Raw genomic sequence first — 55,199 nt, forward strand, 5'->3', positions numbered from 1 at the left:
CGGTTTCGCGGCCGGATATAGCTACGATCACTCGGGCTTGTCGTCACCGGCGAGGTGCTTGAACGCCTGGAGGTTGGCGAGCGATTCGCCCCGCTTGACCCGCCACTCCCACTCCCGGCGGATCGACGAGCCGAAGCCGAGCTCCAGCATGGTGTCGAACGACTCGTCGGCGTAGGTGAGGACCGATCCGAGCAATCTGTCCAGTTCGTCCTCGTCCAGGCCCTTCAACGAGACCCGTCCGGTCAGATAGATGTCGCCCACCGCGTCGATCGAGAAGGTGACGCCGTACATCCGGGCGTTGCGGCGCAGCAGCCAGGCCCAGACGTCCTCGTGGCGCTCGTCCGGCCGGCGCATCACGAACGCCTCGATCCGCAGCGAGTGCTCGCCCACGATCAGGTTGCAGGCGGTCTTGAGCTTGTGCGTGCCGGGGAGGCTGGCCACGTACGAACTGTCGCCCGTGGACTCCCACTCCAGTTCCCGCTCGGTCAGCACCCGCTCGATCAGTTCGGTCACCATGCGCACGTCGCCTTCTCGAGTCGCGCCGCGATCAGCGCCCGATGCTCGCTCACCGCGTCACGGTAGACCTCCAGCAGGCCGTCGGCGGTGCGGTCCCAGGAGAACTGGGAGGCGTGGGCGACCGCACCGCCGGCGAGCCGGTGGCGGTACCCGGGTGCGTCGAGGAGCCGTTGCAGCACCCGCGCCCAGTCTCCGGCGCCGTGCCCGTCGATCAGGACACCGCTGATGCCGTCGCGGACCGCGGTGACCAGACCGCCGACAGCGGCCGCGACCACCGGGGTGCCGCAGGCCTGTGCCTCCAGCGCCACCAGTCCGAACGACTCGTTGTAGGAGGGCACCGCGACCAGGTCCGCGGCGCGGTAGAGGGCGGCCAGGTCGGCGCCGGTCTGCGGCGGCAGGAACACCACCGAGTCGCTGACACCGAGCGACGCGGCCAGTTCGATCAGCGAGGTGGGCCGGTCCAGGCCGCTGCCGCTCGGGCCGCCGCAGATCACCACGGTGACGTCCGAGGCACCGCGCGCACGCATCTCGGCGACCGCGGAGATCAGCACGTCGGGCGCCTTGAGCGGCTGGATCCGGCCGACGAAGGCGACGATCCGGCCGTGCTCCGGCAGGCCGAACCGGGCGCGGTCGGCGATGCCGGGGCGGAACCGCTCCAGGTCGACGCCGGGCTGCACCACGCTGACCAGCGACGGGTCGGCCTGGTAGTGGGTGATCAGGTCCTGGGCCTCGAACCGGGTGTTGGCGACCAGCCGGTCCGACTCCGCGACCACCTGCTCCTCGCCGATCAGCCGGGACTTCGGCTCGGGCCGGTCACCGGCCGCGATGAACCGGTTCTTGACCTTGGCGAGAGTGTGCGCGGTGTGCACATGCGGTACGCCCCACCGCTCCCGGGCGAGCCAGCCGACCTGCCCGGAGAGCCAGTAGTGCGAGTGGATCAGGTCGTAGTGTCCGGGCGGGTGCGCCGCCTCCGCCCGCAGCACGCCGTTGGCGAAGGCGCAGAGCTGGGAGGGCAACTCCTCCTTGGCCAGCCCCTCGAACGGCCCGGCGGTGACGTGCCGGACGTGGACACCGGGGTGCATCTCGACAAGGGGCGGCAGGCCACTGGCCGTCGCCCTGGTGAAGATCTCCACCTCGACACCGCGCGCTGCCAGCCGCTTGGCCACCTCGACGATGTAGACGTTCATGCCGCCCGCGTCGCCGGTGCCCGGCTGCTCCAGTGGCGACGTGTGCACCGAGAGGGTGGCGATGCGCCGTGGCGTCACGGATAACCCTCCGGAAGTCGAGTGTGAAAACTTGTTGCGCCAACGTTCATCTTCCCCATCGGCGTTCGCCGAACCACCATGTAACCGACCGAGGGTGATCCAGGTCATGGGGAACGGGTGTAACGCGGGTCGTGCGAGAGGATCGGGGCATGCCAAACATCGCAGTCGTCACCGGTGCGTCCAGCGGTATCGGCGCCGCCACGGCACGCCGGCTCGCCGCCGAGGGATTCCACGTCGTCGTCGCGGCCCGGCGGGCCGACCGGCTCGAGGCGCTGGTGAAGGAGCTCGGCCCGAACGCGACAGCGGTCGCCTGCGACATCACCTCGGACGACTCGGTGGCCAATCTCACCGAGGTGGTGGCCGGCCTCGATGGCCCGCTGACCCTGCTGGTCAACAACGCCGGCGGTGCCCACGGTGCGGACCCGGTCGCCGCCGGGTCCGTCGACGACTGGCAGTGGATGTACGACGTGAACGTCCTCGGCACCCTCCGGGTGACCAAGGCGCTGCTCCCGGCGCTGGAGGCGAGCGGCCGCGGGACGATCGTGACGGTCGGGTCCACCGCGGCGTTCACCGTCTACGAGGGAGGCGGTGGGTACACGGCGGCCAAGCACGCACAGACCGCACTGGTCGGGACACTGCGGCTGGAACTCTCCGGCAAGCCGATCCGGGTGATCGAGATCGATCCGGGCATGGTGCGCACCGACGAGTTCGCGCTCAACCGCTTCGCCGGCGACCGGGACCGGGCCGACTCGGTCTACGCGGGGGTCAGGGAACCGCTCGTCGCCGACGACATCGCCGACGTGATCACGTTCGCCGCGACCCGGCCGCAGCACGTCAACATCGACCGGCTGGTGATCCGCCCGATCGCGCAGGCGGCTCAGCACAAGGTGCACCGGGAGGAATAGGTGAAACCGCTCGGCGCGATCACCAGGGGGACCACGAACCCCAACCGGCTGCGCCGCGTCGACAACTTCATCGCGTACCACTGCGCCGTTGATCTTAAAAAGGCGGCGCAGCCGCTGGTGATCGATCTTGGTTACGGTGCGTCGCCGGTCACGGCCGTGGAACTTCGGGGCAGGCTGGCGGCCGCGGTCCGTGCGGACGTCGCGGTGGTCGGTCTGGAGATCGATCCGGTACGGGTGAACGCCGCTCAGCCGTTCGCCGACCCGCCCTGGCTCGAGTTCCGCCGCGGCGGATTCGAACTGGCCGGCCTGACCCCGGTGGTGGTGCGCGCGTTCAACGTGCTGCGCCAATATGCCGAGGAGGAGGTGGTGGCCGCCTGGCACACGATGACCGCCACCGGCGCCACCCTGATCGAGGGCACCTGCGACGAGCTCGGCCGCATCGCCACCTGGGCGGTCGTCGAGGCGGGTGTGCCGCGGACCCTGACCCTGTCCGCCCGGCTGCCGGCGCTGGAGCATCCGGCGATCTTCGCGGAACGGCTGCCGAAGGCGCTGATCCACCACAACGTGCCCGGCCATCCGGTGCACGAGCTGCTCCGGGCACTCGGCCGGGCCTGGGAGACCGAGGCCACCCCGTTCGGGCCGCGCCAGCGCTGGCCGGCCACGGTCCGCCGGATGCGTGACGAGGGATGGCCGGTGCTCGGCGGCCCGGCCCGGTGGCGGCTCGGCGAGCTGACCCTGCCCTGGCCCGGGGCTTAGGCCTGATCGGTGTCGCCGAGCGCCGCCTTCAGCGCCTGGAGCAGGGCGTCGGCGGTGAACGGCTTCTTCACCAGCACGTCGTCCTCCTCGATCTGCCCCTTGCTGACCGCGATGTCCTTGGGCAGACCGGACACGAACACCACACCGATGCCCGGCCGCAGGTCGCGCACGGTCTTGGCGAGGTCGCCCCCGGACACACCGGGCAGCGTGAGGTCGGTGATCAACGCGTTGATCTCACCGGGGTGGTCCCGGCAGATCGGGATGGCCTCGTCGGGTTCCCCGGCCGCCAGCGTCGCGTATCCGCGCCGCTCCAGCATGCGGCGCATGATGTCACGCAGATCCTCTTCGTCGTCGACGACCAGGACTGTCGGCCTCTCGGCCACCGGCGCCTCGGACATTCATGCCTCCTCCGGCTGGGGTAGTTCTCACGCTAGCCGCCGCCCGGTGCTCCCGTACGGCACTTCGCCTCAAGCGGCGGTGTTCAGATGGCCGGTGTAGAGCAGGCGGTCGGGTGACCCGGCGCCCGCGTCGCGGATCAGCGCGGTCCCGGCGTGTTCCACCAGGTGGTCACGGACCTGACGGGGCGTCCAGCCGGGGTGTGCGCCGAGGACCAGGGCGGCGGCTCCGGTCACGTGCGGTGCCGCCATCGAGGTGCCGCTCATGCTCCTGGTAGCGGTGTCCGTGGTGTGGCCCGCTGACTCGATAGCGACACCCGGGGCGAACAGGTCGACGCAGGTGCCCCAGTTGGAGAAGGAGGCCCGGGCGTCGGTGCTGTCCGTGGCGCCGACCGTGATCGCGGCCTCGGTGGCGGCCGGCGAGTAACCGCAGGCGTCCGTGTTGTCGTTGCCCGCCGCGATCGCGTAGGTGACACCCGTGGCGATGGACCGCTCGACCGCCTCGTCCAGCGCCCGCCACGCCGGTCCGCCGAGGCTCATGTTCACCACCGCGGGCAGCTTCGCGTTCGCGGTCACCCAGTCGATGGCGGCGATGAAGTCGGTGTACGAGCCGTAGCCCTCGCAGTTCAACACCTTGAGGGCGACCAGCCGGACGTCCTTGGCGACCCCCGCGGTGGCGCCACCGATGGTGCCGGCGACGTGCGTGCCGTGGCCGTGGCAGTCGTCGGCGACACCGTCGCCGTCGACGAAGTCCCAGCCGTCCACCGCCCGGCCGCCGAACTCCTGGTGCGAGACGCGGATCCCGGTGTCGATCACGTAGGCGGTGACGGCCGCGGCGGACGGTGCGGTGTAGGACCTCGACAGCGGAAGCGCCGGCTGGTCGATCCGGTCCAGTCCCCACGGGGCCGTCTCACCCTGGGTGGTGGCGGTCGTGGTGATCGTGACGTCCTGCTCGACGTAGCGTACGGCTGGGTCGGCGGCGAGCCGGGCGGCCTGAGCGGCAGTCGCCTGAAGGTGGAAGCCGGAAACGGTGGACTGATAGGTGGCGGCGACCGTTCCGCCGTATTCGCGGACCAGCTCCTGCGAAGCTGAGGGGACCCGGTCCGCGGTGGAGGGCCCCGGCTCGAGCACGACGACGTAGTTGCCGGGGATCGCCCCGTCGGCGCCGGCCCCGGTGATGGTGCCGGTGAGCGGGGCGGCCGGTACCACGGCGTACGCCGGGCCGGACAGTGCGAAGGCCGCGGTGACGGCGCTCGCGACGGCTGCGAAACGTAGGGCCAGGCGGCGGGCGGCGGTACCGGACATGCATCGTCCTCTCGTCTCGCTCCGGCCCGGAGGCATGCCGGGAGCACTTGAGGGAAATGCTGGAAAGAAGAAGGAGCATCTCCGGGTTCCGCCGGGTAGCGCCCAGGGTGCGGCGTTACCGCCCGATTCGGATCGTCTGGATCACACGGGGGAACCTCTAAGCCGAGCGTGCGGCGGGCCGAATTTCTCGCTGTCAGGACCGCTGCACACCGCCACCGAGCAAGGAGAGCGATATGACCGCCCTGCTGTCGCCTGAGATCGACACCGTCGGGGAGCTGACGGAACGCTGCGATCGCTGCGGCTCGGCCGCCAAGCTGGAGGTCACCCTGACCAGCGGCGGCGAACTGGCGTTCTGCGGCCACCACGCCAACCGCCACCACGCGGACATCGTGGGCGTAGCCAGCAAGGTCCGCATCGAGGACGGCTTCATCTGGGCGGGCAAGTAACCGCCCGGCCCGGTTGGTCGCGTTATGCTCCTTCCCTCACGTCTTGGGGGTATATGTGCATATCGCGGCGCATGGCGTGGGCAGGCTGTCCCGGCTGATAGCCGGGTGCGCCGGTGTCACAGCCGCCGTCCTCGGCGCCCTGGACACGCGCACGTTTGACGACGGCGTACCGCCGGGCGGGCTCATCCCCGGCCCGGCGGTCGCCCTGGTCCCGGCCGGGATCGCCCTGCTGGTGCAGGTGATACCGGTGTCCGGTGAACGGGCCGCCCGGATCCGTACCGGTGCGGCGGCAGTGCTCGCCCTCACCGCGGCCGGCCTCGGCGCCGCCACCCTGCGCGACCAGCCCGCCGCGGCGGTCGCCGCCCTGTTCGCCGGGCTCGCCCTGGCCTGCCTCGACCTGCACCTGCCGCGGCGCACCGGCACCGTCTCGTTCCGGGTCGCCGACCCGCTACTGCTGGGTGCGGCCATGATCGCCCTGGTCGCCGTGGTGCCCCGCCTGTTCGGGCCCACCTTCCCGGCCGGCCGCGGCCCGGACAGCGTCATGCCGCTGCACCTGGCCGGCACTCTGCTGCTGCTCACCGCGGGCGCCATCCTCGCCAGGCCGGAGACCGGGCCGCTGCGTCCCCTCGAGGACTCCGGGCCGCGCACCGTCGTGCGGCGGCTCGCCCCAGCACTGCTCGCCACCCCGATCATCGCCGCGCTCGTCAGCGCGTTCGCCGTGCGTACCGGCGTCAGCCGCCCGGCGGCCGCGGTCAGCACCGGGGTGATCCTCGCCGCCCTCGCCCTGCTGACGCTGCTGGCCTATCTGGTACGCACCCTGGACCGCGCCGACCGGCGGCAACGTCACCTCGTCGAGGAGCTCCGTGACCGGCAGGACTTCGCCCAGACGTTGCTCCAGTCGATGAACGAGGCCGTCCTGGTGCTGGACGCCAACTACCGGGTGATCGACGTCAACCGGCGCTGGCGCGAGCTCACCGGCCACGACGACGCCCTCGGTGAACCGCCGCCGCTCCCACCGCCCGGCACCGGGCAGGACTGGAGCATCCCCCGCGCGGACGGCACCCAGGTGCCGGTCCTGGCCACCATGGCGGCCATCCCGGACGCCTCCGGCGTGCCCCGCGGATATGTGGCGACCTGCGTCGACATCGCGGAGCGCAAGCGGGCCGAGGACGCGCTCACCGAGCACGCCGCCGAACTGGAGCGGGGCAACGCGGAGCTCGCCGCGGCGCTCGCCTTCAAGAACGACCTGACCTCGATGCTGACCCACGACGTGGCGCAGCCGATCAGCTCCATCGCCAGCCTCGCCGAACTGCTCTGCGCCGACTGGGCGGACCTGCCCGAGGACATCCGGCAGGAGCTCGCCACGAAGATCGACAAGAACACCCGCCGGCTCATCAAGATGATGAACGACCTCCAGTTGCTCTTCCGCCTGGACACCGGCACGGTGACCGCGCGCCGGGTGCCGGTCCAGCTGCTCGAGGTGGTCGAGTCGGTGAGCCACGCCATCACCGGCGAGGGCGACGTGGAGATCGCCATCGACGAGGAGCTGACCGCGCTCGCCGACCGCGGGCACCTCACGGTGGTGGTGGAGAACCTGCTGAAGAACGCGCTCGGGCACGGGGCACCGCCGATCCATGTGCGTGCCGAGGCGCGGGGGGCCGGCACGGTGGTGCTCGTGGTGCAGGACAGTGGTGGCGGCGTGCCGGAGGACGTGCTGCCGAACCTGTTCGGGCGGTTCATCCGCGGCTCCGGGCTGGGGCTCTTCATCGTCCGTCACCTGGTCGAGGCGAACGGCGGGACGGTGCGATACGAGCACGCCGCGCCCCGGGGCGCCCGTTTCCTGGTGACGCTGGAAGGCACCCCGGCATAGCAGCGGGTCATGCCCGGCGGCCGGCCCCGGCACAGCGAAAGGGCCGGCCTCGTGGCCGGCCCCTCGTCGCTGCGGGCAGCCTCAGCTGCCGCGCTCCTCTTCATTGATCATGCCGTCGCCCCACATGTCGGAGGCGCCGGTGCGGCCGCCCATCCGGGCACTGCCGGCGGCACCTCCGCTGAGCGGGCCCGGTGCGCCGATCCAGCGCCCGGCGGAGCGCGACTCACGCTCGACGTCCTGGGCGCCACCGATGGCGGAGGGGGTTCCGATGTCCGCGGAGGTGGGAGTGCCGCGAAGCGGGCCGCTACCGAGCCCGGTGCCGGTCGGATCGGCGTTGCCGAGGTCGGCCGTACCCGTGTCCCAGCCCGCACCGGGGCTCGGCGGCGGAGTGGCGTGGCGGCTGCGGATGCGCGCGGCGACCGAGACGGGCGAGGCCGGGTCGCCGATCGTCACACCGGGCAGCAGGGTGCGCGGGCGCCCGGCCGGCTGCTTGCCGCCGGCGCCGGTCGGAATCGGACGGCCGCCCAGCACGCCGCTCTCGACCAGCCCCTTGAAGGTGGTCAGGTCGGCCTTGAGGCGGCGGTTCAGCGACTCCTGGCCGTGCCGGTCGCTGGGCATGAGGAAGGCGATGTCGGCCTCCAGCTGCGCGACGATCTGGGTCTTCGTCTCGCCCATCGGCCGCAGCGTGAGGGTCTCGGCGAGCAGCGGCCCCTCCATGGTCGACCAGGAGACCCGCTCGTCCGGCGACCGCTCGATGATCTGGGCGTCGAACTCCCGCCGCTTCCCGTCGACGTCCATGATCCAGTGGGTCTGGTCGGCACCTGTCGCCGTCACCTGACGCACCCCGGTCATGAAACGCGGGTAGTTCTCGAATGCCGCGAGCTGCTCGTACACCGTGTGAACCGGTGCGCTGACCTCGATCGCCTGCTGAACCATACTCATCGCAACTCTCCCATGCTGAAGTGCTGGCATGACAGAGAGTACGGAGATGAGAACTGATCGTGTTCGGATTCGCTGAGACGCAGCCGTTCAGACGCGGCGCAGGTACTGCCAGCGGCCCACTTCGGCGGCGTACCGGGCGTCGCTGGCGGGGACGAGCGTCACGCCGGCGTCGCGCAGCATCTCCACCAGCCGCGGCGACGGGCTGCGCCACGCCTCGCTGATCTCCACCACGGTGCCGGTGGTACGGCAAGCGGACGCCAGCTCACCGACCAGCTCCGGACCGGCCACGGCGTCGTCGACACCCGCCTGCGCCAGTAGCGCCAGCGGCCGGGCGAGCTGCGACGGCACGTACCGCGACGCCCGCTCGATGCCCTTGACGGTGGTCGTCACGAGGATCTCGGCCACCAGCCCGGCGGTGAGAGCACCCGCGGCCAGCATCCGCCGCAGTTCCCGGGCGTCGAGCACGTCGTCGCCGATCGGCAGCCCGGAGACCGCGACCGAGAGCGCGTCCAGCTGGGCCAGGTCCGGCGGAAGGGCGAGCCAGCCGTCGGCGCGGACGACCTCCACCTCGGCCGCGACCCGCAGCCTCATCTCGGTACGGTGCCGGGCCCGGCGCACCGCGTCGGCGTACGCGGTCAGCCAGGTGGTGTCCGGTCCGGCCTGATCAGCGAAGGTGAGCGCGGTCAGTCCCGTCCGGTCGGCGGCCGAAACCACCACACCGACGGCGTCCCGGCCGGCCGAGAAGCCGGTGTGCACGTGGGCGTCCACGCTGAGATCCAGCGCGCACGCAGTACCGACCGCACCGCCACCCATGACTGACTCGCGCTCTGTGCCCACGCTCGCACCCCCGAGGAGAAGGGACGGGTTTCTCCCGTCCGTGGATGAGAGTGCGGCCGCGACGTTGTTCCCCGGGTCAGAGGCCGGTGCAGGTGAGGTGCGTTCTGCGGCCGTCCGGCACCGCAACCGTTCCGCACTTCCCGAGCACCCGAACGGGCATCCGGCACCGGTCAGCCTTCTTCTCGCGTGCACGTGACCGCGTGCCGGGAAGGGAAGGCATGAAGGTTCGACATCAGGGCCGTACCGTGCTGGCAGCCGTCGCCGCTGCGAGCCTGCTGGGCGCCGGGTTGCCCGCGTCCGCCCCGGCCGCCGCCGCTCCCAAGATTCCCACGGTCGTCGGGAACGCGAAGACCGACGGAACTCCGCTGAACATGCGCCGCTCCCCCTCGGCCGCGGCCGAGAGGTTCGGCTCGGTGGCCAACGGTGGCAAGGTGTGGATCGTCTGCCAGGTCTCCGCGCAACGGATCACCGGCACGGTACGGACCACGAACCTCTGGAACCACCTGGCCAACGGTGCCTACGTGTCGGACTCGTACGTCGTGCGGCCGGCCACCGCGATCCCGCAGTGCGCGCCGGGCACGGTTCCGGTCACACCGGCGCCCGTGACACCGGCGCCCGTGACACCGGACCCGGCACCCGCCATCCCGGCTCCGGCCAAGGGCGAGAAGTGGGTCCTTCCGGTGGGCGCGGGGCTGGTCAGCGGATTCCGTACGGTCGCACGCCCCTCGCACGACGGCGCCGACCTGTCCGCCAAGCGCGAGACCCCGATCCTGGCCGCGTCCGCCGGCACCGTGATCCGGGTGGTCTGCAACGTCTCGGCCGGCACCTGCGACCAGGACGGTAATCGCACCCTTCAGGGGTGCGGCTGGTACGTCGAGGTCCAGCACACCGGCACCATCGTCACCCGGTACTGCCACATGGTCCGCCGCCCGCTCGTCAAGGTCGGCCAGGTCGTCGCCCGTGGCCAGTTGCTCGGTAACGTCGGCACGTCCGGCTCGTCGTCGGGACCGCACCTGCACTTCGAGGTGCACGTCGACGCGGCACCGGCCATCCACGACAACGCGGTCGACCCGGTTGCCTTCCTGCGCGCCCGCGGAGTGACCGTCCAGGTCCTCTGAGGACGGAACGCCCGTCGCGGCGCGACGGGCGTTCTCGTTCACTCCTGAGGGTCGGCCTTCTCCAGCATCCTGGTCAGCGCGTGCACGGCTTCCTCGGGCGGCGACGCGGCAGCCCGGTTCGCCGCCTGGAGTTCGCGGTACACCTCCTCGCGGTGCACCTGGACATCACGAGGAGCCTGAATGCCCAGCCGAATGACGTCGCCACGGGCCTCGAGGACCGTGATGACGATGTCGTCGCCGATCATCACGCTCTCGCCGGCCCGCCGGGTCAACACAAGCATCAGTGCCCACCTCCATCCATGGAACGGACAGCATGGCAAAGGCGCGGCCGCGAATGAACACGGCCGCGCCTGCGGTGGAGGGTCAGTAGGACCGGTTCATGATCGCCCGGACCGGGTAGCCCGTTCCACTGAGGACGACCTGCACGGCCCGCATGCTGTCGCGGTCGACCACGATCGGCGCGAGGAGATTCGCGGTGGTCTCCTCCGTGCCCGCGGTGATGACCGAGAGCAGCAGGAGGCGGTCCGGGTCCTTGGTGTTCAGTGCGGCGAACACCTCGTTCTCGATCTCCGGCGCGTAGTCCGGGAAGAACGGCTCCGGCGGCGCGACCAGGAAGCGCAGCTCCGGGTTGTCGATCGAAGTGAAGGCGTAGAGCAGGCCATCGTCGTTGAGTCGCACCAGGACGAAGTCCCGGTGGGCGGGGAATCCCGGCATGGGCACCGCCATCGTGATGGTCGGCAAACCCAACGACGGGTCCGTCATGGTGGCCTCGATCGGTCGGGATGCGGTGCGAATACTCATGGTCACCTCAGGAAATCGATGAGCGAGGGCTGGATCACCTTGGCCGTGGCGGCCAGGGCGGCCTGATACGAGGTCTGCTGGAACTGCAATTCCATGATCGCCTTAGGCAGGTCGACATCCTCGATATCTGAGAGCTGCGACGACACGGACATCAAGCGATCCTCAGCGGACTGCTTCATCTGGGTAACCCGATTGTATCGGGCGCCAACCTCCGAAAGAGTAGATTTCATGTTTTCAGAGGCTTTATCGATATTGATCAGACTTGCATTAAGTCCGGTTTCGTCGCCGGAACGCATTGCCGCGACAACCTTGTCCAGCAGCTTGAAGAGCTGCTCCGGATTTGCCACCGGTGGGCTGCCGGCCGGGATGAGGGCACCGTCCTCGTCAACGAACTGGCCGTTGTCGTCGACGAGATAATCGGTGCCGAACGCCTCCGGTCCGCGTACGTCCACACGCACCTTGGCGTTCGGGCCGATGGCGCGCATCGTCTGGCCGCTGTCCTCGCCGACGTACGCACCGGAATCGTCGTAGGCCGAGGCGTCCGGTGTGAACCCGCCGAACACCGGGCGATCGAGGTACTTCGCATTCGCGTACTGGACGAGCGTGCCCTTGATCTGCTCGACCTCGGCAGCGCGGGCCTTGTTCGCCTCAGGTGTGCTCGAGCCACCTGAGCTCACGGCGGCCAGCGTCAACTCCCGGACCTTCGTGATCAGTACCGTCGAGTCCTGCAGGTTGTCCTGCATCGCACCGAGCCGGCCGAGCGCGTCGTCGGCATTGGTGGAGTACTTCTGGTTCGCCCGGATCTCGCCGCGCAGCTGGAGGGCGGTGACCGTACCGGTCGGCGAGTCCGACGGACGGCGTAACTGCTTGCCGCTCGAAATCTGATCCTGTGCGGTCTGGGTACGACCAAGACTGCGTTGAAGACTGGCCATCGTCCGGGTACGGACGCTGCTCTCGGTTACTCGTGGACTACTCATGAAGGGCCTTCCTTACCTACCGACCAGACCGGTCCGGTTGATCAACTGGTCGAGCATGGAGTCGATGGTGGTCAGAACTCGGGAGGCCGCTTCGTATCCGCGCTGGTAGGTCAGCAGGTTGGTCATTTCCTCGTCCAGGTTGACCCCGGACTCCGCGTCGCGTGCGCCGTCCACCTGATCCGTCACGGCGTTCTGGATGTCGCGCCGGCGGATCGAGGACTGCGCGGAGACACCGAGGTCACCGATCAGCGACTGGTAGGCCGAGTCGGCACCCGTGCGTGAGGTGGAGAGCTCGGAGAGGTCGTCCGCCACCTCGCCGTTGAGGATGGCCGGCGTGCCCTTGGGATTGCCGGAAGAGATCGCGAGCTTGTTCGGGTCGCTGACTTTCACGCCGATGTTCGCCGCGGTCAGCGTCAGGTCGCCGTTGTACGTGCCGAAGAAGTCCTCGCCGGTGGTGCCGTCGGAGCTGTATCCGGTCCGGTACTTGTCGTTGACGTTGTCCGCCAGCTTGTTCGCGATCTCGTTGAGCCGGGTGTTGATCGTGTCCAGGGTGCCGCCCTTGGCCAGCAGCTCCATCTGGGCGCCCATGGTCCCGCCCGCGGCCACCGGCGCCTCGGTGTCCTTCCACCGCAGGTTGACCGTCGTCGAGTTGAGGTCGTCCAGGCGCATCGCCCCGCCGGTCTCGATCTCGATCTCGCGAGTGCTGAACTCACTGACCAGCGGCCCACTGCCGACGTAGACGTTTATCGCACCGTTGGGCAGCTCGGTGGCCGTCGCACCGACCAGTTCGGACAGCTTCAGCATCTGCTGGCCACGCTGGTCCTGGAGCTCGTTCGCCTGCAGGCCCGCGGCCTGGGCCACGACGATCTCCTTGTTCAGCTTGGCGATCGAATCGGCCGCCTTGTTCACGTCCTTGTAGTAGGTGTCGAGGCCGGCCCGGGTCGACTCGTACTGGCTGTCCAGTGCGGCCGCCGCATCGTTGAGCGACGCCGCCACGGTGGTGGCCTGCTCGATCAGGGCCGACTTCGGAGCCGCCTTGTCCGGGTTGGCGGCGACCGCGTTGAAGCCGTCCCACATGTCCTGCATGCGGGACTGGAGCGCGGTGTCGCTGGGCTCCCCGAAGACGTCCTCGATCAGGTTGTACGAACCAGCGCGCTCGTTGTGATACGCCGAGTTGGCGTGCTCGGTGAAGCTGCGCTGGTCCAGCGCGGTGTTACGAAGCCGCTCGACCGAGGAGACGGTCACCCCGCTGCCCACCGCTGAGGTGGTCGCGTAGATGCCCGGCACCAGGTTGGCGTTCTGCGACTGCATCACCACGCGTTGCCGTGTATACCCCTCGGTATTGGCGTTCGCGATGTTCTGGCCCGTGACGTCCAGGCCCCGGCGCTGCGCGTAGAGAGAAGTGAGCGCCGTGTTCAGTCCACCGAATGTGCTGCCCATCAGATCGCCTCATCAACCAGGGTGGGGCGCCGCACGGCGCCGCTGACGGTCTGGCCCTGCGGCCCGTACGTTTCCACAGTCTCGGCGAACGCGAGCATGGTTTCGCGAGCCGCCCGCTGACCGGCGGTGAGCAGGTCGCGGTTGACGTCGGCCAGGGCCCGGATCTCCGACGTCAACATCAGGAACGCCTTGCGGTGCTGGTGCAACAGGTCCGACCAGGGGTCCGGTGCGGCATCGGCGAGCTCGCCCAGCGAGGCGTCCGGCGAGAGGCCGAGCTCGACGGCGACATCCTGTGCGTACGCGGCCCGGATGACCTCGGTCTGCCGGATCTGATCCAGCACGACCTCGACCTCGCGGGTGGCGTGGCTGAGCCAGCGTGACCGGTTTGACGCGAGGAGCAACTGCTCCTCCTCAAGCTTGAACAGCAGCATCTCCAGCAGCTCACGTGAACGCCACAGGACGCTGGCCAGGTCGGTCAGGCTCACCCGGTCCTCCGTCGGTATCGCTCGTCGGGTGCCACCCCCTCGGCGGACCCGCTCATTCGGACAGGTCGGCACATCCGCCGTGCCGCTGAGCTGTTTCCGACGATCGGTACTTCTCCGATTCGCCCGAAAAGCCCGAAGAAATCTCAGAGAATTCTGATGGCCTCTCGGCGACCCGCCGATGGGATGTGGAGTAACACCACGGCTCACGGACGGGCCGGTCAAGACCCCACTCAAGGAGGAATCACCCCATGGGTCTTCGTATCAACCAGAACATCGCCGCGCAGAACGCCTACCGGAACCTCTCGGTGACCGACAACCAGATGTCGAAGTCGCTCGAGAAGCTGTCCAGCGGTTTCCGGATCAACCGGGCGGCTGACGACGCGGCCGGCCTCTCGATCTCCGAGGGCCTGCGGGCGCAGATCGGTGGTCTCAAGACCGCCGTCCGCAACACCCAGGACGGCGTGAGCGTCGCGCAGACCGCTGAGGGTGCGCTCAACGAGGTCACCTCGATCCTGCAGCGCATGCGCGACCTGTCGGTCCAGACCTCCAACAGCGGTGCGATGGACGTCGACGCGAAGGACGCCGCCAACAAGGAGATGTCGCAGCTCAACGCGGAACTGGACCGGATCGGCGAGACCACCGCCTTCGGCAAGTCGAAGCTGCTGGACGGCTCGTTCGGCTCCAACGCCACCAAGAGCGGCACCGCGCTGACCGCGGGCGCCACCGGTGCCGGCACGGTGGGCGGTGCTCTCACCGACCTCGTCACGGCGAACGCCGCCGACATCACCTTGACGATCAACAAGGTGGACGGGACCGACCTCACCGCTCTCGCGACTCCCGCCCCGATCACGATCACCGTCAAGGCGGGCACGTTCACCGACAAGGACAGCCCGCAGGACGTGGCCAAGAAGCTCAACGCGGCCATCTCCAGCCAGATGAAGGAACAGACCAACCCCAACACCGGGACGAAGTACGCCGGCAACGAGGTCTCCTTCTCGGCCAGCACCGCGTCCAGCGGCGACGTGACGTTTGGCGCCTCCGGCGTCGGCGACTTCTCGATCGACGACGGTACGGGCGGCGCACTGAACTCGCTGATGGGCGCCGCCACCGTGGCCGCTTCTTCCGCGACCCCGGCAGAGGCGGTCGCTGGCGGAAACACCGGCCGATTCCAGGTCGGGGCCAACGCCAACGAGCGCATCTCCATCAACATCGGTGCGGTCAACTCCAACACCCTGGGCACCGCGGCGCTGAACCTCAAGACGGACCCGAGCTCGGCGATCACCGCCATCGACTCGGCGATCCGCAACGTGTCCGACTCGCGTGCTCAGCTCGGTGCGTACCAGAACCGCTTCGAGCACACCATCAACAACCTGAACGTCGCGGTGGAGAACCTCTCCGCGTCCGAGTCCCGGATCCGCGACACCGACATGGCGCAGGAGATGGTGTCGTTCACCCGCTCCCAGATCCTCACCCAGGCGGGCACCTCGATGCTCTCGCAGGCGAACCAGTCCGCGCAGAACGTGCTCTCGCTGCTCCGCTAACCGAACTGCCACCGAACACAACTGAATCGGCACGACTTACGGCCGAATAGGAAGGGGTAGCGGGCGGGTCAACGCCGGCTACCCCTTCTGTTCCCGCACCGAAAGCGAGCCTCCGTGTCCAGCTCAGTCGACGGCCTCGTCAGCGGTCTCAGCACTTCCAGCCTCATCGGCCAGCTCATGCAGGTGGAGGCGGCTCCGCAGAACCGCCTCAAGGCCAAGGTTCAGACCGCCGAGAACACGGTGGCGTCCTACACGTCCGTGAACGGCAAGCTCTTTTCGCTGAAGGGCGCAGCAGACACGCTGGGTCAGCTGAGTACCTGGCGGTCGATCCAGGCCAGCTCCAGCTCCAGTGGAGTGGTCGCGACCGCCACCGGCGGCACGAACTCCGCCTCGGGAGTCACGACGTTCGACGTCGTCTCGGTGGCCACCGCGCAGGTGGGCACCGTCCAGTTCCCGAAGGACACGGCCGATGGCACCGACGGCTCGACCGAACTCTCGTTCGAGTTCGGCACCCCGCCGGCGGGCACGCCGATCAAGGTGGAGATCGGCGCGGACAAGTCACCGGCTGCCATCGCCTCCGCGATCAACAGCACCAAGGGCCTTCCCGTACGGGCAGGAGTGGTCACGACCAGCACCGGCGACGTCATCCTGCAGCTCAGCAGCACCAAGAGTGGCACCGACAACGCGTTCTCGGTCACCGGCCTCTCCACTTCGCCGATCACCGTCATCGCGCCCGCCGACGCGATGATCCGCGTCGGCTCGCTGGACACGACCGACCCCATGAACCCGACGCTCACTCCGGGCAGCTACGAGGTCAAGAGCAGCAGCAACACCTTCACCGGACTCCTGCCCGGCGTCTCGGTGACGATCACCAAGCCGGAGACCGGCGTGACAGTCACCGCGCAGGCGGACGTGGCCGGCATCGCGGAGAAGCTCCAGGCGCTCGTCGACGCCGCCAACGCGGCACTCGACGAGGTGTCGGCGCAGACCGCCTACGATCCCACCACGAGAAAGGGCTCGGCCCTCACTGGTGACTTCATGGTGCGCCAGCTGAGCCACACCATCATGAGCTCGGTCAGCGGCGGCCTGTCGTACGCGAACCCCAAGTACGTCAAACCGGCGGACGGCTCGGGCCTGCCCGAGGAGTCCCCGGGCAACATGAAGTTGAACGTGTTCGGCAGCCTGGCCCAGGTCGGCATCCAGCTCGACCGTGGCGGGAAGCTGACCTTCAACGCCGGCAAGTTCACCACCGCTTACAACGCCGACCCCACGAAGATCCAAGAAGCCATGATCGGTCTCGCGGACAACTTCGAGGAGCAGACGAGCAAGCAGTCGCTCGTCGTCACCAAGGTCATCACCGGCCGGCGGCTCGAGATCGACAACTTCAAATCCCAGATCAGCAACTGGGACATCCGTCTCGCGGCTCGCCAGCTCACTCTGCAGAAGCAGTACACCAACCTGGAAACGGCACTGGGCAACCTGAAGAACAAGTCCAACTGGCTCGCCGGCCAGCTCGGCGGCATGTCCGGCTGATGATGATTCCGGCCAGCCACCAGGACAGAGACCAGGAGGACCGATGACCGCAACTAATCTGCGCGACCGCTATCTGCAGGACTCGATCAATACGGCGTCGCCCGCCAAGCTGCTGATCATGCTCTACGACCGTCTCCTGCTCGATCTGAGACATGGCGAGGAGGCTCTCCGCGCCGACGAGCGCGAGACCGCCAACGACCGGCTCAATCACGCCCAGGAGATCGTGCTCGAACTGCGTGTCAGCCTCGACATGGAGGCCTGGGACGGTGCTCCCGGTCTCGCCAACCTCTACGGTTTCATCCTCACCGAACTGATCGGCGCCAACATCAAGCGCGACCCCGACCGGGTCGCCGGCTGCCGCAAGCTCCTTGAGCCGCTGCGCGACGCGTGGCGCGAGGCCGCCTCGGCCGGGACATGAGCACCGGAACGCAGGCCGTCGACTGGCGCTCGGCCTGGGCCTCCGCCCTCGACGAACTCGAGATGGACGTCGAGTCGGTCGAGGCGATGCTGGCCGACGAGCGCCGCATCGCCGAGACACCGCCGTCGGACCTGTGGCGCCCGCCGACCGAGCTGGGTGCCCTGCCGCTGGAACTCAGGCCCCGCGCCGACGCGATCCTGACCCGTCAGCTCGCGGCCGCGGAGGAACTTGCCCGCCGCCTCACCACCAACCGCCAGCAGTCGGCGATGACAGCCCGGATAGAAACCGGCGAGGCGGTCAAGCGCCCCGTCTACCTCGACTGCGCGATGTGAGAAGCCACGAAGCGATGTGAGAACACCACGAACGTCCCGGACCCGGCCACGGGCTCCGGGGCGTTTTCGTGTGCAACCTCGCCGCAACCGCTTGGGACTCAGCGGATCGGCGCGCACGCCGAAATGCAGGGTACGAGCACGGATTGCTCAGATGAAAGAAGCCATGGATCGGCGACATGACGGATCGACTAGGGAGCACCTATGTTCGACGACCGCTCGTCGTCTGCACTGCGCGTTGCTGTCTCCGGGCTCGCCGCCCGGCAGACCGCCATCGCCAACAACATCGCGAACATCGAAACCCCCGGCTACCGGGCGCGTAAGGTCAAGTTCGAGGAGGCGCTGAGCAGCGCCGTCGCCCACGGCCGCTCGCCGTCCGAGGTGACCCCGAGCGTGCTGAGCTCGATGGAGCCGACCCGGCTCAACGGCAACAACGTCAACCTGGACAGCGAGACGTTGCAGCACATCGACACCACGATGCGCTACCAGCTCACCATCCGAGCGCTGGACGGCAAGTACAACTCGCTGCGCGAAGCCATCAAGGGGGCCTGATGAGTACTTTCAACGCGATCGGGGTGGCCGGCACCGGCGTCACCGTCTACCGCAAGTGGCTGGACGCGGTGTCCGACAACATCGCCAACATGAACAACACCACCCGTACCTCCGAGAACGCCTTCCAGGCGCGGTTCGTCCAGGCCCGTGAGGCCCAGGACGGCAACGGGGCCGAGGTGGCCGGCATCCACTACGGCAGTGCCGAGGGGATCCTGGCGTACGAGCCGGACAACCCGCTCGCCGACGCCGAGGGCTACGTTCGCCGCCCGGACATCGACATGGGCAGCCAGATGGCCCAGATGATGATGGCCCAGCGCTCCTACCAGGCGAACCTCTCGGTCGTCGACCGGGCGAAGGACTCGTACACGGCCGCGATCAACCTCGGGAAGTGATGACGGTGACGTCACCCATCAGTCCCATCGGAGGCTTCTCCGGAGTAGCCGGCATCGGCGGAACCAACTGGTTCTCCGATGCCGGCGAGGCCACCGGAGCCCCCGCGACGCAGGGACCCAACGCTGATTTCGCCGGCATGCTCGCCAAGGGCATCGAGAACGTCCAGACGGCGCAGACCAAGGCGAGCGATCTTGCGGTGCAGGTCGCCGACGGCACCCTCAAGGACCCGGCCCAGTACACGATGGCCGCGACCGAGGCTCAGCTCGGCCTGCAGCTCACCATGGCGATCCGCAACAAGGCCGTGGAGGCCTTCCAAGAGATCATGAGGATGCAGGCCTGACATGACCGACCGCCTTCCCGCTCCGGTACGCCGCGTCACGGACACCTTCAAGTCCTTCACACCGGGACAGAAGGCTGTCACGATTTTCGCCGTCATCGCCATCCTGGTCGGCGGCTACTTCTTCGCCACGTGGGCGGCCAAGCCGTCGTACCAGATCCTGTTCAACAACCTCTCGACGAAGGACGCGAGCGCGATCGTCGAGTCGCTCCAGAAATCGGGCACCTCGTACGAGCTGGCGAACGACGGCCAGACCGTCCTGGTGCCGCGTGACCAGGTGAACAACCTGCGACTCCAGCTGTCCGGCGAGGGCCTGCCCAACGACGAGGGCACCGGCTATTCGCTGCTCGACCAGCAGGGCATCACCACGAGCGACTTCATGCAGCACGCGAACTACCAGCGCGCGCTGGAGGGCGAGCTCGCCAAGACGATCAAGTCGATCGAGGGCGTCGAGGCGGCCACCGTGCACCTCGTCATGCCGCAGGAGGACGTCTTCACCGACGACCAGGCCAAGCCGACCGCTTCGGTACTGGTCGCCTCCAAGGCCAGCAACCCGCTCGACGAGCCGCAGGTGCAGTCGATCGTGCACCTCGTCGCCTCGAGCGTGGAGGGCCTCGACCCGACCCAGGTCACGGTGGCCGGATCGGACGGCCGGATGCTCTCCGCCGGTGGCGGTGCGGCCGTCGCCGCGGGCAGCGGCAACAGCTCCGAGCAGCAGACCGTCGCGTTCCAAACCCGGTTGAACTCCTCGCTCCAGCGGATGCTGGACAACCTCGTCGGTCCCGGCAACGCGGTGGTCACCACCACGGCCGAGCTCGACTTCGACCAGACCGAGACGCGCAGCAAGACCTACAGCGCCGACCCGGCCGTGCCGGCCCAGTCGGAGAGCATCAACACGGAGACCTACACCGGCAGCGGCACCGGCAACGGCGGTGTGCTCGGCCCGGACAACATCCAGGTACCGAACGGCAACGGCAACGGGCAGTACGCCAACAAGAACGAGACCCGCAACCGGCAGCTGAACGAGGTTCAAGAGGTACGCCGCAACGCGCCGGGCGGTATCAACCGGCTCAACGTCTCGGTCCTGCTCAACAGCACCACCGCGGCGGGCGTGGACGCGAACCAGGTGCAGCAGCTGATCAGCGCGGCGGCCGGTGTCGACGCCACCCGCGGTGACACCATCGCGGTCGCCGCGATGCCGTTCGACAACAGCGCGGCCCAGGCCGCCAAGGACGAGCTCGCCGCCGCGGCCGTCGCCGAGAAGCAGGCCAAGCAGATGACGCTGGTCAAGACCGGTGCCCTGCTCTTCGTGGTGCTCGCTCTGCTGTTCCTCGCCTGGCGGGCGAACAAGCGGGCCAAGAAGCGCCAGCAGCTCAGCGAGGAGGAGCGCCGGCACCTGGAGGAGATGCAGGCCGCCCTCGAGGCGCAGCGCCAGGCGGAGCTGGACATGACCGCCGCCGGCGTGGGGATGCACACCAACATGCTGGAGAGCCCGCCGGTGGCGACCCGCAACAACGAGGCCCGCGAGGAACGGCACAAGGAGATCGAGGAGCTGGTCCGGGACAAGCCCGAGGAGACCGCCGCCCTGATCCGCGGCTGGATGTCCGCGGACTCGACGCACTGAGGATCCACTTGCACGACGAAGGTTTGAGGAGCATCCGTTGACCACACCTGCTCTGAGCACGCTGTCGATGACGGGCGTGCGCAAGGCCGCGATAATGCTGGTCCAGTTCGGCAAGGAACAATCCGCGCAGGTGCTGGCCAACATGACCGAGAAAGAGGTCGAGATGCTCTCGGCCGAGGTGGCTCGGCTCGGCAAGCTCGAGCCGGCCCAGGTCGACGACGTGATGGACGAGTTCTACGCCATGGCCACCACCCGGTACGCCGGGTCCGGTGGCATGGACTACGCCAGGGAGCTGCTGGAGGCGTCGCTCGGCAAGGAGCGGGCGGCGCTGATCCTGGACCGGCTCGAGGCCTCGATGAACGACATCCCGTTCAACTTCCTCAGCCACGCGGACCCGCGGCAGCTGCTCTCGTACGTCCAGTACGAGCACCCGCAGACGATCGCCCTGGTCCTCGCGCACATCCCGTCGGCGCTGGCGTCGTCGATCCTGGCCGGCCTCCCGCTGGAGGTGCAGACCGAGGTCGCGCACCGCATCGCGATCATGGATCGGACCTCGCCGGACATCATCCGGCAGGTGGAGAGCGCACTGCAGCGCAAGCTCTCCAGCGTGCTCCAGCCCGACGAGCTCTCCACCGTCGGCGGTCTCCAGCCACTGGTCGACATCATCAACCGCGCCGACCGCACCACCGAGCGGCTCATCCTGGAAGCCCTCGACGCCCGCAGCCCCGAGCTGGCCGAGGAGATCCGGCGGCGGATGTTCATGTTCGAGGACATCATCAACCTGGAGGACCGGGCGGTGCAGCTGGTGCTCCGGCAGGTGGAGCCGGCCGACCTGGCGACCGCACTCAAGGGCGTGCCGGACACGGTGCGCGAGAAGGTCACCAAGAACCTCTCCGAGCGCGGCCGCGACAACCTGCTCGAGGAGATGGACCTGCTCGGGCCGGTCAAGCTGAAGATGGTCGAGGAATCCCAAGCCAAGATCGTCGGTGTCATCCGCACCCTCGAGGACTCCGGCCAGATCGAGATCCAGCGCGGTAGCGAAGCCGATGAGCTCATCGCCTGACAGTCCGGTGATCCGCGGGGCGGTGGCGGACAGTGCCACCGCCGCGCGGTTCGCCGTCGACCTGCGCAACCCGGAGCCGATCGACAACGAGGCCACCGAGCGGGCGAGACAGCAGGCCCGCACCACCGGGTACGCCGAGGGCTGGGCGCAGGGGAAAAGGGATGCCGCGGAGGCCACTGAGGCCGCCGCGGCACGTGCGCATGCCTCGGAACAGGCGTACGAGCACCGGCGCGCCACCGCCCTGGCCCAGGCGGTCAACGCGCTCGGCAGGGCCGTCACCGAGCTGGAGAACCAGCTCATGCCGACCTTCACCGAGTTGCAGGAGGTCGTACTGGCGAGCGCGTTCGAGCTGGCCGAGGCGATCGTCGGGCGTACGCTGCGGGACGATCCGGAGCGGGGCGCCGACGCTCTGCGCCGGGCGATGAGCGCCGCACCCGAGCAGGGTGGGTTGAACGTGAGCCTGCACCCGGACGACTACGCGATGCTGGTCGGCCCGAACCCGGCCGGCGACTTCGAGTTCGAGGGCCGCCGGATCAGCCTGCGCCCCGACCCCCACCTGCGGCCCGGTGACGCGGTCGCGGAGACCGGCACCGCGACCGTCGACGCGACGATCGAGACGGCGATGAGCCGGGTACGGGAGGCGCTGCGCCTCTAGGTTCCCGTCCGCGGTCCGGTACCGCGGCACGGACCTGGGCGCGGCCGGCGACGCCACGAAGGGCAGCACACCATGACCGACGTCTTCCAGCACCGCCTGCAGAGCGCGATCCAGGCGGCACGGCCGCTGGTCAGCGGACGGGTGACCGGCGCGGTCGGCCTGCGGGTCACGGTGGGCGGCCTGGAGGCGCGCGTCGGAGACCTGCTGCGCATCGGCAACGGGCCGGACTCGGTGTTCGCCGAGGTCGCGGCCCTGGACGGGGAACGGCTCTCCTGCCTGCCGCTGGGCCCGATCGCCGGCATCGGCGCGGGCACGCCGGTGGTGAACACCGGGGGGCCGTTGCGCATCGCTGTCGGCCCCGACCTGCGCGGGCGGATCCTCGACGGTCTGGGCCGTCCGATGGACGGCGGACCACCGCTGCGCGGTGAGCTGGTGGGCATCGACGGGCGACCACCCTCGGCGATGGAGCGCCAGCTGGTCGACCAGCCGATGTCTCTGGGGGTACGCGTTCTCGACACGCTCGTACCCTGCGGACGTGGCCAGCGCATCGGCATCTTCGCCGGATCAGGTGTCGGCAAGTCCACCCTGATGAGCATGATCACCCGCGGTACGTCGGCCGAGCTGAACGTGGTCGCCCTGGTCGGTGAGCGGGGCCGTGAGGTGCGCGAGTTCATCGAGCACGACCTCGGCGAGGAGGGACTGGCACGCTCGGTGGTGGTCATCGCCACATCCGACACCCCACCTCTGGTACGCCTCCGTGCCGGTGCCGTGGCGACCCGGATCGCCGAGTACTACCGCGACGAGGGTGCCGACGTGCTGCTGATGATGGACAGCGTGACCCGTGCGGCGATGGCACAGCGCGAGGTCGGGCTCTCGGTCGGCGAACCACCCGCCACGCGGGGCTATCCCCCGTCGGTCTTCGCGATGCTCGCCTCGCTGCTGGAGAGGGCCGGCCCGGGTGCGCGGGGCAGCATCACCGGCCTCTACACGGTCCTGGTCGAGGGCGACGACCACAACGAGCCGATCGCCGACGCGGCCCGCTCGATCCTCGACGGGCACATCGTGCTCGACCGCAAGCTGGCGACCGCGGGCCACTTCCCGAGCATCCAGGCACTCGACTCCATCTCCCGGGTGGCCAACAAGATCACCAGCCAGCAGCAGCGGGCCGACGCCACCGAGCTGCGCCGGCTGATGGCCGCCCACCGCGAGGTACGCGAACTCGTCGAGATCGGCGCCTACGCACCGGGCACCAACCCGGACGCCGACCGCGCCAATGCGGCGTGGACCCAGATCAGCGCCTTCCTCCGCCAGGACCTCGACGAACGCGTAACGGCCGACGACGCCTGGACCGCCCTCCGAGCCCTCATAGCCACCACCTGACCCTCCCCGCCCCACAGGACTCCCCCCACGGGACCAGCGCACACGCTGACGCCTCCGTGCGCGTCGACTTCCCCGCGCGGGGTTGCGAGGGGCAGCCAGCGCACACGTTGGGGTTTGCGTGCGCGTCTACCCACGTCAGGGGCGTCACCAGGGCACACGCAACCCCAACGTGTGCAGCTACATCTCCAGGCGGCGGGCGATGCGACGCGGCGGGCCGCTGGTGCTGGAGACGCGGGCCCGGCGACGCGGGACGCCGGGGGACGCGGGACGCCGGGGGACGCGGGTGCGGGGGTGGGGACGCTGCGGGGGTGCGGGGTGACTTGGGGTGAGCTTTAGTGGGCAGCTCCGCCCGGCGGACGCGGCAGAGGCTTGACGGGCGGCGTGGTCGCGGGCCGCTCGAGGCGGTTCGGGATCGACCGTACTTCCGAAAAGTGCACATCGCGGGATGCGCGGCACGCAGGGTGAGAGGCGCCTCGCAGCGATGGATGGTCGGCAGTGGGTGGCGTCACTTGAGGGCGCTGGGTAGCAAGGCGGGTGCAGGGCTCAGTTGGGGGCGGGGGTGGGCCGAAGCGGTCATGTGAGGGCCCACCGCCCCGCTAGGAGGCCAACGTGAACCGTCTGTTCAGACTCGGACCCGTGCTTCGTGCCCGCAAGGCACAGGAGGACGTCGCTCGCGGCGCGGTGATCCAGTCGCGGGCTGAGATCCGGGAAGCCCAGGCGCTGGTGAAGCGACGTCAGCTGGATCTTGTCGGTAGTGAGGCGCCCAACGAGGGCTCGGCGCGGGCGATGGTTGCCGCGCTGGTGGCCCGGCAGTCGCTGGCGGCCGGACTGTTCGGGGCTCAGCGCCTCGTCACCGACGCCGAAGAGGTGGAGCGGGAGAAGATCTCCGCGCTGACGGACGCCGCCAAGCGGCGGCGTGCGGTGGAGCTGATGGCCGAGCGGCACGCCGCCACGGTCAAGGCCCACGATCTGCGTGTCGACCAGGCCAACCTCGACGAGCTGGCGATCACCTCGAAGGCTCGTAACGCCGCTGGAAATGTCGCCGACCCGAAGCGGAGCGAAGCATGACGTTGGGTGTCAGCGGGGTCATGTCCCGTATCTCGGAGTTGCAGGATCAGCTCGGTCTCAACCCGGCTCCGGCCGCGCCCGCGGGTGCCACCTCGGGCACCACGTTCGCCTCGGCTCTCGCCGACGCGACCCGGGGCGGTTCGCCGGGTTCGGGCGTCGCCGGCCCCAGTGGTGGCGACATCGTGGCCGCGGCCAAGAAGTACCTGGGTACGCCGTACGTGTTCGGCGGCACCGACCCGGCCAAGGGCCTCGACTGCTCCGCCCTGGTGCAGCGCGCCTACAAGGACCTGGGCGTGGATCTGCCGCGCATCGCGTCGGACCAGGCTCGGGCCGGGCGCCCGGTGGCGAGCATGGCCGACGCGAAGCCCGGCGACATCCTGGCGTTCAACTCGCCGGTCGACCACGTGGGCATCTACGTCGGTGACAACAAGATGATCGCGGCGCCGAAGCCGGGCGACCACGTCAAGATCCAGAGCGTGTACGAGAAGCCGGTCGCGATCCGCCGTGTGCTGGAGGACACCCCGGCCGCCGTACTGCAGGACATCTCCTCGCTGCGCCCGGCCGGCCTGCGCACGTCCGGGGGGTTGAGCGGGGTGCCGTACGCGGACCTGTTCGTCAAGGCCGGCGAGAAGTACGACGTCCCGCCGAAGCTGCTGGCCGCCGTCGCCAAGGTGGAGTCCGGCTACGACCCGAAGGCGGTCAGCCCGGCCGGCGCGCAGGGCCTGATGCAGCTGATGCCCGGTACCGCCCGCGGTCTCGGTGTCTCGAACGCCTTCGACCCGGCGCAGGCCGTGAACGGCGCGGCGAAGCTGCTCTCCCAGCACCTGAAGGAGTTCAAGTCGGTGCCGCTGGCCCTGGCCGCCTACAACGCGGGCGGTGGCGCGGTGCACAAGTACGACGGCATCCCGCCGTTCGCCGAGACCCAGGCGTACGTCCCCAAGGTGCAGAAGGCCCTGGCCGCGCTCGGCGGCTGAGGCTCACCCGAACCAGTCGACAAGTTTTGGAACAGGGAGAGCGCATGACCACGCCGAGTTCTGTGACGGGTCCCGACCGCCGGCCCGCGACCGACACCACCCGACGCCCGGCCGCGCGACGTGACGAGGGGTCACCGGACTTCGGGTCGGCTCTCTCCGCTGAGCTGGACCGGCCGGCCGGCGAGGGTGGCCGGCCGGCCTCGGCCGGTGAGGGTCGCCGGACGGCGCCGGCCCGAGCGGGTGACGAGCGCACCGCTGATCAGCCGCGTGCTGACCGGGCTACGGCTGACCGGGCTGTTCTCGGGCGGTCGGCGGCGGCGCTGGGGCGGACCGTCGGCCGGGATGCCGCGGAGCGTGCCGCGGCCGAGCAGTCCGCGGACCGTGCCGCGGCTGAGCGATCCGCGGGCCGCACCGGGGACGACCGGCCGGCCGCCGAGCGGGGCACCGGCCGCCGGGCCGAGGAGCGGGGCGCTTCGGAGCGGGGCGCGGACCAGCGGGCAGCGGCGCGGACCGCGGACCAGCGGGCCGCCGAGCGCAACGCCGGGCAGCGGACCACCGAGCGCGCGGCCACCCAGCGCGCCGACAACGCGGACCGGAACGCGGACCGGGCGACGAACGAGCGCGGCGCGGAGCAGCGCACCGCTGCGGACCGCCGCGCCGACAAGGCCGCCGCGGGCCGCGCCACCGAACGTGCGGCCGATCGTGCGGCCGGCCGAGCGGCCGACCGCCGTGAGTCGGCTCGGGCCGACGCGAAGCCGCCCACGGGAACGACGAAGGCGTCGACGAAGACCGAGGCCACCAAGGACGACCAGCGGACGGAGACGGCCGAGCCCACCGCGGCCACAGCGTCCATCACCGCCACCGCGCAGCCGGCTCAGCCGGCCCAGGACCAGGCCGTGGTCACCCCGGAGACGACCACCGCGACTCCGGCCGGCGACGAGTCCGGTGCCGTGTCCGCCCTGAGCATCACGCCGGCAACGACCCCGGCCGAGCAGCCCGCGACGGCAACACCAGCCGCACCCGGCGCCACTGCGGCCACCCCGGCAACAGCACCAACCACAGCACAGGCACCCACACCGGCTCCGCCCCCGGCGCCGGATGCACAGGCCGCCCAGCCTGGCCCGGCCACCGACGCACCGGCGCCCACCGATACCGCGCCGACCGCCGTTCTCCCCGCCGCCGACCAGGCCGTGGCGAGCCCCACCACCAGCACCGCCGAGGCGCCCGGCACCACCGGAACAGCGCCCACCCCCGCGGCACCACAGGCACCAGCACCCGGCCAGGCCGCGACGTCCACCGCCCCGCCGGCAGCCGACACCGCCACCGCACCCACCGCCACCACGACGACCCCCGCCGTGACCAGCGAGGCCGCCGTAGCCAACGCCGCCGTGACGACTCCCGGCCCGGCTCCGGCCCCGGAGACCACCGCACCGGACGCCACCCAGGCCGCCCCGGTCGAGGCGGCCGCCGGCAACAACGCACCGGACACCGGCGCGGGTGGTGAGGGCGGCGACTCGGCGGGCGGCGGTGCCGAGGCCTTCCGTATGGCCGAAGCCACCCAGGAACCCGCAACCGCCCCGACCGGCCTGCCCACCGGCCTGCCCGGCACCGCACCGGCCGAGAACGCCGCACCCGCGGCACCCACCGCACCCGCCGCGATGGGTGTGCCCGGCGTGCAGGCCACCGCGCCCACGGCTCCGATCGCGGGGCCCCAGGCACCGCAGCCGCCGGCACCGCCGATGCCCGGACCTCCGGCGGCTCAGCTGGCGACCCGGATCGTGCCGCTGCGCCTGGACGCCGACGGTGTGCACCGGCTCACCGTGCACCTGCACCCGGTCGACCTCGGCCCGGTCCAGGTGGTGGCGGAGATCCGCAACGGCGACATCAACGTCCAGCTCACCGGCGGTACCGAGGCGGGCACCGACGCGCTGCGGTCGTCGCTCGACGAGCTGCGCCGGGAGCTGGAGGACTCGGGCTTCGGCAACTGCACGCTCGACCTGCGGCAGGGCGGTGCCCAGCAGCAGGCTCGGCAGCAGTTCGCCGAGGCGGGCGGATTGGGCCGGCGTGCCGACGGGCGGCCCGGTGGGGGCGACCTCCCGGCCGAACCGGCTCCGGACGCCACGCGCCGCGCCGTACCGACCGGCCGGATCGACGTCCAGGCCTGACGCAGAGCCAAAAGATCGGCGCCGGCCCGCCTGAGCGGGCCGGCGCCGATCCGGTCATACGGGCTTGTCAGGATCCCTCGCGTCGAACGGTTCGGGCCGCATCGTGGTGGCCGAGGCGACGTCGGTGGTGGTGCGGTAACCGCCGATGATGAACCGCAGACCGGCCAGAAGGACGGCCGCGATCGGCACCGCGATGAGGAACCGGATCAGTACCTGCAGGACGTCGACCTCGTCGAGCACCAGCCGGTACCACGCCGGCGCACTCATCAGGAGCGCGAACAGCAGGACCGATGGCCTGATCATCGCCGGGCGGCGCGACTGACCCGTCGGGGTGTGGCCGCGGACGGCATCACCTCGGCCGCGATCCGGGCGCAGAGCATCGCTGCCCACGCGTGCGGTGTGGCGGGCCGGCCGTCCAGCGAGAAGATCGGCACCTCCAGCCCGAGCACCGAGGCCGGGTCGGCGGTGAGCTCGACACTGTGCACGACGAGCGCCTCCACCTCGCCGAGGTTGCGCAGATGACGGGCGGTGTCGGCGGTCTTGCGGGTGGCGTCGACGACCGCCCAGAGGGCTGTGGCGCCGAGCGCGTCGGACATGTCGTTGACCCAGAACGGGTCGGTACCGCCGACCGGTGCGTCGATCACGACGATCCACGGGTGCTCGGAGCCCTGCAGTTTCTCGGCGCGCGACTCCGCGGCGCCACGGCTGGAGATCAGCCGGGACGAGTGCAGTCCGGTGCCCGCCGTCGACGGTGCGGCCAGCAGCAGGTGGGTCTGGTCCACGTGGATCTGCTCGAGCAGCTGCTTGGCGATCGGTACGGCCGTGTGCACCTCCCCGGCCAGGACCAGGATCTCACCCGGCCCGTCCGGGATGCCCGGTGCGGCGGGGCGGGCGGCGAGGACGCTCAGTACCCCGGCGTACGTGTCACCGCCGGTGATCTTGCGAGCCATCGGTTCCGGCATGCCCACCGAGATGAGGTTGCGCTGTACCGGGTCGAGTTCGGTGCCGGCGGGTGCGGCGCGGACCGGTGTCACCGCCACGGGTGCGGGCGCCGGTGCGGCCGGTGAGATCGGGGCCGGGTCCTCGAGCCCGTACACCTCCGCGGCGGAGCGGGCCGGCGGGCTGAACGCGGTGGGCGCACGCGGCGGGGCCGGGGCCGGCTCGGACAGCCGGAGCGGAGGGGGCGGAGCGGCGTGCGCGGTCCGTGCCACCGGCGACCCGGTGGGCCGGATCGGCGTCGCCGGCACGCGCGGGTCGACCCGTTCCGGGGTGGGCCGCTGAGCCGCCCGGCCCGGGAAACTCGGCGCCGTGGGCAATGCCGCGGGCAGCGGTCGCTGTCCGGCGTTGACCGCCGAGCCACCCGCCGCCGCGGGCCGGAACGGGCGCACCGTCTGACTCTCCTCGCGGGCCTCGACGGGGCGGGCCCGTGTGGCCGCGCGGTTGTGCTGAGTGCCCTCGCCCATGTGGGTGGCGACGTCGAGGCCGGCCATCAGCTCGGCGAACGCGGCCCCGGTGTCACCCAGGCCGGCGTCGCGACTGTCCTGACGGGCTCGCCGCTCGATGCCCGGCGGTGGGCCCTCGGTACTCACCCGGTCCTGCGACTCCGCCTGTTCGAGCAGGCGCTCGAAGCTGTTGGAGCCGTTCTGGGGCACGGTCTGTTGCGCCATGTCATCACTCTCCTCGGTTGCGTCCGGTACCTCGACGGAGAGCTCGTAGTGCTGCTTCGCGAAGAAGCCCCCGATACCACCGCTTCGTACCTTGTCGGCGGAAACAATCCGCACGCTTGAGCCGTATTCGTCACGTACCTGAGCCAGAAGCGGCTCGATGGCCGGTCCCTCAAGCAGCACCCGCGTAGGCACCGTTCACCACCCCTATCGTCTCGATCTGTGCGGTGGAACCAGAGATTTCGCTGTACGACAGCACCTGCACCCGGCGGGAGCCGGCTCGCAGCAGTCGCATCAGCGGCAGCCGCAGTTGTGGGGAGCACGCCAGGACCGGGTTGAGTCCCTGCTGCTCGGCGGCCTCGGCGAGCCGGCTGGCCTCGCTGACGATCGCCTCGGCACGCATGCCGTCGATCGCCATGAAGGCGCCGGTCTCACTGGGCCGCAGCGATTCGAGCAGCCCCTGCTCGAGCATCGGGTCGAGCGTGATCACGGTGAGCCGGCCGCCGTTCGCGTACTGGGCGGCGATGGCCGGGCCGAGCGCGGCGCGTGCCGCCTCGACGAGGCTGTCGTGGTCCATCGAGAGCTTCGCACGGAGCGAGAGCGCCTCGAAGATCCGGACCAGGTCGCGGACCGGTACGCCCTCGTCCAGCAGGGCCTGCAGCACCTTCTGCACCTGGCCGAGGCTGAGCAGGGCCGGGGTGAGTTCCTCGACCACGACCGGGTGGGTGCGCTTGACCATCTCGGCCAGCGCCCGGACGTCCTCGCGGCCGAGCAGACGGCTCGCGTTGGTCCGGACGATCTCGGCCAGATGCGTGATGATCACCGACGCGCGGTCCACCACCGTCGCGCCGGAGAGCTCGGCCTGATAGTGCAGCTCGGCCGGGACCCACTTGCCCGCCAGGCCGAACACCGGTTCCACTCCGGACCGGCCGGGCAGCGCCTGTAGCCCCTCACCGATCGCCAGGACCGTGCCCGGCGGCGCTTGTCCGGTGCCGGCGTCCACACCGGAGATCCGGATCGCGTACGAGGAGAGCGGCAGATCGAGGTCGTCACGGGTGCGCACCGGCGGCATGATCACGCCGAGTTCCATGGCCATCTTGCGGCGCAGGGCGCGTACCCGGTCGAGCAGGTCACCGCTGCTGGCGTCGACCAGGTCGACCAGGTCCGGCGCCAGTGCCAGTTCGAGCGGGTCGATCCGCATCTCGCCGAGCAGCGACTCCGGCGAGTCGGGCGACGGCATGTCGACGGCTTCCGCGGCCGCCGCGGCGTCCGCGACCGCCTCCGGCACCGGCTCCTTGACCCGCTGGGCGATCAGCAGGACGGCCACGCCGACGATCAGGAAGGGCAGCTTGGGCAGGCCCGGGATGACGCAGAGGGCCAGGGCCGCGGCGCCGCCGATCCGCAGGGCGAGCTTGTTCTGGCTGAGCTGGGTGGTGACGCTCGTACCCATGTCGCCGGAGGTGGCGGAGCGGGTCACGATCAGACCGGTGGCCACCGAGAGGAGCAGGGCCGGCACCTGCGAGACCAGACCGTCGCCGATGCTCAGCAGGCTGTACAGGTTCATCGCCTCGGTCGGCGCCATACCGTGCTGGAGGATGCCGACCGCGAACCCGCCGATCAGGTTGATCAGCGTGATGATGATGGCGGCGATGGCGTCGCCCTTGACGAATTTGGACCCACCGTCCATGGCGCCGTAGAAGTCGGCCTCGGCGGCTACCTCGGCCCGGCGTGTCCTGGCCTCGGAGTCGTCGATCAGGCCCGCGTTGAGGTCGGCGTCGATCGCCATCTGCTTACCGGGCATGGCGTCCAGGGTGAACCGGGCACCGACCTCGGCGACCCGCTCCGCACCCTTGGTGACCACGATCATCTGGACGATCACCAGGATCGAGAAGATGACCAGACCGATGACCAGGCTGCCACCGACGACGAAGCTGCCGAACGCGTGGATCACCTTGCCGGCGTCACCGTCGCGGAGCACCAGGCGGGTCGCGCTGATGTTGAGCGCCAGCCGGAAGAGCGTGAGCACCAGCAGCAGTGCGGGGAAGACCGCGAAGTCCAGTGGCTTCTGGACGAACATGCTGACGAGCAGAACGAGGAGGGCCACCGTGATGTTCACGGCGATCAGCAGGTCCAGCAGGAAGGTCGGCAGGGGGACGACCATCATGATGATGATGCCGATGACCCCGACGGGTACGGCGAACTTGCTGAGATTCTGCTTCTTCACGGCACCTTCCGAGCATGGGGCGGTTCGGCGGCCAACCGGGCCGCCACTGAGGCCGCTGTGGCACCGCCACGCACCGATCTTCCCTTCTCTTGCACCCCGATGTGAGGAAATCTCCCGAATTTTCGGTTATGCCATCGCTGGTTCCTGGTTCGGGTTGCGGTGCAGACCTGCCGCCGCACCACGTGCCTTCAGGCTCATCACGAACGCCAGCACCTTCGCCACCGCGCCGAAGAACTCGGCCGGGATCTCCTGACCCACCTCGCAGCTCGCGTTGAGCGCCCGGGCCAGCGGCACGTCCTGCACCATCGGAATCCGGTTCTCGGTGGCCAGCTCGCGGATCTTGGCAGCCAGCGGGCCCTTGCCCATGGCCACCACGCGCGGCGCGCCCTTCTCGGGTTCGTACCGCAGGGCGACCGCGACGTGCACCGGGTTGACGACCACCACGTCCGCGGTCGGCACGTCCGCCATCTGCCGGCTGCGGGACATCGCCATCTGCTTGGCCCGGATCTGGGCCTTGATCAGCGGGTCGCCCTCGGTGTTCTTGTTCTCCTGCTTGACCTCTTCCTTCGACATCCGCAGCTGCTTCTTGGTGCGGCGGCGGACCACGAAGTAGTCGGCGGCGGCCATCACGATGCCCGCCGCGGCGGCCGCGCGGATCAGCTGAATCGCGGCGTCCTTGACCGTGCCGAGCAGCGCGGCGATGGGAAGCTGGCCGGCCGTCATCAGCACCGGCACGATGTCCTTCATCGTGGCGTAGAGCACGGCACCCAGCACGACCGTCTTCACCAGGGCCTTGACGCCCTCCCACAGCGCCTGCCCGCCGAACATCCGCTTGATGCCGGAGAACGGGTTCAGCCGGTTGAACTTGGGGATGAACAGCTTGGTCGCCACCCGGATGCCGCCCTGCGCCCCGGCGGCGACGATGCCGACCGCCATCATCGTGAGCGCCAGCGGCAGCACCGCCCAGGCGGCGCTCATCAGCCCCTCCTTGAGCAGGGCGATGGTCCTGTTCGGATCCGGTTCGAGGATGGTCTCCGGCACCTTCGCCATCAGCTCGCGGGCGTGGTCCATGGCGTTGGTCAGCGTGCGGGGAAGCATGATGCTGGCGGCCAGCATGCCGAACCAGGCGCCGAGGTCCTGACTGCGCCCGATCTGGCCCTCTTGCTTGGCCTTCTTGAGTTTCTGTTGGGTCGGTTCCTCGGTCTTCTCGCCGGACATGTCACCACCTCAACTCAGGCCCGTGGCCCGGGGGCCGCCGGGCGCCGGTCATCCGCCGCTGAGCCGAACCACCGCGGTGACCGCCTTGTCCACCAGCGTGTCCAGCACCCCCGGTAGCGCCGCGATGGCGATGCCGGAGAGCATGACGACCAGGAAGATCTTGACCGGGAAGCCGAGCTGGAACGCGTTGAGCGCGGGAGCCACCCGGTTCAGCAGGCCGAGCGCGACGTCAGCGAGGAAGAGCACGGCGATCAGCGGGCCGGCGATCTGCACGGCGGCCAGGAACATCTCACCGATACCGCGGACCAGCAGCCGGCTGAAGACCTCCATCGAGAAGGTGGCGTCCAGCGGCAGCGTACGGAAGCTCTGCAGGAAACCGCGGAGGATCATCTGGTGCCCGTTGCTGGCGAAGAGCAGGGTGACCGCGAGCAGGTTGTAGAACCGGCCGAAGATCGAGCTCGTGCTCGCCGACATCGGGTCGTAGGCCGACGCCAGCGTGAAGCCGCCGAAGAGGTCGAGCAGGTCACCGGCCGCCTGGAGCGCGGCGAAGAGGATCGCGGTGAGAAAGCCGAGCGAGGCGCCGATGAAGACCTGCAGTGCCGCGCTGGCGATCAGGTCACCGGTCTCCAGCGACGGCACGGTATCGCGCAGGTAGGGCGCCATCGGCAGGGTGAGGCCCACGGAGAGCAGCGCCTTCACGGTTCCCGGGATGAGCCGGGAACTGAAGGGCGGACAGATCATCATCCACGCGCCCGTCCGCACCGCACCCAGCATGATCGCCAGGAACTCCGCGGTGGGTACGTCGAAATTCATGATCTAGTACGAGCCCACCAGCGCCGTGATGATCAATGCCCATCCGTTGACCAGCACGAACAGCAACAGCTTGAACGGCAGCGCCACTGTCACCGGTGGCAACATCATCATGCCGAGCGACATCAGCGACGCGGACACCACGAGGTCGATGATGAGGAACGGGATGAAGATGACGAAGCCGATGATGAACGCGGCCCGCAGCTCGGAGAGGATGAACGCCGGGACCAGCGTGGTGAGCGGGACGGCCTCGATGTTCGCCGGCCGCTCGTCACCGGCCACTTTGATCATCAGAGCGAGCTCGTCCTGACGGGTCGCGCCGGCCATGAAATCGCGCAGCGGCTCGATGCCGTCATTGAACGCCTGCGACTGCGTCTTGTCGCCGGCCAGGTAGGGCTGCACGCCCTGGTCGTTGATGGCCGAGACGGTCGGGCCCATGATGAACAGGCTGAGGAACAGCGCGAGCCCGGCGAGCACCTGGTTGGGCGGCATGCTGGTCAGCCCGAGCGCGTTGCGGGTGATGCCCAGCACCATGAAGACCTTGGTGAAACACGTGCAGAGCAGCAGCAACGCCGGCGCCACCGAGAGCAGCGTCAGACCCAGCACGATCACCAGGGAAGAGGCCGGGCGGCTGCCGTCGGGGTTCGTACCGTTGATGTTGAGGTTGATGCTCGGCGGCGAAGGCGTCGCCGGTGCCTGCGGCACCAGCATCGGGGCTTGCGGCACCTGAGCCAGGGGGGCCCGCGCCATCGGTGCGGGCATTTCCTGGGGTACGGGTACCCGCGCGAGATCCTGCCGGACAGCAACGGTCTGTGGCGCCGGCATCGCGGCGGCAGCGGCCGGAAGTACCGCCATGGCCATTCCGGAAGCCGCCATCAGCAGCAGGATCGCGGGTCGCATCATCGCCTCGTCGTCCGGTCTCGCAGCAGGTCCAGCGCCGAGGTCCAGTTCCGCGGTGAGAACAGCGAGCTGTCGACCCGGCCACCGACACCCACCGGATGCCAGTCCGGCAGGGTCACCGCGTCGACCTGGAGATGATCGCGGTGCTCGACCGGCTCCTCCTCGAACGCGTCGAGTTCGGCCTCGCCCAGCAGGCTGACGGTCTGGTCGGTGATACCGACCACGAGCGCCCGGTCGGCCACCCGGATCACGGCCACCGACGAGCCCCGGGTCAGCTGCTGCCGGTTCAGTATCGCCAGCGGCCCGGTACCCCGCCCGCCGAGCGGCCGGCGCAGAACCCGGGCCAGCCCCCACATCAGGAACAGGACCACCAGCAGCGAGAAGGCGACCTGAACGACGAGCCCGATCAAAGTGTGCTCCTACTCGGCGCCGGGCGAGACGATCTCGGTGATCCGGATGCCGAAGTTCTCGTCGACCACCACGACCTCACCGCGAGCTATCAGCCGCCCGTTGACCAGCAGGTCGGCGGGGCTGCCCGCGGCCCGGTCCAGCTCGACGATCGCGCCCGGGGTCAGGGAGAGGAGCTCTCGTACGCTCATCCGGGTCCGCCCCAGCTCGGCGGAGACCTCCATCTCCACGTCGTGCAGCATGTCCAGGCCGCCTCGCGCACCGCCGCCGCCGGTCACCCTGGCCATCTGCGGCGCCAGGTCGGCGGCCGGTCCGTCACCGGGCCACTGGCTCAGCGCCATGGCGACCACCGCGCGTACCGCCTCGTCGTCACGCAGCGGGACGGCGACCGCACCGTCCTTCGTGGCCAGAGCGCTGAGGGCCACCTCCGGCTCCATCAGCTGGCCCGGGTCGAGCACCACCGGGCCGAAGACCCGTGCTGCCGCCTCGAGCGCCGGCCGTACCGCCGCCGTCAGGTCGAGTTCACCGAGCGGGCTCTCGCGCAGCGCGTCCGCCAGGTCCTGGCCGACCACCACGACGACCTCGCCGGAGGCCGCGCCGGTGAACCGCGCGGTGACCGCTTGTCCCTCGATCACCACCCCGGCATCGGGTGCCACCGGGTCGGCGGCGACCAGTGCCCGGCTGGTGGGCAGAACGGCCAGCGCTGCTTCGGCGGCGTTCCGGGCGAGCGCCACCTGCGGCGCGGTGATGGTGGGGGCGGTCATGAGCGGCCAGACTCCTTGGACGAGTTCTCGTGGGGCGACGGCACCACGAGACAGGCGAGGCGGGCGCCTTGGTTACCGGGAACGGCATGGCCGAAGACGATGTCGTTGACGGTCACCTCGAGCGGCCGGCTGGTCGGATGCCCCAGCGGCACGACGTCACCCGGACGTAGATCCACGATGTCATCGGTACGCATCCGAATGGGCTGGAATCGCACTGCTACGTCGATCGGAGCCGCGGAAAGTCCGGCGGTGAGGTTGCGCAGCGCCCGGTCGCGCACCTGCCGCTCGGCCTGGCTGAGCACGATCGTCTCGGTCTTGGAGAGCACCGGCAGGATCGTGTTGAACGGCAGGCAGATGGTGGCGATGCACTCCTCGGCGCCGATCTTGGTCTCCAGGGAGGCCACCACGACGGCGTCACCGGGCGCGTGCGCGCGCAGGAACTGCGCGTTGTACTCGATCTCCTTGAGCACCGGGGAGATGTCGACGAGCGTCTCGAAGCCGTAGCGCAGCTCGCCGAGCATCCGCTCGATCAGGCCGCGCAGCAGCGGCATCTCCACCTCGGTCAGCGGCCGCTCCGGCTGAGGGCCGCCGGGTCCGCCGAGCATGTGGTCGATCGCGGTCATCACCGCCGACTGGGCTATCTCTATCAGCACCGTGCCGGGCAGCGGATCCAGGACGACCACGCCGATGATCGTGGGGTTGGCCAGCGAGGCGACGTACTCGTCGTAGTTGAGCTGCTCGATGGAGATCAGCGAAACGTTGCTGACCGCCCGGAGCCGGGTGGTCAGCAGGGTGCCGCAGCTGCGCGCGTACGTCTCGAAGGCGATCTGCAGAGTCCGGACATGCTCGCGGGAGAGCTTGATCGGGCGCCGGAAGTCGTACGGCGCCGGGCCTGCGCCTTGGCCGCGACGTGACATCCTGCCGGGGGAACGCGAAGCGGTGGTCACGTCGTCCTCATCGGCTCAGTTATCAAGCCACTGAGGCGCGGGGCCGTTTTCATCTCTTTTATCCACTGATAGGCGGGTCTCCCTGAGGAGACCCGCCCGGTGTCAGTGCCTTACTGGGTGACGAAGGAGGTGTAGTAGATGTCCATGACCATCTGCTTCTCCTCCTCCTCGTACGCCTTCTCGATCTTCTCGAGCAGCTCCGCCTTGATGGCGTCGCGGCCCTTCTCGGTCGAGAGCTCCTCGACCTTGCGGCCGGTGTAGTTCTCGATCGCGAGGTTGAGCGCCTGGCTGGTGTCGACGCCCTCGTGGCCGGCGGCCTCGGTGAGCTGCAGCGCGAAACCGAACTTCAGGTAGTGCCCGTCGGCCAGGTTGACCGTCAGCGTGTTCTCGATCGCCACCACGTCGCCCTTGACCGGCTCCTCGACGGCCTCCGCCTTGTCACCGCTCATCATGAAGAACGCACCCGCTCCACCGCCGCCCAGCAGGACGACTGCGAGAGCAACGATGATCATCAGCATCTTCTTCGACTTCTTCGGCGCCTCAGCTGCCGTGTCCTTCTCGTCCGCCATCGGAACTCCCCTCAGTTCAGTCGTGCGAAGTGGTCGTGGATGTGGTGGTGGTAGCGGTGGTGCTCTCGGCCTTGGCTTCCGCCTGGGCCGCGGCCGTGGTCTGGCCGGTGTGCAGCTTGCCGTCGGTGCCGGCCGCGGAGGGCAGCAGTGCCGCCTGCTCGGCCGATAGCTGGGTCAGGACGACGACGTCCACCCGGCGGTTCTGGGTGATCGATCGCGGGTCCTTCGGGTCGATCAGCGGCTTGGTGTCGGAGAAACCGACAGCGCTGAGCCGCTTCTTCGGGATCTTGTGGTCGGTGAAGAACCGGACCGTGGTCGAGGCTCGCGCGGCTGACAGCTCCCAGCCGCTCGGGTAGTACGCGGTCCTTGACCTGAGCTGGTTGGTGTGGCCGTCGACCTCGATGTTGTTGGGCAGCTTCGCCAGGGTCGGCGCGATCGCGTTCAGGATCTTCTCGCCGCCCTTCTGCAGGTCCGCCCGGTCGCCGGCGAACACCACCTCGTTGGTGACGATGGTGACCACCAGGCCGCGCTGGTCGATGGTGAACTTCGCGCTGCTGAGCAGTTTCTGCGCCGCCAGTGCGTCGGCGATCTTCCGCTCGATGGCCTTCAGGTCCTCGGCCTCCTTGGCCGCCTTCTCCGCGTTGGCCGAAGCCTCCTTGCGGTCCTCGGCCTCCACGGCCCGCTCGACCGCTTCCTTCTGCTTCTGGTTCAGGCCCTCGGTGCCGGAGCTGCCGTCGCCGGGGTTGGAGCCCGGGTCGATCTGCACCACCTGTGCGTTGTTGGCCGAACCGTCCAGCGGGGCGGACTGCCCCTGGAAGGCCGCGCTCTGTGCACCGAACCCGGCCGAGAGGCCGGCCGCCAGCTGGGCGAACTTCTTGTTGTTGACATCGCTCATCGAGAAGAGCACCACGAACAGAACGAACAGCAGGGTCATCATGTCCGCGTACGACACGAGCCAGCGCTCGTGGTTGGCGTGTTCCTCGTGTTCCTCGTGCTTCTGCTTACGCTTGCCCCCGCCAGAGCTCATCTAGATCAGGCCGCCTTCTTGTTGGACGCTGACATCTCGGCCTTCTTCATCTCGTCCGGGGGAAGCAGGCTGCGGAGCTTCTGTGCGACCAGGCGCGGGTTCGAGCCGGCCTGGATGGCCAGGACACCGTCGATGACCAGCTCCATCTCCTCGGCCTCGATGGCGCTCAGCCGGGCCAGGCGGGCACCCATCGGCAGGAGGATCATGTTGGCGCTGAGCACGCCCCAGAGGGTGGCGCAGAAGGCCGCGGCGATCGAGTGGCCGAGCGTCTCGGGCTTGTCCAGGTTCTCCATCACGAGCACCAGGCCCATGACCGTGCCGATGATGCCGATCGTCGGGGCGTAGCCACCCCAGGACTCGAAGAACTTCACGCCGGCCTTGTCGGCCTTCTTCTTGGCGGCGACCTCGGCGTGCAGGATGTCGTGCAGCTCGTCCGGGTCGGTGCCGTCGATGGCCAGCTGCAGGCCCCGCTTGAGGAACGGGTGCTCGACCGTCTTGACCGCGTCCTCGAGAGCCAGCAGGCCCTCGCGGCGGGCGCGCTCAGCCAGCTTCACGACGCTGTCGAGCAGCTCGGCCGCCGGGGTGACCTTGTTGGTGAAGCCCTTCTTGAGCTGCGTTCCGAAGGCCTTGGTGTCCTTCATGACGCCACCCGCCATGGCGGCGCAGAAGCCACCACCGAAGACCAGCAACATCGACGGCCACAGCATGATGGAGGTGGGCGAACCGCCCTCCACGAGCTGGACGGTGAAGACAACCGCCAGGCCGGCGACTACACCGATAATGGTTGCGAGGTCCATCAGCGTTCCTTCCGGTGCAGCGGGAGCACCTTGGCGTCGAGGTCGTCATCGGAAGAGGGCGAAGAGTGGGCCACGGGATCGGGCTCCATGCGACTCGCCTGGGCGATAAGCGAGGCGCGATAGTGGCGCACCGAGTCGATGAATTCGGGCACGGATTCAGAAATGATGTATTTGGTGCCGTCCACCAGGGTGACGACCGTGTCGGGCGTGCAGTCGACACGCTCTACGAGATCCGGGTTCAGTGCGAACACGGCACCGTTGATGCGGGTTACGAGAATCACGACTTCCGTCCTTGGTGCGTCTCTTGGCTGGTAGAAGGCCCTCCGTGGCCCTTCACCTAGTACTTCGGCCCAACCTCGGTTGCCGATGAGATCCAGGTGGTGGCCGTTCGGGTGCGACCTGTTCGCCTGCGCCGGACGAGCGAAACGGCCGGGACGAGCACGAATGCCCGTCCCGGCCGCAGCCGGCAGATTGGTGCTACTAGCGCTTCATGCTGACGAGCTCTTGGAGGATCTCGTCGGAAGTCGTGATGATGCGAGAGTTCGCCTGGAAGCCGCGCTGGGCGATGACCAGGTTGGTGAACTCCTGCGCCAGGTCGACGTTCGACATCTCCAGGGCGCCGGAGATGACCTGACCCATGCCGGCACTGCCCGGCTGGCCGACTTGGGCATAGCCGGAGTTGACCGTGGTCCGATACTGCGAGTTTCCGACCTTCTCCAGACCGTTCACGTTCTTGAAGGTGGCCATCGCGACCTGGCCGAGCGTCTGCTTCAAGCCGTTGCTGTAGACACCGATGATTTCCCCGGTGTCCGAGACGGTGTAGGAGAGTGAGGTAAGCGCACCTGCCGTCTGGCCATCCGTGTCGAACACACGGGCGTCGGACTGACCGGCGTAACACGTGATGTCCGTGACGTCGATCGTGTACGGCCCATGCTCTACGCCGGTGGCCGGATCCGTGTATGCGGCAATCGCGAGTTCCTTGTCGTCAGGCTTGCCCGACACAGTGTTGAAGGTCAGCAGTGCCGGGGTACCCGGGTTGCCGGCATGCGGGTCGACCTTCGTGTTGTAGGGCATGAAGACCTCATAACCGGTGACAAGCTTGGTCACCGGATCAACGACCTGCCTGAAGCAGGCCATCTCGGTGCTCGGAGCGCCGAGCTTGTCGAACACCTTGACCGGAATCGTCAGCTCGTTGTCGTACTTCTTGTCGGGATCCGAGGCCACGTCGATCGGGTCACTGGTCATGTTCCCCTTCAGCGTGATCTTCGTCGTCGCCTCAGGTGGAATGGTGCTGCCGAGCGGCATCGTGATGTCCTCGGGCTTGGCCGCCGCGTTGACCTTGCCGTCCTCCGCGGTCCAGCCCTGCACCGGTTCACCGGTGGAGGTGGTCAGGGTGCCGTTCGCGTCGAAGAAGAACGAACCTGCCCGCGTATAGAGCTGCTCACCGCCACTACGGGTGATGAAGAAGCCGTCGCCTTGGATCATCATGTCCCCGGACTTGCCGGTGGTCTGCGCCGAACCCTGACTGAAGTTCGCCGTGATTCCGGCGACGCGCACACCGAGGCCGACCTGCGCCGGGTTGGTGCCACCCTGGCCGTTCTGCGGGGAACCCGCGGCGCCCATCACCTGGCTCAGCGTGTCGTTGAACTGGACCTGGGACGACTTGTAACCGGTGGTGTTGACGTTCGCGATGTTGTTACCCGTGACGTCGATCATCCGCTGGTGTGCGTTGAGGCCACTGATGCCGGAGTAGAGAGAACGCAGCATGTAAGGACGTCCTTAGCGTAGGAGACTGGGGATGGGCAATGGGTCAGGCGGTCTGCCGAATCTCGGTGACCTTGGACAGCTGCACATCCGTGTTCCCGACCTTGAGCGTCGGTTCGCTGTCTCCGTTGAGCTTTGCCGCAGAGATCACGCCGGTCTGCATCGCACCGGTGTCGTCCATGTACGTGACCGTCTTGCCGACCAGCGAACTGGCGCCGATCATGCGCTGCGACTGCAACATGGCAATCATGTCTTCGAGCTTCTCGACCTGCGTGAACTGGGCGGTCTGCGCCAGGAACGCCGTCGAGTCGGCCGGCTTGGTGGGGTCCTGATACTTGAGCTGGGCGACGAGGAGCTTCATGAACGTGTCCTTGTCGCCGAGCGACTTGCTCTTGGTTTCCGCGGATTTCGCTGCGGCCAGCGCTTTCGCGGCTTCAGCGCCACCGGTGGGTCCGGAAATCGGCGAGGTCATTGACGTCTCCTGTCCCGTAGCAAGCTCAACCTAAGCTTCGGCCCGGCCCCCCGATTGCTTAGGCACAAATTTGCGGGCCCGCCGGATCGGCGGGCCCGCAACGGGAGTTCTTCAATTTTCTTACGCCTCGGGTCAGGGTGCGAGCGACAGGCTGAGCTTGCCCTTCCCGTATCGGCTGACCTCGACCATCAGGTCGAGACGCCGGCCGAGGGCGAGAAGGACGGCACGCGCGTCGTTGGGCAACTCGGTGCCCGGGTAGATCACCTGGTAGAGCTTGACGTGCGGCGCACCCTCCTTGTTGAGCAGGCTGGTGAAGATGTTGCACAGTTCGCCGACGTTCTCCGCCAGGTTCGGGAAGAGCTGCTTCTCGTCGATGCTGTCCTCGGCGGCGCCGGCCGGCAGGAGACCGAGCGCGGCGCCGGCGTTGGCCGCCAGGCTCAGCTCGATGCCCATGACTGCGTAGATCTTCTGGCCGGCGTCGGTGAAGATGGCAACGGTCGAGGTCGGCACCGCCGGTGCGGCGATCGGGTCGCCGGGGCTGACGATCACCTCACGACCGAGTAGGTCCTCGAACAGGTTTCGTACGGCTAGTGAGCCGGGAAGAACCGAGACGTCTGACATGTCCTAATCATCCCAAGATAGGAGCGAAAACCTCATCGAATCGCTCAGCTGTGAAGGGTTTGACGATGAAGAACGCCGCGCCGGCGCCTTCGGCGGCTGTTTTCATCTCCGGAGTGCACTCCGAGGTGACGAAACCGAACTTGACGTTGTTGCCGGCCGCCCGCAGCTGACGGAGCACCTCGATGCCGGTCAGATGGGGCATGTTCCAGTCCGAGATGACCAGGTCGGGCTTGTCCCCGGTGGCCTTGTCGAGCGCCTCCTGGCCGTCCGCGGCCTCCACCAGTTCGTGGTCACCGAACCCGGCCTGCCGCAGGGTCCGGACGACGATCTGCCGCATCACCCGGCTGTCGTCGGCGATGAGGATCTTCATGCACCCTCCTCCTTGTTGTCGCTGCTGCTCTGCCACATCGAAATCGACACCGGTTCGCCTTCCCACATCCCGTACACACCCGTGACCCGCTGGGTGTTCGGGAATCGCGCCGAGGACTCCGGCACGAGTACCACCTGCGGGAGCGACAGTTGCGCCCCCGGCGGCAGCATCGCCTTGACGTTGCCGCCGACGATGTTGGCCAACTCACCGAGCGTGTCGGAGATGTCCTCGTCGCTCACCTCCTCGAGCTCCATGGCCAAAAAGGCGGCCGCGGCTCGCTGGGCGGCGGTACGGGAGGAGGCGTAAACGATGTGCCCGTTCCAGGACCCGGTGATGGAGACGGAGGAATGCACCTCCGACGGCTGGTTCTCGTCGTACGTCGGGATCAGCGGGTTGACACCCTCAGGGTCCAGGTATGCCTCCCAGACCTGTTCCACCATCTCGGCGAGGTCGTTCTCGTCGACCTCGACTTCGACACTCATGAGTTCACTCCGGTCGGGACGAGGCCCAGAAGGGCCAGCTTTTCGATCATGGCGCCTTCGGTGAAGGGCTTGATCACATATTCGTGAGCGCCCGCGGCGAGCGCACGGACGATCTGGTTCTGTTCGCTCTCGGTGGTGACCATGACCAGCGTCATCTCACGCAGCCGCGGATCGGCCCGGACCTTGGTGACGAACTCGAGCCCGTTCATGTTCGGCATGTTCCAGTCGATGAGGGCCAGCTCGGGCACCTCGGTCATGTCCGCGAGGAGATCCATCGCCTCCTTGCCGTCCCCCGCCTCCACCGCCTCGAAGTTGAGCTTCGTGACGATGCGCTTGAGGATCATGCGCATCGCGCGCGAGTCGTCGATCACCATGGCTCGCATCGGCGTCATCCCCTTCTCGCGGCACCGGCGGGCACCGCATTACGAGTCCGGTAGGCAGAGGTGCGCCCGGCGGCGACCCGTTCGTAGTTGTCGTCGATCCCGATCGTGGTCTCGGCCGCACCCAGGAAGAGCCAGCCGTCCGGGCGCAGGATCTTGGCCGCGTTCTGCAGCACCTGACGCTTGGTGGCGACGTCGAAGTAGATGAGCACGTTGCGCAGGAAGATGACGTCGAACGGCTGCATCGGCGGGAACGGTGCGGTCAGGCTCATGTGCTTGAACGTCACGTTCTTGCGCAGCGCCGGGATGACCCGCCAGTGCGCGCCGGCGCGCTCGAAGTACTGCACGAGCTGGGTGGCGGGCAGGCCTCGGTTGACCTCGACCTGGCTGTACTCACCCTTCTGCGCACGTTCCACCATCGTCGTGGAGATGTCCGTGCCGACGATCTCGTACGACCATCCGGCCGGAAGCGTCTCCTGCAGTGTGATGGCCAGGCTGTACGCCTCCTGCCCGCTGGAGCTCGCCGCGGACCAGAACCGGAGCTTGCGTACGGCCGACCGCGACTTGATCAGCTCGGGCAGCACCACGTCGGTGAGCGCGGTGAACGGCTCGCGGTCCCGGAACCAGGACGTCTCGTTGGTGGTCAGCGCGTCGATGATCTTCCGCTGGAACTGCGGGTTGGGACGCTTCTGCAGATCGGTGATGAACTCGTTGACGTTGGCCGCCCCGACCGCGCGGGCGACCGGGATCAACCGGGCCTCGACCAGGTACTCCTTGCCCGGCGCCAGCACGATGGACGCCTCCCGGCGCACCATGGTGGAGACGAAGGTGAACTCCGATTGAGAGAGGGTCATCGGGCCACCGCCGGCGACCGGTTCACCCGTACGCGGTTGAGCAGAGCTCCCGCGATGCGGTCCAGTGGGAGCACCTCGTCGGCGAGCCCCGCGGCGACCACGGCACCGGGCATGCCCCAGACCACGGAACTCGCCTCGTCCTGTGCCAGCACCTCGGCGCCCGAGTCTCGTAGCACCTTCGCACCACCCCGTCCGTCTTGTCCCATTCCAGTGAGAACAGCCGCGAAGGCTGATCCGCCGTACAGTGCCGCCACCGAACGGAACATCACGTCCACGGCGGGTCGGCACGAGTTCTCCTGCGGTGCGCTGCTGAGCTGGGTCAGCGTCGCCGTTCCCCTCCGGTGGAAGACCAGATGGCGGTCACCCGGGGCGATGTAGACCGTGCCGGCGATGAGCTCCATGCCCTCGCCGGCTTCGACCACCCGCAGCGGCGTGCTGCGGTCCAGCCGCTCGGCGAACATCTTGGTGAAGACCGGCGGCATGTGCTGCGTGATCACGATCGGGACCGCCAGATCCGACGGCAGCCCGAGCAGGACCTTGGTCAGCGCGTCCGGCCCTCCGGTGGAGGACCCGATGGCGAGGATGTCGATCCGGCCCTGCACACCCCCCTTACGCGCGGCGGGGCGTACCGGAGACGGACCCGGCGCCGGTGGACGGCCGGGAGCCGAGGGTGGGGCGCCGGGCCGCGTCGGTGCGGCGCCGGGCCGCACGCCGGCAGGTGGCGCCGGGCGGGTGGGTGCGGACGGGGCCGGCGGGCGCCGCCGCCCGCCCAGTGCCTGGATCCTCGGTACGAGCTGTTCGCGCACCGCCTCGATCGACTGCTGCACCGAGCCCACGTTGCTGGGCTTGGTCACGTAGTCCGTGGCACCCGCGGCCAGCGCCTCCAGGGTGGCGGTGGCACCCGCCGCGGAGAGCGTGCTGAACATGATCACTGGCAGGGCCGCGTGCCGCTTGCGCAGCTCGCGTACCGCCTCGATGCCGTCCATCTGTGGCATCTCGATATCCATGGTGACCACATCGGGTTTGAGCTGATCGATCTTCGCTTGGGCGAGCAGACCGTTCGCGGCGGTACCGACGACCTGGATGCCCGGCGCCTCCCCGAGGGCGTCGACGATCAGCCGACGGACCACCACGGAATCGTCGACGACGAGAACCGAGATCATTCGACCACTCCCTTCAACCGAGCCAGGCCGGGCCGAGCGCCGCGACGACCGGCGCGAGCAGCCGGTGAGCCGTGGCGGTGTCCAGCAGGTCGCGTACCACCAGCGCCTGAACGGCGCCGCTGAGCATGTTCCAGACACCGCCGGCCCGGTCGGCCAGCGGAATTCCGGCCGAGTCCACCGCCTGCACCAGCAGCATCTGTGCGGCTGCCGCGGTACGGACCCGGTCGGAGAGATAGGCCGCCCAGGACGCCGAGTGGACGGCCGGTGACCAGCCCGCGGTGTTGCGGCGGGCGTCGTCGGCGGAGGAGGTCACCCGCTGGCGGTCCTCCGGCCGCAGCGTGCGCAGCCGGTCGAGCAGGGCGGACACCGTGTAGTGGTGCGGGCCAAGGTCGATCGGTGCGCCGGACGGCAGCTTGCGTATCGCCGAGACCCATCCGGCGCCGAGGCGGCGGCGGGTCTCCTCGTCCAGGACCTCGCGCAGGTAGCTGGCGACCGCGGCGTCACAGAGCAGCGCCGTGGCCGAGGCCGCGTCCTCGCTCTGCTTGGCGGCGCGCCCGGTGCCTTCCCAGGTCCAGGACATGACGTCGTAGCGGATGCAGGTGAGCAGGGAGTCGACAGTGCCGATCGGGGCCCGCTCGACCAGGGCGAGGTTCCCGGCCGGGTCGTCCTTCGACATCGCCTTGAGCGACGGCATCCGGCGGGCGGCACTCTCCACCTCGACCCAGAGCAGCGCCCGGGCACCCTCGTCCGGGAGCCGCTCGGCGAGCAGCGGCAGGTCGTCCTTGTTCAGTCGCAGGGCGCGCAGCAGCACCTCGGCGGCGGCCGGCCCGCCCTCCAGGCGGGTCAGGTCGAAGCCCAGCACGGGGGCGCTGACCAGGCTGTACATCAGTTGGTGGCGCGGTACGTGTCGACGGCCTGGTTGACGTCGAGAGCCAGCATCAACCGTCCGTCGAGCTTGAACGTGCCGACCACGAGTTCTCTGGTCGGCCCGCTCAGCGTGTCCGGCGGCGGCTCGAACGTCTCGTCGTCGAGGTCCACGACCTCGCCGATCTTGTCAACCAGCAGGCTCACCGGTTCACCGTCCCCGCGCAGGATGACGTTCATGACCGGCCCCTGCAGCGCCTGCCGGGCCAGCCCGAGTTGGACCCGCAGGTCGACCGCGGCGATCACCTGGCCGCGCAGGTTGAACAGGCCACCCACGGCCGGTGGCGCGAGCGGCACCGGCGTGTACTCGTTGTACGAGAGCACCTCCTGAACGGTGTGCACCTCGACTCCGAAGAGCTGCCCGTCCACCTCGAAGGTGGCGAACTGTCGGCTCGCCATGTCAGGCCTCCACCAGCATGTCGTCGGCCGCGTCGCTGTAGAAGTTCGGGTCGGCGGCGAGGATCGCCCGGCGTACGTCGAGCAACTCGGTCACCCGTTGCTGGATCACCGCCGTGCCGACCAGGCCGTCCTCCTCCGCGTCGCGCCGTGCGGTCGTGGAGTTCTCGGCGATGTCGACGATCCGGTCCACCACCAGCGCGACACTGCGTCCGCCCTCGCTGTAGACCACCACCGAGACCGTGTCGCCCTCGAGCTCCTCGCCGTACGCACCGAGCAGGTGTGAGAGCCGGACCAGCGGCAGGATCTCACCGCGGTACTGCACCACCTCGCGGGAGCCGGCGTGCTCGATCCGGTCCCGGGGGAACTCCTCGAGCCGGGTGACAGTGTCCAGCGGGATCGCCACCCGGCGCTCACCGACCGCGGTGACCAGCAGGCGCTGGATCCCTCCGCCGCCGGAGGCCTTCGAGTTGGCGACGACGTTCTCGCGCTCCGAGTCGACGGCCAGGTGCGACCGCCTCGCCAGGGACGACACGTCCAGGATCAGGCCGACCTTGCCGTCGCCGAGGATGGTGGCGCCGGCGTACAGGCCGATGTCCTTGAACCTGGTGTTCAGGGCCTTGACCACGACCTCTTCGGTGTTCAGCACCCGGTCCACGACCATGCCGAACCGGCGGCCGTCGGCCTGCAGCACCATGATGTAGACACCCTGGTCGCCGCCGACCTCCAGGCCGAGAGCCCGGTCCAGGCGGACCAGCGGGAGCAGCTTGCCGCGCAGGCGGTAGACCGGGGCGCCGGAGGCGTACTCGATCTTGGTGTTGGAACCGTCGATGAAGACCAGCTCGAGGACCGCGACCTGGGGAACCACGTAGCGCTGGTCGCCGCAGTCGACGGTGAGTGCCTGGATGATCGCGAGAGTCAGCGGGATCGTGAGGCGCCAGACCGTACCCTCGCCGGGTGTCGAGTCGACGCTGACCGCGCCACCGATGTTCTCGATGTTGGTCTTGACCACGTCCATGCCGACGCCGCGGCCGGAGACGTTCGTGACCTTCGCCGCGGTGGAGAACCCGGGCTGGAAGACCATCGCCATGATGTCGCGCTTGTCCATGTTCGGGATCTGCTCGGCGCGCAGCAGCCCCTTCTCGACCGCCTTCTGCGCGATCCGCTCGACATTCAGGCCGGCGCCGTCGTCGGCGACCTCGACCGCGACGTGACCACCCTCGTGGTACGCACGCAGCGTCAGCGTGCCCTCCGGCCCCTTGCCCGCCGCGACCCGGCGGTCCGGGTCCTCGATGCCGTGGTCGACCGCGTTGCGCACCAGGTGGGTCAGCGGGTCCTTGACCGCCTCCAGCAGGCTGCGGTCGAGCTCGGTCTCCTTGCCCTGCATGACCAGAGCGACCTGCTTGCCCATGGAGTTGCTCAGGTCCCGGACGACTCGGGGCAGCTTCGACCAGATGTGCTCGATCGGCTGCATCCGGGTCTTCATGATGCCCTCTTGCAGCTCACTGGTGATCATGCCGAGCCGCTGGGCGCTGCGGACCAGACCGGAGTCACCGATCTCCATCACGCCGCGGACCAGCTGGTTACGGGCGAGCACCAGCTCGCCGACCATGTTCAGCAGGGTGTCCAGCAGGTCGACGTCGACACGGATCGCGCTGTCCGCGATGCTCCGCTTCGGCGCCTGCGACTGCAGTGCCTCGCTGACCGCGGCCGGCTGCGCCTTGCCCTCGTCCAGCAGGATGGTGCCGAGCTTGCGATCGTCACCCTCGAGCTGCTGCTGGAGAGCCGAGCTCACGTCGCTGGGCTGGGCCGCACCGGCGTCCACCAGGATCTGTCCCAGCGGCTGGCGCTGCTCGGCGATCGGGTCCGGCGCCTGCCGGGCCGGCGTCTCCTCCAGGGGCACCGGGGCTTCCGCCTCGGCGGCGGCCGCCGGTGCGGCGTCCGCTGCCGGTGCCGGAGCCGCTGCCGGAGCGGCCGCCGGAGCGGCCGCCGGAGCGTTCATCTGCGCATTGATCTTGACGATCATGCTGTCGATGTCGACTTCGCCCTCGGTGCTGTTCTCCTCGATCGAGGCGAGCAGCGAACGGACGCCGTCGATGCAGACGAGCAGGACGGTGATGGTCTCCGGGGTGACCGGCTGAACGCCGTCACGCAGCCGGGACAGCAGCGACTCACCCGCGTGGGCGAGCTTCTCCAGGCGACTGAACGCCAGGAAACCGCTGGTGCCCTTGATGGTGTGGATCGCCCGGAAGATACGGGAGATCAGGTCACGCGAGTCCGGTTCCTGCTCGAGCATCACGAGATCCCGGTCGATCTGGTCCAGGTTCTCGTGGCTCTCCATCAGGAATTCGCCGACGATCTCGCCAAGGTCTTCCACGACTTACTACCTCCTGCTCGGCTTCACAGCCCTCATCGACGATTGCGGGCGTCAACTGAGAAAGACTCGACCGGTACGGCGGATTCAGGCTTCTCCGCCCGGCCGGCGGTAGCGGTATCCGAATCCACGTACGGACTCGATCGGTGATTCATCAGGGTCTGTCCATCCGAGCTTGCGGCGCAGCCGCAGCACTGCGAACTTGACCCGTTCCTGGCCGATGCCGGTCGGGTCGTCCCAGGCCTGGGTCAGCAGCTGGTTCGGACTGAGTACCGCGCCGGCATGCCGCACCAGCGCGTTGAGAAGGCGGAACTCGGTGGGAGTCAGCCGCTTCTCCTCGCCCTTCACGTAGACCCGGCGCTTGGTCGGGTCGAGATGGACGAGGCCGTCGTCGTAGATCTGGCTCGCCCAGCTGTTCTGCCCGCTGGAGGACCGCCGCAGCAGCGCCTCCACCCGGGCCAGCAACTCGTTGTTGGCGAACGGCTTGGTGAGGTAGTCGTCGGCACCGCCGCGCAGGCCACGCACCTTCTCGGCCTCCTGGCCGTGCGCGGTGAGCACCAGCACCGGTACGTCGGAGACGTCACGTAACCGCTCCAGCACCTGCCAGCCGTCCATCTCCGGCAGGCCGACGTCGAGCACCACCAGGTCGGGGTGTTCGGCGTACGCCTCCTTCAGCCCGGAGCGGCCGTCGGCGGCATGCGCCACCTCGTAACCGGCCCGGCTGAACAGCAACCGGAGAGCAAGTGCGATGTCCGGGTCGTCCTCGACCACGAGAAGGCGACTCATCGTTTGTTCACCCTGCCCCTAACCGCACTCGCGCCCTGTTCGGGCACGGCCGAATACCGGTCACACGACGGTGTTCCGGAAGTCAGCGTCCTGCCTGGTACCGCTCGCGCGACCGCGGGCGGAGGAATATCCGAAGGCGCAAAAACACCATAGCGTGATGTCACCGCCTATTTACGGACAGTCACAGTTTAGCGTCCGGGCCGCTCACAAGAGCCGGTCAACGAGGATCTGCCCAAGCCGGTGGTCGAACGGCGCCCGAAAGGCCTGACCGAATCAGCCCCTCAGACTGACATTTCCGCCAAGCCTTTTCGCCCTTTCCGCGAAAGATGTGACACGCCGCGTACAACGGGGTGCGATAGCCGTGATGGACGATCCGCGTCCGTTCTCCGATCCGGGAGGCCCCGTGTTCGACCTGGTGGTACGACGTGTCGCCATGCTCGCCGCCACGCCAACTCTGCTCGTCCTGTCCGCCCCGGCGGTCGCCTCCGGGCCGGTGGTCCCGCCCCGGCCGATGCGCGTACCACCGCCGGCGGTTCTGCCCGCGCCCGCCGCACAGGCACCGGCCACGGCCCCGGTCGCCCGAGTGACACCGACACCCACCGCACCGGTCCCACCCGCCGTCGCGGCCGCCCGGCTGCGCGCGCGCACGATCATTTCGCAGGTCGTCCAGCTGACCAACGAGCGGCGCGAGGCGGCCGGCTGCCCGGAGCTGTCGGTGGAACCCGACCTGATCACCGCATCGCTGCGGCAGAGCTGGTACATGGCCCGGACGCGGCTGTTCAGCCACGTGTGGCGGGACGGCTCGACGTTCGTGACCCGGACCCGTGCGGCCGGATACCGTCAGCCGGCCGGCGAGAACATCGCGTGGGGATATCGCAGCGCGAACGAAGTGGTGGACGCGTGGATGGAGAGCCCGGGACACCGGGCCAACATCCTCAACTGCGGTGCGAAGTCGATCGGGGCCGGTGTCGCGTACGCGGCGGACGGCACTCCGTATTACACCCAGGTGTTCGGCTGGCGTTAAAGACTGCAGTTGATGAGGACCGGTTCCGGGTGGAGTTCGACGCCGAACCGGTCGCGGACGCCGTCGCGGATGGTGCGGGCCAGGTCGAGCAGCGCCTCGGTCGTGCCCGCACCCCGGTTGGTCAGCGCCAGGGTGTGCTTGGTGGAGATCGCGACGCCGGCGCCGGCGAAGCCCTTCGGGAAGCCGGCGTGCTCGATCAGCCAGGCGGCCGGGATCTTCACCGTGCCGTCGGCGCCCGGCCAGTGCGGCATCTCGCCGAGGGTCGCGAAGAACTCGGCGGGGACCACCGGGTTGGTGAAGAACGACCCGACCGACCAGGTGTCCCGGTCCTCCGGGTCGAGCACCATGCCCTTGCCCGCTCGCAGTTTGAGCACGGTGTCCCGGGCCTGCCGCAGGGGCACCCGGTCACCGGCGGAGCCGCCGAGGTCGCGGGCCAGTTCCGCGTACCTGATGGGTGCGGAGTCGCCGGAGCGGGCGAGCCGGAAGTCGACGGAGAGAACCAGGTGGCGGTCGCTGTGCTTGAACACGCTGGAGCGGTATCCGAAGCCGCACTCCGCCGGGGACATCGTCCGGATCTGGTCGGCCTCACGGTCGTACGCCCGCACTGTCTCGATGGTGTGCGCGACCTCCTGGCCGTACGCACCGACGTTCTGGATCGGGGTGGCACCGGCCGAGCCGGGAATGCCGGACAGGCACTCGACACCGGACCAGCCGTTCGTCACGGCGTACTCGACGAAGGTGTCCCAGGGCTCGCCCGCCTCGACCCGGACCAGGACGCTCGCGGCGTCCTCCGCCACGACCTCGATCCCGCTGGTGCGCAGCACCAGGACCTCGCCGGGAAAGCCGGCGTCGCCCACCACGACGTTGCTGCCGCCGGCCAGGACCAGCACAGGACGACCGCTCAAGGTGGAATTACGTATGGTAGCGACCGCTTCGTCCGCATGTACCGCCGTGGTCACCGTGCCTGCCGGGCCGCCAAGGCGTAGCGTCGTGTAGGCCGCCAGGGAGCGATCCGGAGCCGGGGATGTGTCAGTCAGTTGATCGGCGAATGCGTCGGGCACGACGTTCACCCTAAGCTCAGATAGGGAAGGACCTCACCGGCGGTCCGGCCGATGCGGGAGACGACTGCGATGAACAGGTTGCACGCGACGAAGGACTTCTGGCTTGCGGCGCTACGCGCCGACGGGCCGGCACTGTGGGACGCGGTCGCTGAGACCGGCCCCGACGTGCCGGTTCCCGCGTGCCCGGACTGGACCGTCGCCGGCCTGGCGCACCACGTGACAGGCCTGCTGCACTGGGTCCGCGCCACGGTCGCCCGCGGCGTCACCGACCGGCCACCGGTCCGCGAGGAGATTCCGGCCGCCGAGCAACCCGAGTGGCCCGAGGCGCTGGACAACCTGCGCCGGGAGCTCACCGGCACGATCGAGACCCTCGAGGCGCTCGACCCGGACTTCCCGGCGTGGAACTGGGCGCCGCAGCCGAAGCGGGCCGGTTTCTGGCACCGCCGGATGGCTCACGAGATCTCGGTGCACCGCTGGGACGCCGAGTCCGCCGCCGGCCGGGCCACCCCGATCGAGACCAAGCTCGCCGCCGACGGCGTGAGCGAGGTGCTGGACACCTGGCTGCCGGCCGGCCGGCGCTCCGGCCCGACCGATCTGCACGGCGTGGTCCACCTGGTCGGCACGGACGCCGCCCACGAGTGGTTCGTCCGGTTGCGGGGCACCGGGATCGCCCTGCTGGACACCGGCACGATCCTCGACAGCGACGATCATCACGCCCGCGCCAAGGCCACCGGCACCGCCAGCGACCTCCAACTGGCCCTGATGGGCCGCAAACGCCCCGATCAACTCGCGCTCACAGGGGACCCCCGCCTCGTTCAAGCTCTGCGAACTGGCTGATCATTACGGTTGACGACGTTGTCTCGTCACCATGAGCCCGTAAGATGAACCGGTTAAGTTTCTGATCAAACGCAGGAAGCGGTGAAGAATGACGGCAACCGTCACGTCCACGTCGGCGCAGCCGGCCCCCACGGGCATAACCTTCCCCGAAGGATTCGTCTGGGGCGCCGCCACGGCCTCGTACCAGATCGAGGGCGCGGCGCGGGAGGACGGTCGCGGCCCGTCCATCTGGGACACCTTCAGCCGCACGCCGGGCAAGGTCTACGCCGGCCACACCGGCGACGTCGCGTGCGACCACTACCACCGGTACGCCGACGACGTCGCGATCATGGCCGACCTGGGCCTGGCCTCGTACCGGTTCTCGGTCGCCTGGCCGCGGATCCAGCCCGACGGCACCGGGCCGGTCAACATCCGCGGCCTCGACTTCTACGACCGCCTCACCGACGAGCTGCTCGGCAAGGGCATCGACCCGGTGGTCACCCTGTACCACTGGGACCTGCCGCAGACCCTGGAGGACCGGGGCGGCTGGGCCAACCGGGAGACCGCCGAGGCGTTCGCCGAGTACGCCCAGATCGTCCACGCCCGCCTCGGCGACCGGGTCGGCACCTGGACCACCCTGAACGAGCCGTGGTGCTCCGCCTATCTGGGGTACGCCTCCGGCATCCACGCGCCCGGCGTCCGCAACCCCGCCTCCGCCCTGGCGGCGGTGCACCACCTGCTGCTCGGCCACGGCCTGGCCACCCGAGCGCTGCGCTCCGCCGGCGCCAGCAACATCAGCATCACGCTGAACCCGTGCGAGGTCGCCCCGCTCGACCCGGAGAGTCCCGCCGACCGTGACGCCGCCCGGCTGATCGACGGCCTCGCCAACCGGATCTTCCTGGACCCGCTGCTGCGCGGCCACTACCCGGCCGACGTGCTCGCGCACATCTCCCGGCTGACCGACTTGGCATATCTGCGCGACGGCGACGAGGCGATCATCAACGCCCCGATCGACGTGCTCGGCGTCAACTTCTACAACCCGTCGTACGTGTCGGCGAAACCCGGCCACCCCGGTGCGCTCGACTACCCCGGCAGCGACGGCATCGCGTTCCGGCCCCCGGTCGGCCCGGTGACCGACATGAACTGGCCGATCGAGCCGGCCGCGCTGACCAGGCTGCTCACCCGCCTGCACCGGGACTACCCGGGCACGCCGCTGCTGATCACCGAGAACGGCGCGGCGTACCCGGACGGCCCCAACGCGGGTGGTGAGGTGCACGACCTGCGGCGCATCGAATACATCGACGGGCACCTGCGCGCCTGCCACGACGCCCTGGCTGCCGGAGTCGACCTCCGGGGATACTTCGCGTGGTCCCTGATGGACAACTTCGAATGGGCCGAGGGCTACCGGAAGCGCTTCGGTATCGTGCACGTCGACTACACGACGCAGCAGCGTGTGCTCAAGGACAGCGCGAAGTGGTACCGAGAGGTGATCCGGCGTAACGGCCTGGAGTGAGACTGATTCCGGCCCTCCTCTTCAGTCCGCGGTCGCGCCCGGGCTCACACGAGGTGAGGAGCGGTTTGTGACGACGCGGGAACGACCGACTCTGGAAGCGGTTGCCCGGCGAGCCGGGGTGTCCCGGGCCACCGTCTCCCGCGTCGTCAACGGGTCCACCACGGTCGCGGCCACCATCCGCGAGGCCGTCAACCGGGCCGTCGACGAACTCGGTTACGTGCCGAACCAGGCGGCCCGGAGCCTCGTCACCCAGCGGACCGACTCGATCGCCCTGATCCTGCCGGAGACCGCCAACCGGGTCTTCTCCGACGACCTGTTCTTCCCCGCGATCATCCGCGGGGTCGGCATGGAGCTGGAAGCCGCCGACAAGCAGCTCGTCCTGATGATGACCGGCTCGGAGGCCGGCCACCACCGGGTCGAGCGGTACGCGGTCGCCGGCCACGTCGACGGCGTCATGTTCGCCTCGATCCACGGCGCCGACCCGCTGCCCGGGCTGCTGGTCCGGCGCGGCATCCCGGTGGTCTGCAGCGGCCGCCCGATGACGGCGGAACCCCCGGTGCCCTACGTGGACGTCGACCACGCCGGCGGGGTGGCCGCGGCGGTACGCCACCTGGTCGCCTCCGGCCGCCGCCGGATCGCCACGATCGCCGGCCCGCAGGACATGGTCGCCGGGATCGAGCGGCTGTCCGGGTACCACCGCTCGCTGACCCAGGCGGGGCTTCCCCAGCTCGTCGCCCCTGGTGACTTCACCCGGGAGTCCGGCATCGCCGCGATGCTCGAC

Annotated in this window: 60 protein-coding genes (1 of these 60 only partly in view); 23 read left to right on the forward strand and 37 right to left on the reverse strand. The window is 69.2% G+C overall.

Going from position 1 to position 55,199, the window contains the following annotated elements; translation table 11 throughout:
* Window positions 1–27: 27 nt before the first annotated feature.
* Window positions 28–516: a YbjN domain-containing protein gene (locus tag ACFQV6_RS05365; protein WP_378026172.1), complete on the reverse strand. Its 489-nt coding sequence runs from the start codon at window positions 514–516 to the stop codon at window positions 28–30.
* Window positions 510–1,781, reverse strand: coding sequence for a D-inositol-3-phosphate glycosyltransferase (gene mshA / locus ACFQV6_RS05370; protein ID WP_378026173.1), 1,272 nt, complete (start codon window positions 1,779–1,781; stop codon window positions 510–512). The genes ACFQV6_RS05365 and mshA overlap by 7 nt, the downstream gene beginning before the upstream one ends.
* A 149-nt stretch (window positions 1,782–1,930) precedes the next feature.
* Here mshA and ACFQV6_RS05375 point away from each other — a divergent pair, with 149 nt between their 5' ends.
* Window positions 1,931–2,686 (forward strand): SDR family oxidoreductase, encoded by a 756-nt coding sequence (locus ACFQV6_RS05375; protein WP_378026174.1) that lies wholly within the window; start codon window positions 1,931–1,933, stop codon window positions 2,684–2,686.
* Complete coding sequence (locus ACFQV6_RS05380) at window positions 2,687–3,442, forward strand: class I SAM-dependent methyltransferase (RefSeq protein WP_378026175.1); 756 nt, start codon at window positions 2,687–2,689, stop codon at window positions 3,440–3,442.
* On the opposite strand, the gene ACFQV6_RS05385 is transcribed toward ACFQV6_RS05380, so the two are convergent.
* Together ACFQV6_RS05385 and ACFQV6_RS05390 are read right to left on the reverse strand one after the other, a co-directional pair.
* Complete coding sequence (locus ACFQV6_RS05385) at window positions 3,439–3,840, reverse strand: response regulator (protein WP_378026176.1); 402 nt, start codon at window positions 3,838–3,840, stop codon at window positions 3,439–3,441. The genes ACFQV6_RS05380 and ACFQV6_RS05385 overlap by 4 nt on opposite strands.
* Before the next feature lie 69 nt (window positions 3,841–3,909).
* Window positions 3,910–5,142 (reverse strand): S8 family peptidase, encoded by a 1,233-nt coding sequence (locus tag ACFQV6_RS05390; RefSeq protein WP_378026177.1) that lies wholly within the window; start codon window positions 5,140–5,142, stop codon window positions 3,910–3,912.
* 233 nt (window positions 5,143–5,375) lie between these two features.
* Between ACFQV6_RS05390 and ACFQV6_RS05395 the strand changes: the two genes are divergently transcribed.
* Window positions 5,376–5,588: a hypothetical protein gene (locus ACFQV6_RS05395; RefSeq protein ID WP_378026178.1), complete on the forward strand. Its 213-nt coding sequence runs from the start codon at window positions 5,376–5,378 to the stop codon at window positions 5,586–5,588.
* A 76-nt stretch (window positions 5,589–5,664) separates the two neighbouring features.
* Complete coding sequence (locus ACFQV6_RS05400) at window positions 5,665–7,458, forward strand: ATP-binding protein (RefSeq protein WP_378026179.1); 1,794 nt, start codon at window positions 5,665–5,667, stop codon at window positions 7,456–7,458.
* An 81-nt stretch (window positions 7,459–7,539) separates the two neighbouring features.
* On the opposite strand, the gene ACFQV6_RS05405 is transcribed toward ACFQV6_RS05400, so the two are convergent.
* Window positions 7,540–8,394: an SRPBCC family protein gene (locus tag ACFQV6_RS05405; protein ID WP_378026274.1), complete on the reverse strand. Its 855-nt coding sequence runs from the start codon at window positions 8,392–8,394 to the stop codon at window positions 7,540–7,542.
* Between the two features lie 93 nt (window positions 8,395–8,487).
* A complete protein-coding gene (locus ACFQV6_RS05410; RefSeq protein WP_378026180.1) occupies window positions 8,488–9,237 on the reverse strand; it encodes a hydrolase in 750 nt (249 codons plus the stop codon).
* A gap of 218 nt (window positions 9,238–9,455) precedes the next feature.
* On the opposite strand from ACFQV6_RS05410, the gene ACFQV6_RS05415 reads away from it, so the two are divergent.
* Window positions 9,456–10,355 carry a peptidoglycan DD-metalloendopeptidase family protein gene (locus ACFQV6_RS05415; protein WP_378026181.1) on the forward strand — a complete coding sequence of 300 codons (900 nt, stop codon included), beginning with the start codon at window positions 9,456–9,458 and terminating at the stop codon, window positions 10,353–10,355.
* A 38-nt stretch (window positions 10,356–10,393) separates the two neighbouring features.
* On the opposite strand, the gene csrA is transcribed toward ACFQV6_RS05415, so the two are convergent.
* The 5 genes from csrA to ACFQV6_RS05440 form a co-directional block, all read right to left on the reverse strand.
* Window positions 10,394–10,636, reverse strand: coding sequence for a carbon storage regulator CsrA (gene csrA / locus ACFQV6_RS05420; RefSeq protein ID WP_378026182.1), 243 nt, complete (start codon window positions 10,634–10,636; stop codon window positions 10,394–10,396).
* A gap of 82 nt (window positions 10,637–10,718) precedes the next feature.
* Window positions 10,719–11,156 carry a flagellar assembly protein FliW gene (locus tag ACFQV6_RS05425; protein ID WP_378026183.1) on the reverse strand — a complete coding sequence of 146 codons (438 nt, stop codon included), beginning with the start codon at window positions 11,154–11,156 and terminating at the stop codon, window positions 10,719–10,721.
* Between the two features lie 2 nt (window positions 11,157–11,158).
* Window positions 11,159–12,088: a flagellin gene (locus tag ACFQV6_RS05430; protein WP_378026184.1), complete on the reverse strand. Its 930-nt coding sequence runs from the start codon at window positions 12,086–12,088 to the stop codon at window positions 11,159–11,161.
* A 57-nt stretch (window positions 12,089–12,145) separates the two neighbouring features.
* The gene (flgK, locus tag ACFQV6_RS05435) at window positions 12,146–13,573 is read right to left on the reverse strand and encodes a flagellar hook-associated protein FlgK (protein WP_378026185.1); all 1,428 of its coding nucleotides are present in this window, start codon (window positions 13,571–13,573) and stop codon (window positions 12,146–12,148) included.
* The gene (locus ACFQV6_RS05440; RefSeq protein ID WP_378026186.1) at window positions 13,573–14,058 is read right to left on the reverse strand and encodes a flagellar protein FlgN; all 486 of its coding nucleotides are present in this window, start codon (window positions 14,056–14,058) and stop codon (window positions 13,573–13,575) included. The genes flgK and ACFQV6_RS05440 overlap by 1 nt, the downstream gene beginning before the upstream one ends.
* 248 nt (window positions 14,059–14,306) lie before the next feature.
* On the opposite strand from ACFQV6_RS05440, the gene ACFQV6_RS05445 reads away from it, so the two are divergent.
* From ACFQV6_RS05445 to ACFQV6_RS05510, 14 genes are all read left to right on the forward strand, one after another.
* A complete protein-coding gene (locus ACFQV6_RS05445) occupies window positions 14,307–15,599 on the forward strand; it encodes a flagellin (protein WP_378026187.1) in 1,293 nt (430 codons plus the stop codon).
* Window positions 15,600–15,713: 114 nt separating this feature from the next.
* Window positions 15,714–17,132 (forward strand): flagellar filament capping protein FliD, encoded by a 1,419-nt coding sequence (fliD, locus tag ACFQV6_RS05450; protein WP_378026188.1) that lies wholly within the window; start codon window positions 15,714–15,716, stop codon window positions 17,130–17,132.
* 43 nt (window positions 17,133–17,175) lie between these two features.
* On the forward strand, window positions 17,176–17,550 hold the full coding sequence (gene fliS, locus ACFQV6_RS05455) for a flagellar export chaperone FliS (protein WP_378026189.1): 375 nt from the start codon (window positions 17,176–17,178) through the stop codon (window positions 17,548–17,550).
* The gene (locus ACFQV6_RS05460) at window positions 17,547–17,882 is read left to right on the forward strand and encodes a hypothetical protein (protein WP_378026190.1); all 336 of its coding nucleotides are present in this window, start codon (window positions 17,547–17,549) and stop codon (window positions 17,880–17,882) included. The genes fliS and ACFQV6_RS05460 overlap by 4 nt, the downstream gene beginning before the upstream one ends.
* Window positions 17,883–18,083: 201 nt before the next feature.
* Window positions 18,084–18,431 (forward strand): flagellar basal body rod protein FlgB, encoded by a 348-nt coding sequence (locus ACFQV6_RS05465; RefSeq protein ID WP_378026191.1) that lies wholly within the window; start codon window positions 18,084–18,086, stop codon window positions 18,429–18,431.
* A complete protein-coding gene (locus tag ACFQV6_RS05470; RefSeq protein WP_378026192.1) occupies window positions 18,431–18,823 on the forward strand; it encodes a flagellar basal body rod protein FlgC in 393 nt (130 codons plus the stop codon). Before ACFQV6_RS05465 ends, ACFQV6_RS05470 begins: the two co-directional genes overlap by 1 nt.
* Entirely contained in the window at window positions 18,823–19,164 is a 342-nt protein-coding gene (gene fliE / locus ACFQV6_RS05475) for a flagellar hook-basal body complex protein FliE (protein ID WP_378026275.1), read from the forward strand. Before ACFQV6_RS05470 ends, fliE begins: the two co-directional genes overlap by 1 nt.
* A gap of 1 nt (window position 19,165) precedes the next feature.
* On the forward strand, window positions 19,166–20,785 hold the full coding sequence (fliF, locus tag ACFQV6_RS05480; RefSeq protein WP_378026193.1) for a flagellar basal-body MS-ring/collar protein FliF: 1,620 nt from the start codon (window positions 19,166–19,168) through the stop codon (window positions 20,783–20,785).
* A gap of 37 nt (window positions 20,786–20,822) precedes the next feature.
* A complete protein-coding gene (gene fliG / locus ACFQV6_RS05485) occupies window positions 20,823–21,848 on the forward strand; it encodes a flagellar motor switch protein FliG (RefSeq protein WP_378026194.1) in 1,026 nt (341 codons plus the stop codon).
* Entirely contained in the window at window positions 21,832–22,503 is a 672-nt protein-coding gene (locus tag ACFQV6_RS05490; RefSeq protein WP_378026195.1) for a FliH/SctL family protein, read from the forward strand. The genes fliG and ACFQV6_RS05490 overlap by 17 nt, the downstream gene beginning before the upstream one ends.
* Window positions 22,504–22,575: 72 nt before the next feature.
* Window positions 22,576–23,883 (forward strand): FliI/YscN family ATPase, encoded by a 1,308-nt coding sequence (locus tag ACFQV6_RS05495; RefSeq protein ID WP_378026196.1) that lies wholly within the window; start codon window positions 22,576–22,578, stop codon window positions 23,881–23,883.
* A gap of 609 nt (window positions 23,884–24,492) precedes the next feature.
* Complete coding sequence (locus ACFQV6_RS05500; RefSeq protein ID WP_378026197.1) at window positions 24,493–24,951, forward strand: cell envelope biogenesis protein TolA; 459 nt, start codon at window positions 24,493–24,495, stop codon at window positions 24,949–24,951.
* On the forward strand, window positions 24,948–25,925 hold the full coding sequence (locus ACFQV6_RS05505) for a transglycosylase SLT domain-containing protein (protein ID WP_378026198.1): 978 nt from the start codon (window positions 24,948–24,950) through the stop codon (window positions 25,923–25,925). Before ACFQV6_RS05500 ends, ACFQV6_RS05505 begins: the two co-directional genes overlap by 4 nt.
* Before the next feature lie 44 nt (window positions 25,926–25,969).
* A complete protein-coding gene (locus tag ACFQV6_RS05510; RefSeq protein WP_378026199.1) occupies window positions 25,970–28,090 on the forward strand; it encodes a flagellar hook-length control protein FliK in 2,121 nt (706 codons plus the stop codon).
* Between the two features lie 54 nt (window positions 28,091–28,144).
* Here the strand turns inward: ACFQV6_RS05510 and ACFQV6_RS05515 are convergent, their stop codons facing one another.
* The 25 genes from ACFQV6_RS05515 to ACFQV6_RS05635 all read right to left on the reverse strand — a co-directional run bounded on the left by ACFQV6_RS05515 (window position 28,145) and on the right by ACFQV6_RS05635 (window position 50,004).
* Complete coding sequence (locus ACFQV6_RS05515; RefSeq protein WP_378026200.1) at window positions 28,145–28,393, reverse strand: hypothetical protein; 249 nt, start codon at window positions 28,391–28,393, stop codon at window positions 28,145–28,147.
* Complete coding sequence (locus ACFQV6_RS05520; RefSeq protein WP_378026201.1) at window positions 28,390–29,871, reverse strand: hypothetical protein; 1,482 nt, start codon at window positions 29,869–29,871, stop codon at window positions 28,390–28,392. The genes ACFQV6_RS05515 and ACFQV6_RS05520 overlap by 4 nt, the downstream gene beginning before the upstream one ends.
* A 55-nt stretch (window positions 29,872–29,926) precedes the next feature.
* Entirely contained in the window at window positions 29,927–31,978 is a 2,052-nt protein-coding gene (gene flhA / locus ACFQV6_RS05525) for a flagellar biosynthesis protein FlhA (protein WP_378026202.1), read from the reverse strand.
* 126 nt (window positions 31,979–32,104) lie between these two features.
* Window positions 32,105–33,196, reverse strand: coding sequence for a flagellar biosynthesis protein FlhB (locus ACFQV6_RS05530; protein ID WP_378026203.1), 1,092 nt, complete (start codon window positions 33,194–33,196; stop codon window positions 32,105–32,107).
* A gap of 48 nt (window positions 33,197–33,244) precedes the next feature.
* Window positions 33,245–34,009 (reverse strand): flagellar biosynthetic protein FliR, encoded by a 765-nt coding sequence (locus tag ACFQV6_RS05535; protein WP_378026204.1) that lies wholly within the window; start codon window positions 34,007–34,009, stop codon window positions 33,245–33,247.
* A 3-nt stretch (window positions 34,010–34,012) separates the two neighbouring features.
* Window positions 34,013–34,906, reverse strand: a complete 894-nt coding sequence (gene fliP, locus ACFQV6_RS05540) for a flagellar type III secretion system pore protein FliP (protein WP_378026205.1) — start codon at window positions 34,904–34,906, stop codon at window positions 34,013–34,015.
* Window positions 34,906–35,316 carry a FliO/MopB family protein gene (locus tag ACFQV6_RS05545; RefSeq protein WP_378026206.1) on the reverse strand — a complete coding sequence of 137 codons (411 nt, stop codon included), beginning with the start codon at window positions 35,314–35,316 and terminating at the stop codon, window positions 34,906–34,908. Before ACFQV6_RS05545 ends, fliP begins: the two co-directional genes overlap by 1 nt.
* A 9-nt stretch (window positions 35,317–35,325) precedes the next feature.
* Entirely contained in the window at window positions 35,326–36,078 is a 753-nt protein-coding gene (fliN, locus tag ACFQV6_RS05550; protein WP_378026207.1) for a flagellar motor switch protein FliN, read from the reverse strand.
* Complete coding sequence (locus ACFQV6_RS05555; protein ID WP_378026208.1) at window positions 36,075–37,025, reverse strand: flagellar motor switch protein FliM; 951 nt, start codon at window positions 37,023–37,025, stop codon at window positions 36,075–36,077. Before ACFQV6_RS05555 ends, fliN begins: the two co-directional genes overlap by 4 nt.
* A gap of 110 nt (window positions 37,026–37,135) precedes the next feature.
* The gene (gene fliL, locus ACFQV6_RS05560) at window positions 37,136–37,594 is read right to left on the reverse strand and encodes a flagellar basal body-associated protein FliL (protein WP_378026209.1); all 459 of its coding nucleotides are present in this window, start codon (window positions 37,592–37,594) and stop codon (window positions 37,136–37,138) included.
* A 16-nt stretch (window positions 37,595–37,610) separates the two neighbouring features.
* Window positions 37,611–38,621, reverse strand: a complete 1,011-nt coding sequence (locus tag ACFQV6_RS05565; protein ID WP_378026210.1) for a flagellar motor protein MotB — start codon at window positions 38,619–38,621, stop codon at window positions 37,611–37,613.
* A gap of 5 nt (window positions 38,622–38,626) precedes the next feature.
* Window positions 38,627–39,418, reverse strand: coding sequence for a motility protein A (locus tag ACFQV6_RS05570; protein WP_378026211.1), 792 nt, complete (start codon window positions 39,416–39,418; stop codon window positions 38,627–38,629).
* On the reverse strand, window positions 39,418–39,699 hold the full coding sequence (locus ACFQV6_RS05575; RefSeq protein ID WP_378026212.1) for a flagellar FlbD family protein: 282 nt from the start codon (window positions 39,697–39,699) through the stop codon (window positions 39,418–39,420). Before ACFQV6_RS05575 ends, ACFQV6_RS05570 begins: the two co-directional genes overlap by 1 nt.
* Window positions 39,700–39,898: 199 nt before the next feature.
* Entirely contained in the window at window positions 39,899–41,185 is a 1,287-nt protein-coding gene (locus ACFQV6_RS05580) for a flagellar hook protein FlgE (RefSeq protein WP_378026213.1), read from the reverse strand.
* Window positions 41,186–41,228: 43 nt separating this feature from the next.
* On the reverse strand, window positions 41,229–41,654 hold the full coding sequence (locus ACFQV6_RS05585; protein ID WP_378026214.1) for a flagellar hook assembly protein FlgD: 426 nt from the start codon (window positions 41,652–41,654) through the stop codon (window positions 41,229–41,231).
* A gap of 132 nt (window positions 41,655–41,786) precedes the next feature.
* A complete protein-coding gene (locus ACFQV6_RS05590; RefSeq protein WP_378026215.1) occupies window positions 41,787–42,275 on the reverse strand; it encodes a hypothetical protein in 489 nt (162 codons plus the stop codon).
* A 7-nt stretch (window positions 42,276–42,282) separates the two neighbouring features.
* Window positions 42,283–42,645 carry a response regulator gene (locus ACFQV6_RS05595; protein WP_378026216.1) on the reverse strand — a complete coding sequence of 121 codons (363 nt, stop codon included), beginning with the start codon at window positions 42,643–42,645 and terminating at the stop codon, window positions 42,283–42,285.
* Window positions 42,642–43,127: a chemotaxis protein CheX gene (locus tag ACFQV6_RS05600; protein WP_378026217.1), complete on the reverse strand. Its 486-nt coding sequence runs from the start codon at window positions 43,125–43,127 to the stop codon at window positions 42,642–42,644. Before ACFQV6_RS05600 ends, ACFQV6_RS05595 begins: the two co-directional genes overlap by 4 nt.
* Entirely contained in the window at window positions 43,124–43,501 is a 378-nt protein-coding gene (locus tag ACFQV6_RS05605; RefSeq protein WP_378026218.1) for a response regulator, read from the reverse strand. Before ACFQV6_RS05605 ends, ACFQV6_RS05600 begins: the two co-directional genes overlap by 4 nt.
* Window positions 43,502–43,515: 14 nt before the next feature.
* Window positions 43,516–44,361 carry a CheR family methyltransferase gene (locus ACFQV6_RS05610; protein ID WP_378026219.1) on the reverse strand — a complete coding sequence of 282 codons (846 nt, stop codon included), beginning with the start codon at window positions 44,359–44,361 and terminating at the stop codon, window positions 43,516–43,518.
* Entirely contained in the window at window positions 44,358–45,524 is a 1,167-nt protein-coding gene (locus ACFQV6_RS05615) for a chemotaxis response regulator protein-glutamate methylesterase (RefSeq protein ID WP_378026220.1), read from the reverse strand. The genes ACFQV6_RS05610 and ACFQV6_RS05615 overlap by 4 nt, the downstream gene beginning before the upstream one ends.
* 13 nt (window positions 45,525–45,537) lie before the next feature.
* Window positions 45,538–46,410, reverse strand: coding sequence for a hypothetical protein (locus ACFQV6_RS05620; RefSeq protein WP_378026221.1), 873 nt, complete (start codon window positions 46,408–46,410; stop codon window positions 45,538–45,540).
* Window positions 46,410–46,847, reverse strand: a complete 438-nt coding sequence (locus ACFQV6_RS05625; protein WP_093619555.1) for a chemotaxis protein CheW — start codon at window positions 46,845–46,847, stop codon at window positions 46,410–46,412. The genes ACFQV6_RS05620 and ACFQV6_RS05625 overlap by 1 nt, the downstream gene beginning before the upstream one ends.
* Before the next feature lies 1 nt (window position 46,848).
* A complete protein-coding gene (locus ACFQV6_RS05630) occupies window positions 46,849–49,221 on the reverse strand; it encodes a chemotaxis protein CheA (RefSeq protein WP_378026222.1) in 2,373 nt (790 codons plus the stop codon).
* Between the two features lie 84 nt (window positions 49,222–49,305).
* A complete protein-coding gene (locus ACFQV6_RS05635; protein WP_378026223.1) occupies window positions 49,306–50,004 on the reverse strand; it encodes a response regulator transcription factor in 699 nt (232 codons plus the stop codon).
* Window positions 50,005–50,368: 364 nt separating this feature from the next.
* Between ACFQV6_RS05635 and ACFQV6_RS05640 the strand changes: the two genes are divergently transcribed.
* Window positions 50,369–51,028: a CAP domain-containing protein gene (locus ACFQV6_RS05640; protein WP_378026224.1), complete on the forward strand. Its 660-nt coding sequence runs from the start codon at window positions 50,369–50,371 to the stop codon at window positions 51,026–51,028.
* Here the strand turns inward: ACFQV6_RS05640 and ACFQV6_RS05645 are convergent.
* A complete protein-coding gene (locus tag ACFQV6_RS05645; RefSeq protein ID WP_378026225.1) occupies window positions 51,025–52,089 on the reverse strand; it encodes a UDP-N-acetylmuramate dehydrogenase in 1,065 nt (354 codons plus the stop codon). The genes ACFQV6_RS05640 and ACFQV6_RS05645 overlap by 4 nt on opposite strands.
* A gap of 69 nt (window positions 52,090–52,158) precedes the next feature.
* Between ACFQV6_RS05645 and ACFQV6_RS05650 the strand changes: the two genes are divergently transcribed.
* The 3 genes from ACFQV6_RS05650 to ACFQV6_RS05660 all read left to right on the forward strand — a co-directional run.
* Entirely contained in the window at window positions 52,159–52,926 is a 768-nt protein-coding gene (locus tag ACFQV6_RS05650) for a maleylpyruvate isomerase family mycothiol-dependent enzyme (protein ID WP_378026276.1), read from the forward strand.
* Between the two features lie 88 nt (window positions 52,927–53,014).
* On the forward strand, window positions 53,015–54,418 hold the full coding sequence (locus tag ACFQV6_RS05655) for a GH1 family beta-glucosidase (protein ID WP_378026226.1): 1,404 nt from the start codon (window positions 53,015–53,017) through the stop codon (window positions 54,416–54,418).
* Window positions 54,419–54,485: 67 nt separating this feature from the next.
* Window positions 54,486–55,199 carry the 5' portion of a LacI family DNA-binding transcriptional regulator gene (locus ACFQV6_RS05660; protein WP_378026227.1) on the forward strand. It continues 300 nt past the right edge of the window, so 714 of the gene's 1,014 nt are visible here — the first part of the coding sequence; it begins with the start codon at window positions 54,486–54,488; the stop codon falls past the right edge of the window.

Source organism: Actinoplanes sp. GCM10030250 (assembly GCF_042666575.1).
In the GTDB taxonomy this organism is placed as follows: Bacteria; Actinomycetota; Actinomycetes; order Mycobacteriales; family Micromonosporaceae; genus Actinoplanes.

What these genes read in the sequence shown, in the direction of transcription:
- ACFQV6_RS05365 (WP_378026172.1), bottom strand. Translation starts at nt 516, where the DNA reads ATGGTGACCGAACTGATCGAGCGGGTGCTGACCGAGCGGGAACTGGAG.
- ACFQV6_RS05375 (WP_378026174.1), top strand. Translation starts at nt 1,931, where the DNA reads ATGCCAAACATCGCAGTCGTCACCGGTGCGTCCAGCGGTATCGGCGCC.
- ACFQV6_RS05385 (WP_378026176.1), bottom strand. Translation starts at nt 3,840, where the DNA reads ATGTCCGAGGCGCCGGTGGCCGAGAGGCCGACAGTCCTGGTCGTCGAC.
- ACFQV6_RS05390 (WP_378026177.1), bottom strand. Translation starts at nt 5,142, where the DNA reads ATGTCCGGTACCGCCGCCCGCCGCCTGGCCCTACGTTTCGCAGCCGTC.
- ACFQV6_RS05395 (WP_378026178.1), top strand. Translation starts at nt 5,376, where the DNA reads ATGACCGCCCTGCTGTCGCCTGAGATCGACACCGTCGGGGAGCTGACG.
- ACFQV6_RS05405 (WP_378026274.1), bottom strand. Translation starts at nt 8,394, where the DNA reads ATGGTTCAGCAGGCGATCGAGGTCAGCGCACCGGTTCACACGGTGTAC.
- ACFQV6_RS05415 (WP_378026181.1), top strand. Translation starts at nt 9,456, where the DNA reads ATGAAGGTTCGACATCAGGGCCGTACCGTGCTGGCAGCCGTCGCCGCT.
- csrA (WP_378026182.1), bottom strand. Translation starts at nt 10,636, where the DNA reads ATGCTTGTGTTGACCCGGCGGGCCGGCGAGAGCGTGATGATCGGCGAC.
- ACFQV6_RS05425 (WP_378026183.1), bottom strand. Translation starts at nt 11,156, where the DNA reads ATGAGTATTCGCACCGCATCCCGACCGATCGAGGCCACCATGACGGAC.
- ACFQV6_RS05430 (WP_378026184.1), bottom strand. Translation starts at nt 12,088, where the DNA reads ATGGCCAGTCTTCAACGCAGTCTTGGTCGTACCCAGACCGCACAGGAT.
- flgK (WP_378026185.1), bottom strand. Translation starts at nt 13,573, where the DNA reads ATGGGCAGCACATTCGGTGGACTGAACACGGCGCTCACTTCTCTCTAC.
- ACFQV6_RS05445 (WP_378026187.1), top strand. Translation starts at nt 14,307, where the DNA reads ATGGGTCTTCGTATCAACCAGAACATCGCCGCGCAGAACGCCTACCGG.
- fliS (WP_378026189.1), top strand. Translation starts at nt 17,176, where the DNA reads ATGACCGCAACTAATCTGCGCGACCGCTATCTGCAGGACTCGATCAAT.
- ACFQV6_RS05460 (WP_378026190.1), top strand. Translation starts at nt 17,547, where the DNA reads ATGAGCACCGGAACGCAGGCCGTCGACTGGCGCTCGGCCTGGGCCTCC.
- ACFQV6_RS05465 (WP_378026191.1), top strand. Translation starts at nt 18,084, where the DNA reads ATGTTCGACGACCGCTCGTCGTCTGCACTGCGCGTTGCTGTCTCCGGG.
- ACFQV6_RS05470 (WP_378026192.1), top strand. Translation starts at nt 18,431, where the DNA reads ATGAGTACTTTCAACGCGATCGGGGTGGCCGGCACCGGCGTCACCGTC.
- fliE (WP_378026275.1), top strand. Translation starts at nt 18,823, where the DNA reads ATGACGGTGACGTCACCCATCAGTCCCATCGGAGGCTTCTCCGGAGTA.
- fliF (WP_378026193.1), top strand. Translation starts at nt 19,166, where the DNA reads ATGACCGACCGCCTTCCCGCTCCGGTACGCCGCGTCACGGACACCTTC.
- ACFQV6_RS05490 (WP_378026195.1), top strand. Translation starts at nt 21,832, where the DNA reads ATGAGCTCATCGCCTGACAGTCCGGTGATCCGCGGGGCGGTGGCGGAC.
- ACFQV6_RS05495 (WP_378026196.1), top strand. Translation starts at nt 22,576, where the DNA reads ATGACCGACGTCTTCCAGCACCGCCTGCAGAGCGCGATCCAGGCGGCA.
- ACFQV6_RS05505 (WP_378026198.1), top strand. Translation starts at nt 24,948, where the DNA reads ATGACGTTGGGTGTCAGCGGGGTCATGTCCCGTATCTCGGAGTTGCAG.
- ACFQV6_RS05510 (WP_378026199.1), top strand. Translation starts at nt 25,970, where the DNA reads ATGACCACGCCGAGTTCTGTGACGGGTCCCGACCGCCGGCCCGCGACC.
- ACFQV6_RS05515 (WP_378026200.1), bottom strand. Translation starts at nt 28,393, where the DNA reads ATGATCAGGCCATCGGTCCTGCTGTTCGCGCTCCTGATGAGTGCGCCG.
- ACFQV6_RS05530 (WP_378026203.1), bottom strand. Translation starts at nt 33,196, where the DNA reads ATGTCCGGCGAGAAGACCGAGGAACCGACCCAACAGAAACTCAAGAAG.
- ACFQV6_RS05535 (WP_378026204.1), bottom strand. Translation starts at nt 34,009, where the DNA reads ATGAATTTCGACGTACCCACCGCGGAGTTCCTGGCGATCATGCTGGGT.
- fliP (WP_378026205.1), bottom strand. Translation starts at nt 34,906, where the DNA reads ATGCGACCCGCGATCCTGCTGCTGATGGCGGCTTCCGGAATGGCCATG.
- fliN (WP_378026207.1), bottom strand. Translation starts at nt 36,078, where the DNA reads ATGACCGCCCCCACCATCACCGCGCCGCAGGTGGCGCTCGCCCGGAAC.
- fliL (WP_378026209.1), bottom strand. Translation starts at nt 37,594, where the DNA reads ATGGCGGACGAGAAGGACACGGCAGCTGAGGCGCCGAAGAAGTCGAAG.
- ACFQV6_RS05565 (WP_378026210.1), bottom strand. Translation starts at nt 38,621, where the DNA reads ATGAGCTCTGGCGGGGGCAAGCGTAAGCAGAAGCACGAGGAACACGAG.
- ACFQV6_RS05570 (WP_378026211.1), bottom strand. Translation starts at nt 39,418, where the DNA reads ATGGACCTCGCAACCATTATCGGTGTAGTCGCCGGCCTGGCGGTTGTC.
- ACFQV6_RS05580 (WP_378026213.1), bottom strand. Translation starts at nt 41,185, where the DNA reads ATGCTGCGTTCTCTCTACTCCGGCATCAGTGGCCTCAACGCACACCAG.
- ACFQV6_RS05585 (WP_378026214.1), bottom strand. Translation starts at nt 41,654, where the DNA reads ATGACCTCGCCGATTTCCGGACCCACCGGTGGCGCTGAAGCCGCGAAA.
- ACFQV6_RS05590 (WP_378026215.1), bottom strand. Translation starts at nt 42,275, where the DNA reads ATGTCAGACGTCTCGGTTCTTCCCGGCTCACTAGCCGTACGAAACCTG.
- ACFQV6_RS05595 (WP_378026216.1), bottom strand. Translation starts at nt 42,645, where the DNA reads ATGAAGATCCTCATCGCCGACGACAGCCGGGTGATGCGGCAGATCGTC.
- ACFQV6_RS05600 (WP_378026217.1), bottom strand. Translation starts at nt 43,127, where the DNA reads ATGAGTGTCGAAGTCGAGGTCGACGAGAACGACCTCGCCGAGATGGTG.
- ACFQV6_RS05605 (WP_378026218.1), bottom strand. Translation starts at nt 43,501, where the DNA reads ATGGTGATCGACGACTCGCGCGCGATGCGCATGATCCTCAAGCGCATC.
- ACFQV6_RS05610 (WP_378026219.1), bottom strand. Translation starts at nt 44,361, where the DNA reads ATGACCCTCTCTCAATCGGAGTTCACCTTCGTCTCCACCATGGTGCGC.
- ACFQV6_RS05615 (WP_378026220.1), bottom strand. Translation starts at nt 45,524, where the DNA reads ATGATCTCGGTTCTCGTCGTCGACGATTCCGTGGTGGTCCGTCGGCTG.
- ACFQV6_RS05620 (WP_378026221.1), bottom strand. Translation starts at nt 46,410, where the DNA reads ATGTACAGCCTGGTCAGCGCCCCCGTGCTGGGCTTCGACCTGACCCGC.
- ACFQV6_RS05625 (WP_093619555.1), bottom strand. Translation starts at nt 46,847, where the DNA reads ATGGCGAGCCGACAGTTCGCCACCTTCGAGGTGGACGGGCAGCTCTTC.
- ACFQV6_RS05635 (WP_378026223.1), bottom strand. Translation starts at nt 50,004, where the DNA reads ATGAGTCGCCTTCTCGTGGTCGAGGACGACCCGGACATCGCACTTGCT.
- ACFQV6_RS05640 (WP_378026224.1), top strand. Translation starts at nt 50,369, where the DNA reads ATGGACGATCCGCGTCCGTTCTCCGATCCGGGAGGCCCCGTGTTCGAC.
- ACFQV6_RS05650 (WP_378026276.1), top strand. Translation starts at nt 52,159, where the DNA reads ATGAACAGGTTGCACGCGACGAAGGACTTCTGGCTTGCGGCGCTACGC.
- ACFQV6_RS05655 (WP_378026226.1), top strand. Translation starts at nt 53,015, where the DNA reads ATGACGGCAACCGTCACGTCCACGTCGGCGCAGCCGGCCCCCACGGGC.